General features: G+C 72.0%; 55 protein-coding genes, 1 other RNA gene and 3 pseudogenes (1 of these 59 cut by a window edge). 29 read left to right on the forward strand and 30 right to left on the reverse strand.

Annotation, left to right across the window (positions count from 1 at the left end; all coding sequences use genetic code 11):
* Positions 1-42: 42 nt before the first annotated feature.
* Both AB0P41_RS00775 and AB0P41_RS00780 read left to right on the forward strand, forming a co-directional pair.
* Positions 43-645, forward strand: a complete 603-nt coding sequence (locus AB0P41_RS00775) for a hypothetical protein (RefSeq protein WP_365929239.1) — start codon at positions 43-45, stop codon at positions 643-645.
* A gap of 68 nt (positions 646-713) precedes the next feature.
* Positions 714-1994 carry an MFS transporter gene (locus AB0P41_RS00780; protein ID WP_365929240.1) on the forward strand — a complete coding sequence of 427 codons (1281 nt, stop codon included), beginning with the start codon at positions 714-716 and terminating at the stop codon, positions 1992-1994.
* A gap of 8 nt (positions 1995-2002) precedes the next feature.
* On the opposite strand, the gene AB0P41_RS00785 is transcribed toward AB0P41_RS00780, so the two are convergent.
* The gene (locus AB0P41_RS00785) at positions 2003-2239 is read right to left on the reverse strand and encodes a hypothetical protein (protein WP_365929242.1); all 237 of its coding nucleotides are present in this window, start codon (positions 2237-2239) and stop codon (positions 2003-2005) included.
* 58 nt (positions 2240-2297) lie between these two features.
* Here AB0P41_RS00785 and map point away from each other — a divergent pair, with 58 nt between their 5' ends.
* Both map and AB0P41_RS00795 read left to right on the forward strand, forming a co-directional pair.
* Positions 2298-3155, forward strand: a complete 858-nt coding sequence (gene map, locus AB0P41_RS00790) for a type I methionyl aminopeptidase (RefSeq protein ID WP_365929244.1) — start codon at positions 2298-2300, stop codon at positions 3153-3155.
* Between the two features lie 156 nt (positions 3156-3311).
* Positions 3312-3977, forward strand: a complete 666-nt coding sequence (locus tag AB0P41_RS00795; protein WP_356707427.1) for a biliverdin-producing heme oxygenase — start codon at positions 3312-3314, stop codon at positions 3975-3977.
* Positions 3978-3986: 9 nt separating this feature from the next.
* Here AB0P41_RS00795 and AB0P41_RS00800 read toward each other — a convergent pair whose 3' ends face one another.
* The 4 genes from AB0P41_RS00800 to AB0P41_RS00815 form a co-directional block, all read right to left on the reverse strand.
* Positions 3987-4676, reverse strand: coding sequence for a response regulator transcription factor (locus AB0P41_RS00800; RefSeq protein ID WP_356707428.1), 690 nt, complete (start codon positions 4674-4676; stop codon positions 3987-3989).
* Positions 4673-5881 (reverse strand): histidine kinase, encoded by a 1209-nt coding sequence (locus AB0P41_RS00805; RefSeq protein WP_365929246.1) that lies wholly within the window; start codon positions 5879-5881, stop codon positions 4673-4675. The genes AB0P41_RS00800 and AB0P41_RS00805 overlap by 4 nt, the downstream gene beginning before the upstream one ends.
* A 14-nt stretch (positions 5882-5895) precedes the next feature.
* A complete protein-coding gene (locus AB0P41_RS00810; protein WP_365929248.1) occupies positions 5896-6525 on the reverse strand; it encodes a hypothetical protein in 630 nt (209 codons plus the stop codon).
* A gap of 146 nt (positions 6526-6671) precedes the next feature.
* Complete coding sequence (locus AB0P41_RS00815) at positions 6672-7355, reverse strand: PhzF family phenazine biosynthesis protein (protein WP_365929250.1); 684 nt, start codon at positions 7353-7355, stop codon at positions 6672-6674.
* A 202-nt stretch (positions 7356-7557) separates the two neighbouring features.
* Here AB0P41_RS00815 and AB0P41_RS00820 point away from each other — a divergent pair, with 202 nt between their 5' ends.
* Positions 7558-8565, forward strand: coding sequence for a hypothetical protein (locus tag AB0P41_RS00820; protein ID WP_356707432.1), 1008 nt, complete (start codon positions 7558-7560; stop codon positions 8563-8565).
* A 5-nt stretch (positions 8566-8570) separates the two neighbouring features.
* On the opposite strand, the gene AB0P41_RS00825 is transcribed toward AB0P41_RS00820, so the two are convergent.
* Entirely contained in the window at positions 8571-9632 is a 1062-nt protein-coding gene (locus AB0P41_RS00825; RefSeq protein ID WP_365929252.1) for a WYL domain-containing protein, read from the reverse strand.
* Positions 9633-9723: 91 nt separating this feature from the next.
* Here AB0P41_RS00825 and AB0P41_RS00830 point away from each other — a divergent pair, with 91 nt between their 5' ends.
* On the forward strand, positions 9724-10143 hold the full coding sequence (locus AB0P41_RS00830; protein WP_365929254.1) for a VOC family protein: 420 nt from the start codon (positions 9724-9726) through the stop codon (positions 10141-10143).
* Here AB0P41_RS00830 and AB0P41_RS00835 read toward each other — a convergent pair.
* Together AB0P41_RS00835 and AB0P41_RS00840 are read right to left on the reverse strand one after the other, a co-directional pair.
* Positions 10133-10876, reverse strand: a complete 744-nt coding sequence (locus AB0P41_RS00835; protein ID WP_365929256.1) for a bifunctional DNA primase/polymerase — start codon at positions 10874-10876, stop codon at positions 10133-10135. The two genes, AB0P41_RS00830 and AB0P41_RS00835, sit on opposite strands and share 11 nt — an antisense overlap.
* Before the next feature lie 142 nt (positions 10877-11018).
* The gene (locus tag AB0P41_RS00840) at positions 11019-11648 is read right to left on the reverse strand and encodes a TetR/AcrR family transcriptional regulator (protein WP_356707436.1); all 630 of its coding nucleotides are present in this window, start codon (positions 11646-11648) and stop codon (positions 11019-11021) included.
* Between the two features lie 167 nt (positions 11649-11815).
* Between AB0P41_RS00840 and ddaH the strand changes: the two are divergent.
* A pseudogene (ddaH, locus tag AB0P41_RS00845) lies at positions 11816-12688 on the forward strand (dimethylargininase); the annotation flags it as partial.
* Here ddaH and AB0P41_RS00850 read toward each other — a convergent pair.
* Positions 12685-13680, reverse strand: coding sequence for a small ribosomal subunit Rsm22 family protein (locus AB0P41_RS00850; protein WP_365929258.1), 996 nt, complete (start codon positions 13678-13680; stop codon positions 12685-12687). The pseudogene ddaH and the gene AB0P41_RS00850 sit on opposite strands and share 4 nt — an antisense overlap.
* 91 nt (positions 13681-13771) lie before the next feature.
* Complete coding sequence (locus AB0P41_RS00855) at positions 13772-15121, reverse strand: Bcr/CflA family multidrug efflux MFS transporter (RefSeq protein ID WP_356707438.1); 1350 nt, start codon at positions 15119-15121, stop codon at positions 13772-13774.
* Positions 15122-15207: 86 nt separating this feature from the next.
* Here AB0P41_RS00855 and AB0P41_RS00860 point away from each other — a divergent pair, with 86 nt between their 5' ends.
* On the forward strand, positions 15208-16215 hold the full coding sequence (locus AB0P41_RS00860) for a Gfo/Idh/MocA family oxidoreductase (RefSeq protein WP_356707439.1): 1008 nt from the start codon (positions 15208-15210) through the stop codon (positions 16213-16215).
* A 22-nt stretch (positions 16216-16237) separates the two neighbouring features.
* Here the strand turns inward: AB0P41_RS00860 and AB0P41_RS00865 are convergent, their stop codons facing one another.
* Positions 16238-17905: an alkaline phosphatase D family protein gene (locus AB0P41_RS00865; RefSeq protein ID WP_356707440.1), complete on the reverse strand. Its 1668-nt coding sequence runs from the start codon at positions 17903-17905 to the stop codon at positions 16238-16240.
* 142 nt (positions 17906-18047) lie between these two features.
* On the opposite strand from AB0P41_RS00865, the gene AB0P41_RS00870 reads away from it, so the two are divergent.
* Entirely contained in the window at positions 18048-18803 is a 756-nt protein-coding gene (locus AB0P41_RS00870) for an SDR family oxidoreductase (RefSeq protein ID WP_365929260.1), read from the forward strand.
* A 72-nt stretch (positions 18804-18875) separates the two neighbouring features.
* Complete coding sequence (locus AB0P41_RS00875; protein WP_365929262.1) at positions 18876-19730, forward strand: PhzF family phenazine biosynthesis isomerase; 855 nt, start codon at positions 18876-18878, stop codon at positions 19728-19730.
* Positions 19731-19746: 16 nt separating this feature from the next.
* On the opposite strand, the gene AB0P41_RS00880 is transcribed toward AB0P41_RS00875, so the two are convergent.
* A complete protein-coding gene (locus tag AB0P41_RS00880) occupies positions 19747-20358 on the reverse strand; it encodes a TetR/AcrR family transcriptional regulator (RefSeq protein WP_365929264.1) in 612 nt (203 codons plus the stop codon).
* 137 nt (positions 20359-20495) lie between these two features.
* On the opposite strand from AB0P41_RS00880, the gene AB0P41_RS00885 reads away from it, so the two are divergent.
* Positions 20496-21077: a GNAT family protein gene (locus tag AB0P41_RS00885; RefSeq protein ID WP_356707444.1), complete on the forward strand. Its 582-nt coding sequence runs from the start codon at positions 20496-20498 to the stop codon at positions 21075-21077.
* A 78-nt stretch (positions 21078-21155) separates the two neighbouring features.
* Positions 21156-22058: a glycosyltransferase gene (locus AB0P41_RS00890; RefSeq protein WP_356707445.1), complete on the forward strand. Its 903-nt coding sequence runs from the start codon at positions 21156-21158 to the stop codon at positions 22056-22058.
* A 25-nt stretch (positions 22059-22083) separates the two neighbouring features.
* Here AB0P41_RS00890 and AB0P41_RS00895 read toward each other — a convergent pair.
* Positions 22084-22551, reverse strand: a pseudogene (locus AB0P41_RS00895) (GNAT family N-acetyltransferase).
* 137 nt (positions 22552-22688) lie between these two features.
* Between AB0P41_RS00895 and AB0P41_RS00900 the strand changes: the two are divergent.
* On the forward strand, positions 22689-23117 hold the full coding sequence (locus tag AB0P41_RS00900) for a pyridoxamine 5'-phosphate oxidase family protein (protein WP_356707448.1): 429 nt from the start codon (positions 22689-22691) through the stop codon (positions 23115-23117).
* Positions 23118-23334: 217 nt separating this feature from the next.
* Positions 23335-24366: a 7-epi-alpha-eudesmol synthase gene (locus AB0P41_RS00905; protein ID WP_356707449.1), complete on the forward strand. Its 1032-nt coding sequence runs from the start codon at positions 23335-23337 to the stop codon at positions 24364-24366.
* Positions 24367-24415: 49 nt separating this feature from the next.
* Here the strand turns inward: AB0P41_RS00905 and AB0P41_RS00910 are convergent, their stop codons facing one another.
* From AB0P41_RS00910 to AB0P41_RS00930, 5 genes are read right to left on the reverse strand one after another with little or no spacing between them, the layout of a single operon-like run.
* Complete coding sequence (locus AB0P41_RS00910; RefSeq protein WP_356707450.1) at positions 24416-25672, reverse strand: cytochrome P450; 1257 nt, start codon at positions 25670-25672, stop codon at positions 24416-24418.
* Positions 25669-26277 (reverse strand): ATP/GTP-binding protein, encoded by a 609-nt coding sequence (locus tag AB0P41_RS00915; protein WP_356707451.1) that lies wholly within the window; start codon positions 26275-26277, stop codon positions 25669-25671. The genes AB0P41_RS00910 and AB0P41_RS00915 overlap by 4 nt, the downstream gene beginning before the upstream one ends.
* The gene (locus AB0P41_RS00920; protein WP_356707452.1) at positions 26258-26629 is read right to left on the reverse strand and encodes a DUF742 domain-containing protein; all 372 of its coding nucleotides are present in this window, start codon (positions 26627-26629) and stop codon (positions 26258-26260) included. The genes AB0P41_RS00915 and AB0P41_RS00920 overlap by 20 nt, the downstream gene beginning before the upstream one ends.
* Positions 26626-27036 (reverse strand): roadblock/LC7 domain-containing protein, encoded by a 411-nt coding sequence (locus AB0P41_RS00925; RefSeq protein ID WP_356707453.1) that lies wholly within the window; start codon positions 27034-27036, stop codon positions 26626-26628. Before AB0P41_RS00925 ends, AB0P41_RS00920 begins: the two co-directional genes overlap by 4 nt.
* A gap of 5 nt (positions 27037-27041) precedes the next feature.
* Positions 27042-28715 carry an ATP-binding protein gene (locus tag AB0P41_RS00930; RefSeq protein WP_356707454.1) on the reverse strand — a complete coding sequence of 558 codons (1674 nt, stop codon included), beginning with the start codon at positions 28713-28715 and terminating at the stop codon, positions 27042-27044.
* A gap of 409 nt (positions 28716-29124) precedes the next feature.
* Here AB0P41_RS00930 and AB0P41_RS00935 point away from each other — a divergent pair, with 409 nt between their 5' ends.
* The gene (locus AB0P41_RS00935; RefSeq protein ID WP_356707455.1) at positions 29125-30468 is read left to right on the forward strand and encodes a ricin-type beta-trefoil lectin domain protein; all 1344 of its coding nucleotides are present in this window, start codon (positions 29125-29127) and stop codon (positions 30466-30468) included.
* A gap of 63 nt (positions 30469-30531) precedes the next feature.
* Here the strand turns inward: AB0P41_RS00935 and AB0P41_RS00940 are convergent, their stop codons facing one another.
* Positions 30532-31779 carry a hypothetical protein gene (locus AB0P41_RS00940; RefSeq protein ID WP_365929267.1) on the reverse strand — a complete coding sequence of 416 codons (1248 nt, stop codon included), beginning with the start codon at positions 31777-31779 and terminating at the stop codon, positions 30532-30534.
* 143 nt (positions 31780-31922) lie between these two features.
* On the opposite strand from AB0P41_RS00940, the gene AB0P41_RS00945 reads away from it, so the two are divergent.
* Positions 31923-32054 carry a hypothetical protein gene (locus AB0P41_RS00945; RefSeq protein ID WP_365929269.1) on the forward strand — a complete coding sequence of 44 codons (132 nt, stop codon included), beginning with the start codon at positions 31923-31925 and terminating at the stop codon, positions 32052-32054.
* A gap of 120 nt (positions 32055-32174) precedes the next feature.
* On the forward strand, positions 32175-32642 hold the full coding sequence (locus AB0P41_RS00950; protein WP_356707457.1) for an SRPBCC family protein: 468 nt from the start codon (positions 32175-32177) through the stop codon (positions 32640-32642).
* Positions 32643-32760: 118 nt separating this feature from the next.
* Here AB0P41_RS00950 and AB0P41_RS00955 read toward each other — a convergent pair whose 3' ends face one another.
* Positions 32761-33642: an NAD-dependent epimerase/dehydratase family protein gene (locus AB0P41_RS00955; protein WP_365929945.1), complete on the reverse strand. Its 882-nt coding sequence runs from the start codon at positions 33640-33642 to the stop codon at positions 32761-32763.
* Between AB0P41_RS00955 and AB0P41_RS00960 the strand changes: the two genes are divergently transcribed.
* The gene (locus tag AB0P41_RS00960) at positions 33524-34480 is read left to right on the forward strand and encodes a LysR substrate-binding domain-containing protein (RefSeq protein ID WP_365929947.1); all 957 of its coding nucleotides are present in this window, start codon (positions 33524-33526) and stop codon (positions 34478-34480) included. The genes AB0P41_RS00955 and AB0P41_RS00960 overlap by 119 nt on opposite strands.
* A gap of 54 nt (positions 34481-34534) precedes the next feature.
* Here AB0P41_RS00960 and rnpB read toward each other — a convergent pair.
* The 3 genes from rnpB to AB0P41_RS00975 all read right to left on the reverse strand — a co-directional run bounded on the left by rnpB (position 34535) and on the right by AB0P41_RS00975 (position 35740).
* Positions 34535-34934, reverse strand: an RNA gene (rnpB, locus tag AB0P41_RS00965) — RNase P RNA component class A.
* An 18-nt stretch (positions 34935-34952) separates the two neighbouring features.
* A complete protein-coding gene (locus AB0P41_RS00970) occupies positions 34953-35486 on the reverse strand; it encodes a TetR/AcrR family transcriptional regulator (protein ID WP_356707461.1) in 534 nt (177 codons plus the stop codon).
* Positions 35487-35566: 80 nt separating this feature from the next.
* On the reverse strand, positions 35567-35740 hold the full coding sequence (locus AB0P41_RS00975) for a hypothetical protein (protein ID WP_356707462.1): 174 nt from the start codon (positions 35738-35740) through the stop codon (positions 35567-35569).
* Between the two features lie 99 nt (positions 35741-35839).
* Here AB0P41_RS00975 and yaaA point away from each other — a divergent pair, with 99 nt between their 5' ends.
* Both yaaA and eda read left to right on the forward strand, forming a co-directional pair.
* Complete coding sequence (yaaA, locus tag AB0P41_RS00980) at positions 35840-36640, forward strand: peroxide stress protein YaaA (protein WP_356707463.1); 801 nt, start codon at positions 35840-35842, stop codon at positions 36638-36640.
* A gap of 82 nt (positions 36641-36722) precedes the next feature.
* On the forward strand, positions 36723-37370 hold the full coding sequence (eda, locus tag AB0P41_RS00985) for a bifunctional 4-hydroxy-2-oxoglutarate aldolase/2-dehydro-3-deoxy-phosphogluconate aldolase (RefSeq protein WP_365929271.1): 648 nt from the start codon (positions 36723-36725) through the stop codon (positions 37368-37370).
* Between the two features lie 4 nt (positions 37371-37374).
* Here eda and AB0P41_RS00990 read toward each other — a convergent pair whose 3' ends face one another.
* The 4 genes from AB0P41_RS00990 to AB0P41_RS01005 form a co-directional block, all read right to left on the reverse strand.
* A complete protein-coding gene (locus AB0P41_RS00990; protein WP_356707465.1) occupies positions 37375-38637 on the reverse strand; it encodes a bifunctional RNase H/acid phosphatase in 1263 nt (420 codons plus the stop codon).
* Positions 38637-39380, reverse strand: coding sequence for a C4-type zinc ribbon domain-containing protein (locus tag AB0P41_RS00995; protein ID WP_356707692.1), 744 nt, complete (start codon positions 39378-39380; stop codon positions 38637-38639). The genes AB0P41_RS00990 and AB0P41_RS00995 overlap by 1 nt, the downstream gene beginning before the upstream one ends.
* The gene (locus AB0P41_RS01000; protein ID WP_365929273.1) at positions 39377-40213 is read right to left on the reverse strand and encodes a Nif3-like dinuclear metal center hexameric protein; all 837 of its coding nucleotides are present in this window, start codon (positions 40211-40213) and stop codon (positions 39377-39379) included. Before AB0P41_RS01000 ends, AB0P41_RS00995 begins: the two co-directional genes overlap by 4 nt.
* 175 nt (positions 40214-40388) lie before the next feature.
* Positions 40389-41429, reverse strand: a complete 1041-nt coding sequence (locus tag AB0P41_RS01005; RefSeq protein ID WP_356707467.1) for an iron-siderophore ABC transporter substrate-binding protein — start codon at positions 41427-41429, stop codon at positions 40389-40391.
* Between the two features lie 197 nt (positions 41430-41626).
* Here AB0P41_RS01005 and AB0P41_RS01010 point away from each other — a divergent pair, with 197 nt between their 5' ends.
* The gene (locus tag AB0P41_RS01010) at positions 41627-43105 is read left to right on the forward strand and encodes a hypothetical protein (protein ID WP_365929275.1); all 1479 of its coding nucleotides are present in this window, start codon (positions 41627-41629) and stop codon (positions 43103-43105) included.
* Positions 43106-43569: 464 nt separating this feature from the next.
* Positions 43570-43782 (forward strand): annotated as a pseudogene (locus tag AB0P41_RS01015) (LuxR C-terminal-related transcriptional regulator); the annotation flags it as partial.
* Positions 43783-43790: 8 nt separating this feature from the next.
* Here the strand turns inward: AB0P41_RS01015 and AB0P41_RS01020 are convergent.
* A complete protein-coding gene (locus AB0P41_RS01020; RefSeq protein WP_365929277.1) occupies positions 43791-45296 on the reverse strand; it encodes an MFS transporter in 1506 nt (501 codons plus the stop codon).
* Between the two features lie 246 nt (positions 45297-45542).
* Here AB0P41_RS01020 and AB0P41_RS01025 point away from each other — a divergent pair, with 246 nt between their 5' ends.
* A complete protein-coding gene (locus AB0P41_RS01025; protein ID WP_365929279.1) occupies positions 45543-47075 on the forward strand; it encodes an MFS transporter in 1533 nt (510 codons plus the stop codon).
* Here the strand turns inward: AB0P41_RS01025 and pepE are convergent.
* Complete coding sequence (gene pepE / locus AB0P41_RS01030) at positions 47041-47769, reverse strand: dipeptidase PepE (protein ID WP_365929281.1); 729 nt, start codon at positions 47767-47769, stop codon at positions 47041-47043. The genes AB0P41_RS01025 and pepE overlap by 35 nt on opposite strands.
* Before the next feature lie 30 nt (positions 47770-47799).
* Positions 47800-48627, reverse strand: coding sequence for an IclR family transcriptional regulator (locus AB0P41_RS01035; RefSeq protein ID WP_356707472.1), 828 nt, complete (start codon positions 48625-48627; stop codon positions 47800-47802).
* A 166-nt stretch (positions 48628-48793) separates the two neighbouring features.
* Here AB0P41_RS01035 and AB0P41_RS01040 point away from each other — a divergent pair, with 166 nt between their 5' ends.
* The 6 genes from AB0P41_RS01040 to AB0P41_RS01065 form a co-directional block, all read left to right on the forward strand.
* Complete coding sequence (locus AB0P41_RS01040; protein ID WP_356707473.1) at positions 48794-49747, forward strand: DUF1177 domain-containing protein; 954 nt, start codon at positions 48794-48796, stop codon at positions 49745-49747.
* Complete coding sequence (locus AB0P41_RS01045) at positions 49747-51141, forward strand: cytosine permease (RefSeq protein WP_365929283.1); 1395 nt, start codon at positions 49747-49749, stop codon at positions 51139-51141. Before AB0P41_RS01040 ends, AB0P41_RS01045 begins: the two co-directional genes overlap by 1 nt.
* Entirely contained in the window at positions 51138-52445 is a 1308-nt protein-coding gene (locus tag AB0P41_RS01050; protein ID WP_356707475.1) for a M20/M25/M40 family metallo-hydrolase, read from the forward strand. Before AB0P41_RS01045 ends, AB0P41_RS01050 begins: the two co-directional genes overlap by 4 nt.
* A gap of 132 nt (positions 52446-52577) precedes the next feature.
* On the forward strand, positions 52578-53234 hold the full coding sequence (locus AB0P41_RS01055) for a class I SAM-dependent methyltransferase (RefSeq protein WP_365929285.1): 657 nt from the start codon (positions 52578-52580) through the stop codon (positions 53232-53234).
* 22 nt (positions 53235-53256) lie between these two features.
* On the forward strand, positions 53257-54153 hold the full coding sequence (locus AB0P41_RS01060; protein ID WP_365929287.1) for an N-acetylmuramoyl-L-alanine amidase: 897 nt from the start codon (positions 53257-53259) through the stop codon (positions 54151-54153).
* Positions 54154-54340: 187 nt separating this feature from the next.
* Positions 54341-54733, forward strand: partial view of a hypothetical protein gene (locus AB0P41_RS01065; RefSeq protein WP_365929289.1) — the start only. The gene runs 447 nt beyond the window's last position; 393 of the gene's 840 nt are visible here — the first part of the coding sequence; its start codon is at positions 54341-54343; its stop codon lies off the right edge, out of view.

A 54733-nucleotide genomic window follows, 5' to 3' on the forward strand; every position in this document is an offset into this window, starting at 1 on the left:
CCGGGCGGCCGAGGCGCCGGGAGAGCGGCATGATGCCGGGCCATGGATGCCGTACGTGTCGCGTTGCTGCGTGAAGTGCTCGCCGGGACGGAGTGGCCGGCGGCGGCCCGGGGGTTCGCCCGGACCCTGCGGGCGTCGGTCGTGCCGCAGGGGGGCGGGCTGCTGCTGGTGGGGACCGAGGACTACGAGCCGTGGCACATGGCCGCGCACCTGGTGGACGAGTCCACGTGGTCGGGTCTGCCGCAACTGCGGCCCACGCTCGTACGCCACCGGGTGGAGCCGGACGACCCGGTGCACCTGGCCGTCGGTCTGGGCCGGATCGAGACGGCCGGGCGCGGCGAGACGCTGCTCGTGGTGGCGCCCGAACAGCCGGACGGCGGCCTGCTGGAGCGGGTGCACGACGCGCGGCGGGCAGGGGCGACGGTGCTCGCGCTGGACGGCGGCGACCCGGAGGTGCGGGGCCTCGCCCATGAGGCGCTCACGGTCCGCGACGGCGACGACGTCGACCTGGACACGGTCCAGCACCTGGTCAGCGCGGCCGCCGGGGAGAACGGCGCCCCGTCCACCCGGGGCCGCCGGACGTTCCGCGACCGCCTCTCCCGCCTGGCCGACCAGCTGACGGCCCCGCCCCCGGCCCGCTGGTGAAGGGCCTGTCCCCACGACGGCGGAAATGGGTTGCCCGAAGGGCCGTGGGCGGCCGAGCATGAGTCCCCGTGACCCCTCGTCTGCTGCCCGATCTCTCCCCTTGGCGCTCCTCCGCCGACTTCCGGCTGCTGTGGATCCAGGGGCTGATCACCTATTTCGGCAGCTTCATGGCCCTGGTCGCGCTGCCGCTCCAGATCAAGGACCTCACGGGGTCGCCGCTCGCCGTCGGGGCCATGGGCGCCGTGGAGCTCGTGCCGCTGGTGGTCTTCGGGCTGTACGGAGGGGCGCTCGCCGACTCGGCCGACCGGCGCAAGGTCATCCTGGGCACGGAGGCCGGGCTGGGTTTGCTGGCCGTCGTACTGCTGGCGAACGCCCTCGCTCCCGAGCCCGCGCTCTGGCCGCTGTACCTGGTGGCCGGCGGGGTCTCCGCACTGGCGGGGCTGCAGCGGCCCGCGCTGGACTCGCTGATGGCCAGGATCGTCCCGCACGGCCAGCAGACCGCAGCCGCCGCGCTGAACTCCCTGCGCTGGCAGGTCGGTGCGATCGCGGGCCCCTCGCTGGCCGGCGTGGTGGTGGCCTACGCGGGGCACGCCACCGCGTACGGCGTCACCGTCGTCACGTTCGGTGTCTCGGTGCTGCTCTGCCTGCGGCTGTCGCCGGCGCCGCCCGCCCATGACGCGGAGAAGCCGTCGCTGCGCGGGATCGCCGAGGGCGCGCGGTACGCCTGGAGCCGTCCGGTGCTGCTGGGGACGTACGCGATCGACCTCGCGGCGATGTTCTTCGCCTTCCCGAATGCGATCTTCCCGTTCCTGGCGGACGAGCTGGACGCGGAGTGGTCGCTGGGCCTGATGTACGCCGCCGGTTCCGTGGGATCACTCCTGCTCGGGCTGACCAGTGGCTGGACCTCACGGGTGCGCCGGCACGGGCTGTTCGTCGTGGGCGGCGCCGCGGTGTGGGGTCTGGCGATCGCGGCGGCGGGATGGTCCGGGAACATCTGGCTGGTGCTGTGCTGCCTGGGGGTCGCGGGCGCGGGCGACATGCTGAGCGGGCTCGGGCGCTCCACGATCTGGAACCAGACCATCCCCGACGAGCTGCGGGGCAGGCTCGCCGGGATCGAGGTCCTCTCGTACAGCGTCGGCCCACAGCTCGGCCAGGTCAGGGCCGGGGCGATGGCGGGCTGGACGGGCACCAGGGCCGCGGTCTGGTCGGGCGGCGTGGCGTGTGTCGCTTCGGTCGCGCTGCTGGCCGTGGCACTGCCGAAGCTCCTCACGTACGACTCCGCGACGGACGAGGACGCCGCACGGCGGCGTGCCGTGGGCGTCCGCCCGGAAGAGACTCCGACAGCCTGACCGCCGGTCTAGTCGGGCGCCTCGTCCGTCGGCCGCTCCGTGCGGTCGTGCCACTTCGGGTCGGTCTCCCACTCCAGGTTCCGCTCACGCGCCGTGTCCATCGCGCGCTGGGCCTCCCCCGGGGTGGCGTACGGGCCGAAGCGGTCCTTGCCGGGGCACTCGGGGCCCTCCTCGACCTTTTTGTGCTCCAGGCAGTAGTACCATTCGCCCGGTTTGCCCACCGTGCGCTTCTTGAACAGGGCCATCGCAGGATCCTTTCCTCTCTGCCATGGTGCCCCGAGGGCGCTGGTTAGACTCGCTGACATGTCTGGCCAGTCGCTTCTCGTACCAGGGGAGATCACTCCCGTCCGTTCCGTCCCCGGAAAGATCCGGCGCCCCGAGTACGTGGGGAAGCCCGCCCCCACGCCGTACACCGGGCCGGAGATCCAGGACTCCGACACCGTGGAGCGCATGCGGAGCGCGGGCCGTATCGCGGCGCAGGCGATGGAGGAGGCCGCGAAGCTCATCGCCCCGGGGGTCACCACCGACGAACTCGACCGGGTCGCCCACGAGTTCATGGTGGACCACGGGGCGTACCCGTCGACCCTCGGTTACCGGGGCTTCCCGAAGTCGCTCTGCACCTCGCTCAACGAGGTCATCTGCCACGGCATCCCCGACTCCACCGTGCTGCGGGACGGCGACATCGTGAACCTCGACGTCACGGCGTACATCGGCGGTGTGCACGGCGACAACAACGCCACCTACCTCTGCGGGGACGTCGACGAGGAGTCGCGACTGCTGGTCGAGCGCACCCGGGAGTCGCTGAACCGCGCGATCAAGGCGGTCCGGCCCGGCCGGCAGATCAATGTGATCGGGCGTGTCATCGAGTCGTACGCGAAACGGTTCGGCTACGGGGTGGTGCGGGACTTCACGGGGCACGGGATCAATTCCTCGTTCCACTCCGGGCTGATCATCCCGCACTACGACAGCCCGCACGCGACGACCGTGATGCAGCCCGGGATGACGTTCACGATCGAGCCGATGCTCACGCTCGGCACCCATGACTACGACATGTGGGACGACGGCTGGACCGTGGTGACGAAGGACCGGAAGCGGACCGCGCAGTTCGAGCACACACTGGTGGTGACCGAGACCGGGGCGGAGATCCTCACGCTTCCGTAGCGGGCCGGTTTTACCGACAGGCAGTCGGGAACCTGTTGACTTAGGTAAGCCTAAGCAGGAAGATCGGCGTATCGGTGCGCGGCGGCGTGTACGGCTGCTACCGGTTCATATGTTCTGTCCGGACTTCCCGTCCCCCTCGGTCCCCGGAGGCCCGCCTTGGACTCGACCGCCACCACCACGCCTTTCTCGACCCTCATCCGCACCGCCTCGCACGAGCAGCACACGGAGGCCGAGACCTCGGCCTTCATGGGCGACATGCTGGGCGGACGCCTCGGTGTGGAGGCCTACACGCGCTACACCGAGCAGCTGTGGTTCGTCTACCGGGCGCTGGAGGACGGTGCGGAGGCCCTGCGCGAGGACCCGGTCGCCGGGCCCTTCGTCCAGCCGGAGCTGATGCGCACGGCCGCACTGGAGCGCGACCTCGCCCACCTGCGGGGCGAGGGGTGGCGCGAAGGGCTGGAGCCGCTGCCCGCCACCGCCGCGTACGCCGCGCGGGTCGCCGGGTGCGCCCGTGAGTGGCCCGCCGGATACATCGCTCACCACTACACCCGTTACCTCGGGGACCTCTCGGGCGGCCAGATCATCCGTGGCACCGCGGAGAAGACCTGGGGCTTCGACCGCAAGGGCGACGGGGTGCGGTTCTACGTCTTCGAGCAGATCCCCAACCCGGCCGCCTTCAAGCGGGAGTACCGGGAGCTGCTGGACGCGGTGGACGCCGACGACCTGGAGAAGCAGCGCATCGTCGAGGAGTGCAAGCGCGCGTTCGCGCTGAACACCGCCGTCTTCCATGAGCTGGGCGAGGTGTTCCCGCTCAGCGCGTGATCGTGGGGTTCAGCGGACCCCGCGGCCCGGGACCGCCAGCCCTGCCTCGTACGCCGTGATCACCGCCTGGATGCGGTCACGGAGGCCGAGCTTGGCGAGAATGTTGCTGACATGGGTCTTCACGGTGTGTTCGCTGATGACCATGGTCGCGGCGATCTCAGGATTGGTGAGGCCACGGGCGAGCAGGCGCAGGGTCTCCGTCTCGCGCGCGGTGAGGGAGTCGAGACGCGGGTCCGGGAGCGGCGGCACCCCGGCGGACGCACCGGTGCAGTGGGCGATGAGTTTGCTGGTGACGGACGGCGAGAGGAGGGACTCGCCGCCCGCGACGACCCGGACCGCGTGGGCGAGGTCGTCGCGCCGGACGTCCTTGAGGAGGAAGCCGCTCGCCCCCGCGCGCAGCGCCTCGAACACGTACGCGTCGAGGTCGAAGGTGGTCAGGATGATCACGCGGGTGGCGGTGGTGGCGCAGATCTCGGCGGTGGCGGTGAGGCCGTCCATGCCCGGCATACGGATGTCGAGCAGTGCGACGTCCGGGGTGTGGGTCCGTACCGCCGCGATCGCCTCGGCGCCGTCGGCCGCTTCCGCGACGACCTCGATGTCCGGCTGGGCGTCCAGGATCATCGCGAAGCCGGCCCGGACCAGTTCCTGGTCGTCGGCGACGACCACACGCAGCGGCCCGTCCCCCGTACCGCCGTTCATGACGGGGGGAGGAGCGGGAGGCGGGCGCGGACCCGGAAGCCGGGGCCGTCGGTACGGGGACCGCATTCGGCGGTCCCGCCGCACGCACGCGCCCGTTCCCGGATGTTGATCAGACCGCGGCCGCCGGAGGGGAGGAGGCGGGCGGGTCGCTGCCCGGTGGCCGGGCCGTCGTCGGTGATGTCGAGCTGCACGATGCCTCGGTCTTCCTGCCAGTGGAGGTGGAGCCGGGCACGGTCGGTGCCCGCGTGCCTGACGATATTGGTCAGCGCCTCCTGGGCGATGCGGAATGCGGCGGTCTCCACGTGCGGGGCGAGCGGAGGCAGGCCGGCCCCGTCAGGCCGCGGGTAGTCGACGGTGGCTCCCGAGCCGTCGGTCCGGGTGCACGCGACCGTGAGGCCCGATCCGGCGGCCAGCAGGGGCAGGTCGGCGAGAGCGGGCTGAGGGGCGCGCTCGGCTTGCGGGGCCCGGTCCGGGTCGAGCACCTCGAGGATCCCTCTGAGCTGCACCATCGCATCGCGTCCCGCACCCGCTATGGCGTCGAAGGCGCGCTCGGCGCGCACCGGGTCCTTGGCCAGGACCACGGGTCCGGCCTCGGCCTGGACGACCATCAGGCTCACCGCGTGGGACAGGATGTCGTGCATGTCCCGGGCGATCCTGGCGCGTTCGGCGAGTGCGGCCTTCTCCGCTTCCGCCCGGCGCTCGTGCTCCAGCCGTTCGGTGTGCGCCCGGCCGGCGGCAGCCGCCCTGCCGAGCGCGTAGCCCGCGACGCACAGCACGCTCATCCGCAGCCCGGATTCGGAGGAGGCCAGCGCGAAGCTGCCGAGTACGGTCGTGGCGACCACCGTGATCCTGGCCCACCGCCCCGAGCGCTCGGCGACCGTGTACATCGCCACCAGGGCCGCGTACCAGACCGGTTGGGACGGCACCTCGCCGACGTAGTCGTAACTGCTGATCGCCGCGAGACTCACCATCAGTACCGGTACCGGGTGGTCGCGCCGCCAGTAGAGCGGCGCCGCCGAGCCCAGCACCACCAGGACGCCCCAGCCGCTCCACGATCCGCCGCCCTCGTCGGCCCGCGCGGCGAAGGGCCAGAGCTGGGCGGCGGCCACGAGGGCCGCGAGCCCGGTGTCGACGGCGCGCGGGGGCAGGGCGCGGAGCCCCTCCCGCACACGGTCCGCCCGCGCGCCCAGGTCCGTCCAGGTCACCGCTCCCCCTGAGGTCACCGCGCACCGGCCACCGCCGGACGCCCCGCGCCACGGTCGTCCGCCGCGCCGGAGGCCGCCTGCCGCGACTCCATCACCCGCGCGATCTGCACGAAGGAGACGGAGAGTAGCAGTGCTCCCACCGGGATCAGGTCCTTGTCGGCCAGCGGCATCACGAGGTCGGCGAGGACGAGGAGCGCCGTCCACGGCTTGACCACCCGGAGGACGGCCAGCCGCACGACGAGGGCGAGCATGCCCACATAGAAGAGGTACGGGCCGAAGTCGTAGACGACCGGTGCCACACCGGGCACCTCCGACACCCGTTCCGTGAACCGGGACATCTCCAGGTGACTCTCGGACACCGCACCCGCCACCAGATCGATCCCGAACTGCGCCAGGAGGACTGCGGCTCCGGCCGTCGCCGCCCAGTACGTCACCGCCGCGACGCGGTCGCCCGACGGGGCGAGCGCCCTCAGCCGGCGGAACACCACCGCGAACAGCACCAGTGCCGCGCAGAACGCCAGATGGCCGAGGGTCCAGGCGGGGCCGGGACCCCGCTCGCCGTCCAGTCCGTCCGCGATCCGGAACAGGCCGTAGGTGAAGGTGAGCGCGGGCACCGCGAGCATGAGCGTTCGGGTGTTCGTCATGAATTCCCCAACTCCAGGGTGGTCGCCGGGGCTTCGGTGGGCCCGGCGGGAACACCACTCATCCTGGGGCGGGCGGCTCTCCGGCGGATCGCCGGAGCGAGGGATCTCCGCCCTCCGCCGCGCGACTGATATCGCCGCCGCTCCGGCTACCGCCTGGCGACGGTGCCGGTCACCAGGGCGACGCGGCCCCCGACCTCGATCGTGCCGTCGGGCGCGGGCGCGGTGAGGATCTGGGAGCCGCGTCCCTGTGTGATGTTGAGGGCACGGCCGAGCTGGGCGCTGAGCAGCATGGCCGCCGCCCCCGTCGCCTCGTCCTCGTCGATCCCGTCGTCGCGCCGCGGGAAGGCCCGTGCCCGTACGCGGCCGGCGGCCTCGTCCTCCCAGGCCCAGACGTAGAGCCAGCCCTCGCCGGGCGGCGGGCCCGACAACGCCTCGACGTCGGCGACGGAGGCGTAACGCTCCAGCGTCCTCGGGGGTGCCCACTCCGGGCGGGCCGTGATCCAGGTGAACTCGCCGTCCTGGCGGGCCGTCACGTCCCCGACGGGCAGCTCCAGGACCTCCAGGTCGAGCAGCCAGGCCGCGCCGACGAGCGGATGCCCCGCGAACCGCAGCCGCAGCCCGGGCGTGCGGATGTCGACGGTGCCGCGCTCCGGGTCGTCCACGAAGACCGTCTCGCTGAAGCCGAGTTTCCCCGCGAGCGCCTGCCGGGACTCGTTGTCGGGATACCTGCGCCCGTCGCGCACGACGCCCAGCGCGTTGCCGTGGCGGCCGTCCGGGCCGCAGAACACGCGCAGTACGTCGATGCCGTCGGGTACCTCGAAGTCGTTCACCTCCGCATTCAAGCACCGTGCGGCGTCTCCCGACGCCCCAGGGCCGCACCGGCGGGGTGCGCACCCGGCCCCTGATCCGGCCGGCACACCTCCTGTCACGGTTGGGCGCCGTATCTCATCCCGTCGCTCGCGCCGTTCACCGTCCCGGTAGGGTTCAGGCCGTCGGTGCGGATGACGGAGCAGAAGGCGCAGAAGGCGACGGATGACAAGGCTGGGGCGGCTGGCGGCGGGGCTCGCGACGACGACGGTACTGGTCGTGACGGCGAGCGGCTGCGTGACGGTGCACGGTGAACTGGAAGTCGTGCCGGGTGCGACGAAGTCCGAGGCCGCGAAGGCCCTGGAGGACTTCCTCGTCGCGTACAACGAGGCGGACAAGGCATACGATCCGGCGCTCGACGAGGACCGGGTGACCGGTCCGCTCGGCGCGATCAACCAGGCCGGCCTGGCCGCGCGGCAGAAGAACAGTCCGGAGGGCAACCCGGACCACAAGCCCCTGGAGCTGACCGACGCCTCCTACGTCATTCCCAAGAAGGCGGGCTGGCCGCGCTGGTTCGTCGCGGACACGGACTCCAACCGCGACCAGGACGGCGGCAAGCAGGACACCCGCTGGCTGCTGACGTTCGTCCGCACCGCGCCGGACGCGCTCTGGAAGGTCTCCTATCTGGCGGTCGCCTCCGCGTCCGAGATCCCCGAGTTCCGCAAGGACGCGGACGGCTGGGCGGAGCCGGTGCCCTCGGCGGACACGGACGCGGCGCTGGCTACCCCGCCGTCGGAGCTGAGCACCACGTACACGGGCTACCTCAAGGACGGCGCGCCGGACGTGTTCGCCCCGGGGTCGATGACCTCGGGCTGGCGGGAGTCGCGGAAGAACACCCGCAGGGCGGGGTTCTCCTACCAGTACGTCGACCAGGCGCTGGATTCCGGGACGTTCGCGCCACTGGGTCTGACGACGGAGGACGGCGGGGCGCTGGTCTTCTTCAGCAGCAAGCACTTCGAGCGGCAGACGGCGGCGGAGGGCCTGCGGCCGACCGTCACCGAGGACGTCGATGCGCTGCTGACCGGCGAGGTGAAGCGCACCCTGACCAAGGAACGGGTCTCCAGCCAGCTGGTCTACGTGCCCAGGAAGGCCGCGGGGGACGCGGGGGGCACGGACGGCAAGGTCCGCGTGCTGAACCGGCTGCCCGGTCTGATCGCGGCGCAGGGCTCCTGAGGCCGTCAGCCGTCTCGCGGGTCCCGCCGGGCTGAGCGCCTGAGCCGTTCGGCGAAGGCTGCGACGAGGTCACGGAGCTCGTCCGGGCGTTCGATGACGAAGGGCCGGTCGAGCGAGGCGAGCACGGCGGGCAGCCAGTCGAGCCGCTCCACGCGCAGTCGGACGCGGGACCAGCCGTCGGTCTCCGTGTCGGCGTCTCCTGTATCCGCGTCTCCCGGCTCCGCTTCCCCCGGCCCCCCGTCCCCGGGTTTCCCGTCTCCCGGGGGCGGCGGGTCCTCCACGAGCGCGATGCCGGCGGGGAGCCGGGCGTGGATGTGCTCGGCCGTGCCCTGGACGCGGAGGCTCACCTCGTACCGGTACGGCGCCGTGGCGAGCGCCGTCAGCAGGCGCTCCGCCGGGTCGGGTCCCTCGGTCGGCTCGAACGAGCCCGGCAGGGTCCTCACGTCCGTGATGCGGTCCAGCCGGAACGTCCGGTCCTCGCCCGCCGTGAGATCCGCGGCCGTCAGGTACCACTTGCCCGAGTGGGCGACGAGCCCATGAGGGTGCAGCGTGCGCTCGCTGCGACGGCCGTCCGACGCGGTGTAGCGGATCGACACCGGCCGGTGGTGGGTCACCGCGTCGGCGACCGGCAGCAGGATCCCGGAGTCCGGGACGAGCGCTTCGCCGGGCGGAGCGGTGAAGGCGAGGGCACCGAGCAGTGCGTCGAGCCTGAGGCGCAGCCGCTCGGGCAGTACGCGTCGGATCTTGGCCGTCGCCGTGTCACCCGCCGTGCCGGTCGCGGAGGCCGCTCCTGCCCATCGCCCACCGACGAGGCCGAGCAGCACGGCGAGCGCCTCGTCGTCGCTCAGCATGAGCGGGGGCATGCGATGGCCGGGGGCGAGCCGGTAGCCGCCGTAGCGGCCGCGCACCGACTCGACGGGCACGTCCAGGTCGGTGAGGTGGCCGATGTAGTGCCGCACCGTGCGTTCGTCGACGCCGAGCCGGCCGGCGAGTTCGGACGCGGTCCGGAGGCCTCCGGACTGCAGGAGTTCCAGCAGGGTGAGGACACGGGCGACAGGACGGGGCATGTCCAGAAGTCTCTCCGATATACCGGGCGGGTTCCGCCCGGTATTGCTCGTAGCGTTCGGTCAGAAGCACCGAACGACCAGGAGAACACCCTTGAACTTCGTCTCTGTCCGCGTCATCACGGACGACATCGCCCGCCTCGTCGACTTCTACGAGCGTGCCACCGGAGTGACCGCCGACCGGGCCACCGAGGACTTCGCCGAGATCAGGACCGCCTCGGCCACCCTCGCGATCGGCAGCACACGCACGGTCCCGCTGTTCTCACCCGGCTCCGCCGGCCCGGCCGAGAACCGGAGCGTCATCCTCGAATTCCTCGTCGACGACGTGGACCGCGTTCACGAGAACCTGACCGGGGTGGTGGAAAACTTCGTCAAGGAGCCCACCACGATGCCCTGGGGCAATCGCTCGCTCCTGTTCCGCGACCCCGACGACAACCTGGTGAACTTCTTCACCCCGGTCACGCCCGCCGCGGTCGCGAAGTTCACCCGCTCGGGACCGGGGCTCAGCGGCTGAGCGGCCAGGCCACCGCGTCGTGGTCGAGGTCGCTCGCGTCGGCCGTGTCGGCGTACTGGGCGCAGGCGTCGGTGAGCGTCTCGAGCAGGGTCAGCGGATCGGGCAGCGGGTTCTCCGGGCCACGGATCCAGTGCACGTCCAGCTCACCGGGGAGCCGTGCGGGTGGCAGGAGGACATAGCTGCCACGGCAGTGCCAGCGGAGTCCGGGATGCTCGTCCATGGTCTCGGGGTGGCAGTCCAGCTCGCAGGGCCACCACTCGTCCTCGTCGTCGGGGGTGCCCCGGGTTGCGGTGAAGAAGAGCATCCGGTCGCTGCCCGACTGGGCCACCGGGCCTACGTCGATGTCTGCGGCGATGAGCCGGTCGAGGGCGGCGCGCCCCGCGCTGAGGGGGACGTCGAGGACGTCGTGGATCAGGCCCGTCGCGGTGATGAAGTTGGCCAGCGGCTGGTTGGCGGCCCAGCGCTCGATCTGGGCGCGGTCCGTCGTGGACTGCGTCTGCCAGGCGAACGAGACGGGGTGCCGCGCGGGAGTCGGACAGCCGACGCGCTCGCACGAACACCGGTATCCGGAGGGGTGCGCCGCGGGCGAGATGGGCATTCCTGCCTCGGCGACGGCCAGGAGCAGCGCCAGCCGGGCCGCGTCGTCGGCTTCCGGCTGCGGTTTCGGCCGCCTGCGCAGCCACTGGGAAATCCTGCCCTCTGTGCCGCGATAGCGGCCGGAATCGGCGCCCATCTATCCCCTCACCTCAGCGGTTTCCTCTCCATGGTCCCACCATCCTGCTCCTGGGGTGGCCAGAGTTCCCAAGCGGGGTGCTCGGGCGGTTGCGCAGAGGTCGGCACACTCGTACGGAATGTAACGGAATGTGCCGTCGGGCTCAGGGCTGGGCCAGGAGCCCGCGCAGGGTGAGGTCGACGATCTGGTCCGCGTACGCATGGGTGAGCGGAAGGGTTCTGAGCAGCCAGCGGTGGGTGAGCGGGGCGATCAGGAGCTCCAGCGCGATCCGCGGATCGATGTCCGCGCGCACCTGGCCGGCCTCCTGGGCGGCTCGCAGGCGTGTGACATACAACTGGAGCTGCGGTTCGAGCAGTTTTTCGACGAATTGGGTCCCGAGCGCGGGATCCATGAGCCCCGCGGCTGTCAGGGCCCGGGTGGGTGCCGAGCTCACCGGATCGTTCAGCCCGTCGACCGTGGCCCGCAGGACCAGCTTGAGGTCGGCCGCCAGATCGCCGGTGTCGGGGATCCCGTACGCGCCGTCCTCGCCGGCCTCGCCCAGCTCCTCCGAGTGGCGGGTGCTCTCCTCGGTGAACGCCTCCAGGAGTACGGCCGCCTTCGACGGCCACCAGCGGTAGATCGTCTGCTTGCCGACGCCGGCCCGGGCGGCGATACCCTCGATCGTCGTCTTCGCGTAGCCCACCTCGCCGACGAGCGCGAGTGCGGCGTCACAGATCGCGCGGCGGGAGCGGTCGCTGCGACGGCTGGAGTCGGGTGCCTTCTGAGCTGCCATCCGGCCATCCTAGAGCCGGACGGTCCGATACGTATCGTCTTGCCTGCCGCACGTCCTGTCCGCCCCGGCCGGCGCCTCGCGCCCGGGAAGGAGCGTGTGGCCGGCGAACCACCCGAACGGATCACAGCGCGACGGCGCGGCGCGGCGCACCATGAACTCACGCACACACCCGTGCGCGTCCCACCGTTCCGCGGCCGAACGCCGCCGTTCGCGAGGAGCCTGCATTGACCCGTGACGCCACCCCTCGTCGCTATCTGATGTGCGCCCCGTCCCACTTCGAGGTCACGTACTCCATCAATCCGTGGATGGATCCGTCGAAACCCGTGGATCTGCCCCTTGCCACCACCCAGTGGGAGGACCTGCGCGACCGCTACCGGGCCCTCGGCCACACCGTGGAGCTCCTCACCCCCCGCCCCGACCTGCCCGACATGGTGTTCGCCGCCAACGGGGCCACCGTGATCGACGGCAGGGTGCTCGGCGCCCTGTTCGCCTACCGGGAGCGGTACGCGGAGGCCGAGGCGCACCGGGAGTGGTTCCGGGCGAACGGCTTCACGGAGATCCATGAGCCGGCCCATGTCAACGAGGGCGAGGGCGACTTCGCCGTGACCGCCTCGTACCTGCTGGCCGGGCGCGGCTTCCGGTCCAGTCCGCTCTCCCACGACGAGGCGCAGGAGTTCTTCGGGCGCCCGGTGATCGGTCTCGATCTGGTGGACCCGCGCTACTACCACCTGGACACCGCGCTGTGCGTACTGGACGACGCGGCGGACGAGATCATGTACTACCCCGGGGCCTTCTCGCCGGGCAGCCGGTCCGTGCTGGCCCGGCTCTTCCCGGACGCGCTGCTGGCCGAGGAGGCGGACGCCGCCGCACTCGGCCTCAACGCGGTCAGCGACGGGCGCCATGTGCTGCTGCCGCAGGCCGCGACCGGGCTCTTCGACCCGCTGCGGGACCGGGGCTTCGACCCGGTCCCGATGGATCTGGGCGAACTGCTCAAGGGCGGCGGCAGCGTGAAGTGCTGCACCCAGGAGCTGCGGACCTAGCGCTCCTCGGGCGGGGGCCAGGCGTCGCCCCACGCGGTGTCCCGGGCGGCACGGTAGAGCGCGCCGTGCCGCTTGGTGACCGTGGCGCGGCGCAGGCCCTCGTCCCGGGTGCAGAGCTCCAGCAGCACCTGCCCCTTGCGGATCTGGGGCCTGCGGATGACCCGTGCGCCGACCGGGTCGGTGGCGAACCTGGTCGCCACGACGTAGCTGAACTTCTCGTCCTCGTGGCTGAGTGAGCCGCCCTTGACCTGCCGGTGCAGCGACGAGCGGCTGACCCGCGCCGAGAAGTGGCACCAGTCGGTGCCGCGCTCGATCGGGCAGGCGTCGTTGTGCGGGCAGGGCGCGGCGACGCTCAGCCCCGCGGCGATCAGCCGGTCGCGGGCCTCGATGATCCGGTCGTATCCGTCGGGGGTGCCGGGCTCCACGATCACCACGGCCTGCGCCGCACCGGCGACGGCGTCCACCAGAGCGGCCCGGTCGGCGGGGGTGAGCTCCTTGAGTACGTAGCTGACGGTGGCCAGGTCCGTGGCCGCCGGCGCCGGCGCCGTCCCGATCCTCGCCCGCTCCCAGGCAGTGTCCCGCAGCGCGGGGATGCCGGAGGCCGCGGCCAGCTCACGGCCGAGCGCGAGGGCCGGCTCGGACCAGTCCAGGACCGTCGTGCGCGCCCCGTCCCAGGCCCCGGCGACCGCCCAGGTCGCCGCGCCGGTACCGCCCCCGAAGTCGGTGTGGGTGGCGGGCGACCAGTCCGGCGCGGCCTCGCGGAGTGCGGCGAGACAGGACCGTACGGCCTCGAACGTCGCGGGCATCCGGTAGGCGGCGTACGCGGCGACGTCCGAGCGGTCCCGCAGGATCGGGGCGTCGGTCGGGGTGGTCCCGCGGTAGCTGGCGATCAGCCGGTCGACGGCCTGGGCGGCCTGCGTCGGGGGCAGCCCGTCGAGCAGGGCGGCCAGCGCCGCACGCAGGGCTTCCGCGGTGGGGAGGGTGGCGTTCACCGCCGAATTGTAGGCGCAGGGGGCCCCGCCCTCCGCAGCCGGTGGGCGGGGTCCGTCGCCGCTGCATCTATGCGCGCGTGTTCCGCCACATCTATGCGCGCGTGTTCCGCCACGGCCGGCACAGCAGCAGGAAGCACGCCGCCGCGGACAGGGCGCAGACCACCTGCACCACGGCCATGGGTACGGCTGTCTTCTCGCCGGCGATCCCGACGAGGGGCGAGGCGATGGCCCCGATCAGGAACTGCGAGGTCCCCAGCAGTGCGGAGGCGGAGCCGGCCGCGTGCCTGGTGCGCATCAGCGCCTGGGTGTTGGTGTTCGGCATCGCGAGGCCCATCGCGGACATGAGCACGAACAGCCCGGCGGCCACCGGCACCAGGCCCACCTCTCCGAAGACCCCGGAGGTCATCAGCAGCAGCGCGACCGCCGCGACCGAGATGACGGTGAGGCCGACGCCGAGCGCCTTGTCCAGGCTGACCCGTCCGACGAGCAGCTTGCCGTTGATCTGGCCGACGGCGATCAGCCCGATCGAGTTGATCCCGAAGAGCAGGCTGAAGGTCTGCGGAGAAGCCCCGTAGATCTCCTGCACGACGAACGGTGAGGCGCTCACATAGGCGAAGAGCGCCGCGAAGGCGAGGCTGCCCGCGATCATGTAGCCGGTGAACACCCGGTCGGCCAGCAGCCCGCGCATGGTGCGCAGCGCGTCGCCGACGCCGCCGGTGTGCCGCTCGGCCGCCGGGAGCGTCTCGTGGAGCCACTTCCAGACGACGAGGGTGAGCAGGATGCCCACGACGGTGAGGACGACGAAGATGCCGCGCCAGTCGGTGAACTGCAGTACCTGGCCGCCGATCACGGGCGCGATGACCGGCGCGACTCCCGAGATGAGCATCAGGGTGGAGAAGAACCGGGCCATCTCGTCGCCGTCGTACAGGTCACGTACGACGGCCCGGGAGATCACGATGCCGGCGGCGCCCGCGAGTCCCTGGAGGAGACGGAAACCGATGAGGAGTTCCGCGGTGGGGGCGACGGCGCAGATCGCGGTCGCGAGCACGTAGACGACCATGCCGAGGAGCAGCGGCTTGCGCCGTCCCCAGCGGTCGCTCATGGGGCCGACGACGAGCTGGCCGAGTGCCATGCCGGTGAGGCAGGCCGTCAGGGTGAGCTGGACCGTCGCCGCCGGGGCGTGCAGGGCGTCGGTGACCTCCGGGAGCGCCGGGAGGTACATGTCCATCGAGAGGGGCGGCAGTGCCGTGAGCCCGCCCAGCACGAGGGTGACCAGAATCCCGGCCCGGCGTGCGGTGGTCGTGGAGGTGGTGGTCGTGGAGGCGGCCGGGGCACCCGCGGCGGTGGGGGTGGTGGCCGGGACGTCGTGTACGGCGCCCTTGCTGCTCGTCGGTATGTGTTCGTCTTCTTGCTGGGCCCGGCTCACGCCGCTGTCCGGCATCCTCGTCTCCGCTTCGTTGAATCCGCATCTATGCTCTCAGGTCAGTCGTAGTGGTCGATACCTTTTTCGGGTGAGGGCGGGCGGGCATGAGCGGGACTGTGCGTTGGGGAGTTCTGGCGACGGGCGGCATAGCCGCGACGTTCACGGCGGACCTGCTGGCCATGAAGGACTCGGGGGCCGAGGTCGTGGCCGTCGCGTCCCGGAGCGAGGCCTCCGCGAAGGCGTTCGCCGACCGGTTCGGGATCGAGCGGGCGTACGGCAGCTGGGCGGAGCTCGTCGCCGACGACACCGTCGACGTCGTGTACGTCGCCACCCCGCACTCGGCGCACCGGGAAGCGGCCGGGCTCGCTCTGCGGGCCGGCAAGCACGTGCTGTGCGAGAAGGCGTTCACGCTCAACGAGCGCGAGGCGCGGGAGCTGGTCGATCTGGCCCGGGAGCGCGGGCTGTTCCTGATGGAAGCCATGTGGACGTACTGCAATCCGCTCATCCGCCGGATGACCGAGCTGGTGGCGGACGGCGCGATCGGCGAGATCCGCACGGTGCAGGCCGACTTCGGCTTCGCGGGTGACTTCGGCGCCGAACACCGGCTGCGCGATCCCGCGCTGGGCGGCGGCGCGCTGCTGGACCTCGGGGTCTACCCGGTGTCGTTCGCGCAGCTGCTGCTGGGCGAGCCGGACCGGGTGCAGGCGGACGCGCTGCTCTCCCCGGAGGGTGTCGACCTGAACACGGGGATGCTGCTGGGCTGGGAGTCGGGTGCCACGGCGCTGCTGAGCTGCTCGATCGTGGGGAACCTGCCGACCGTCGCGTCGGTCACCGGCACGGCGGGGCGCATCGACTTCCCGCAGGGCTTCTTCCACCCGGAGCACTTCCTCCTCCACCGGGCGGGCCGGGAGCCCGAGAAGGTCGTCACGGGCCCGGGTCCCCAGGGCCTGACGGGCATGCAGTACGAGGCGGCCGAGGTGACGCGCGCGCTGCTGGCCGGCGAGAAGGAGTCCCCGCTGGTGCCGCTGGAGGGCTCGCTCGCCGTGATGCGGACGCTCGACGCGGTACGTGACCGTGTCGGCGTCCGCTACCCCGCGGACGACCGCGCCTGACGCCGGGCGGCCCGGGGCCGGGTTACGCGGGGGTGAGCCCCGGGTTCCCGGCCTCGGTCACGAAGGAGGCGGCCGTGGTGACCGGCGCCCCGGGTGTGGTGACCGCCGACACCGTGCGGAAGTCGGCCCGCGCCTGCTCCGTGCCGAGAGTGACGAGCGCGTAGCCGCGGCGGCCGTTGTAGAACTTCATGTGCGGGTTGGCCTGGGTCAGGTTGTTCCAGTTGGCCGGCTTCTCGGAGCCGTCCTTGCCGCTGGCGATCGAGGTCGCCACGACCTCCGTGCCGACGGTCCGGGACGCCGGGTCGTCGAAGTCCTTCTTGAGGTCGAAGGCGTAACCGACGTGCACGTCGCCGGTCAGGACCATCAGGTTCTCGATCCCGGCGGCCTCCGCACCGTCCATGACGCGCTCACGGGAGGCCGGGTAGCCGTCCCAGGAGTCCATGGACAGCTTGTAGGCGTCGGTCGGCACGTCGCGCCGCTGGGCGAAGGTGACCTGCTGCGGCACGACGTTCCACCGGGCGTCCGAGGTCTTCCAGCCGTCGAGCAGCCAGCGCTCCTGGGCGGCCCCCGTCATGGTGCGCGAGGGGTCCTCGGACTCCGGTCCGGGGACCTTCCAGCCGTCGCCGTACGCCTGGTTGCTGCGGTACTGGCGGGTGTCGAGGATGTCGAACTGGGCGAGCCGCCCGAAGCGCAGCCGGCGGTAGAGCCGCATGTCGGGGCCGGTGGGGCGCTGCGGGGTGCGCAGCGGCTGGTTCTCCCAGTACGCGCGGTAGGCGGCGGCCCTGCGCAGCAGGAACTCCTCCGGGGGGACGCTGTTCTCCGGGGTTTCGCCCGCGTAGTTGTTCTCGGTCTCGTGGTCGTCCCAGGTGACGACGAAGGGGTGCGCGGCGTGGGCGGCGCGCAGGTCGGGGTCGGACTTGTAGAGGCCGTACCGCATGCGGTAGTCCTCCAGCGTGAGCGTCTCCCGGTTGTAGTGGTCCGGCAGGACGCGGTCGGTGTACTTGCGGGCGCCGCCGACGGAGGTGACCGCGTACTCGTACAGGTAGTCGCCGAGGTGGAAGACCACGTCGACGTCCTCGTCCGCGAGGTGCTGATAGGCCGTGAAGTAGCCGTCGTGGTAGGCCTGGCAGGAGACTGCGGCCAGGGTCAGGGAGCTGTTGCGGGCGCCGCGGGCGGGTGCGGTGCGGGTGCGGCCGGTGGGGCTGGTCCAGCTGCCGGCACGGAAGCGGTAGTAGAAATTCCGGTCGGAGTCGAGGCCGTCCACGTCCACGTGGACGCTGTGCCCGAATTCCGGGTGGGCGGTGGCGGCTCCGCGCCGGACGACCCGCCGGAAGCGCTCGTCGCGGGCGATCTCCCAGCGGACCACGACGCGCGCGGCGGGGAGCCCGCCGTCGGCCTCGTACGGGCGGGGCGCGAGTCTCGTCCACAGGAGCACGGAGTCCGGCAGGGGGTCCCCGGACGCCACCCCGAGGGTGAAGGGGTCCTCGGTGATCTTCCGGGCGTCGAGCTCGGCGGCGGCCGCCGTGCCCGCGCCGGGCAGGTTGACCGCGAAGGCCAGTGCGGCGGCGGCACCGGTGACGGTGAGGAACCGGCGGCGGCCCACACCGGAGCCGAGCCGCTGCGCGGCGAGGCGCAGTTCGGCGGAATGGCCGTGCTGTCCGGGCGTCCTGCTGAGCTGTGCGGGTGTCATGTGCCCCTCCCCTGCCGGATGTTGTCAGAGGCATTGGAGTGCGGGGCGACGACCGGCCGTTGGCGGGTACACAACATCCTTATGGCGGTGTGATGAGCACCGGGTGCCGGCCGCCGTGAAACCTCCCGTACGCTGCCGGGCCATGAACGCTGAGCAGAGAATCGCTGTCGTCACAGGTGCGGGATCGGGGATCGGCAGGGCCGTCGCCCTCACCCTTGCGGGCGCGGGCTGGACGGTGGCCCTGGCGGGCCGGCGGGCCGCCGCCCTGGAGGAGACGGCCGCCGCGGCCGGCCAGGCCACCACGGTGTGCCTGCCCGCCGACGTGAGCGACCCGGAGGAGGTGGCGGCGCTCTTCAGCTCCGTACGGGACCGCTTCGGCCGGCTGGACCTGCTCTTCAACAACGCGGGGACGTTCGGACCGCGCGCGACGCCCGTCGAGGACCTGGCGTACGAGGACTGGCGGACGGTGGTGGACGTCAATCTGACGGGGACGTTCCTGTGCGCGCAGGCGGCGTACCGCCTGATGAGGGAACAGGACCCGCAGGGCGGCCGGATCATCAACAACGGCTCGGTCTCGGCCCACGCGCCGCGCCCGCACTCCATCGCCTACACGGCGACGAAGCACGCGGTGACCGGCCTGACGAAGTCGCTGTCGCTGGACGGGCGGCCGTACCGGATCGCCTGCGGGCAGATCGACATCGGCAACGCGGCCACCGACATGACGGAGCGGATGAGTTCGGGGATCCTCCAGGCCAACGGCGAGGTGGCCGCCGAGCCGGTCATGGCGGCGGACGACGTGGCGCGGACGGTCCTGCACATGGCGGAGCTGCCGCTGGAGGCCAATGTGCAGTTCGCGACGGTACTGGCGACCGCGATGCCGTACGTCGGCCGGGGCTGATCCACCCGTGGCCGTGTTCCCGCGCGGCACCGGGCGGGAATGCGCGGCCGTCTCCCCCGGTTGAGCTGCGACATGAGCGCACACACCGCCGTCGACGTCCTCCGCTACACCGCGTTCTCCGCCGACCCGGGCGGGGGCAACCCGGCAGGCGTCGTCCTGGACGCCTCCGGGCTCGACGACGCGGCGATGCTCGCGGTCGCGGCGGAGCTGGGCTACAGCGAGTCGGCCTTCCTCACCTCACCGGACGGCCGCGGCGGTTACACCGTCCGCTACTTCAGCCCGAAGGCCGAGGTCCCCTTCTGCGGCCATGCCACGGTGGCCGCCGCCCTCGCGCTCGCCGAGCGGGACGGCCCGGGCGACCTGGTGTTCTCCACCCCCGCGGGCCCGGTCCCGGTCACCGTCACCCGTGAGGGCGACGAGCTCCGCGCCACCCTCACCAGCGTCGAGCCGCACACCACGGACGCCGCCCCCGAGGACGTGGCGGAGGCCCTGGCCGCCCTGGACTGGCCGGCCGCCGAGCTGGACGCCGCGCTGCCGGCCCGGATCGCCTACGCGGGCGCCCGCCACCTGGTGCTGGCCGCCGCGACCCGGGAACGGCTGGCGCACCTCTCGTACGACTTCGCCCGGCTGGAAGTCCTCATGCGGCGGCTCGACCTGACGACCGTCCAGCTGGTGTGGCGGGAGTCCGCCACGGTCTTCCACGTCCGCGACCCCTTCCCGGTCGGCGGAGTCGTCGAGGACCCGGCGACGGGCGCGGCGGCCGCGGCGTTCGGCGCGTACGCCCGCGAGCTCGGCCTCGTCCCGCACGACGCGGTCCTCACCCTGCACCAGGGCGCCGACATGGGCCGCCCCGGCACCCTCACCGTCGAGCTGAGGCCGGGCGACGCCCGGATCAGGGTGTCGGGGACGGGGACCCGTATCGGCTGAGTCCCGGAGCGGGGGCTCAGCTCGCGTACACACCCGCCCGCGCCGCCACCGCCGCCGCCTCGGCCGCGCGGTCGGCGACCGCCTCGTCGAGGGGGTCGCCACTGGCCAGCATCCGGTAGTAGAGGGGAGCCGACACGGCCCGGATCACCTCGCGGGCGTCGGTCCCCCGGGGCAGTTCGCCCCGCTCCACCGCCGCGTCGACGCAGCCGGCCCACTCCGCGACGCGTACGGCGTAGAAGCGGTGCAGGGCCTCGGCCGTCCGGGCGTCGCACGTCGCCGCCGCGACGACGGCGGCGAAGAGGGGCCCCTGGCGCGCGTCGGTCAGTGTGCGCACCACCAGTCGCGCGTTGGACCGGAGGTCCTCGTCCAGGGAGCCCGTGTCCGTACGCGGGACCGACTGCTCCGCCATCTCCGTCAGCAGGTCGGCGACCAGCCCCGCCGTGGTGGACCAGCGCCGGTAGACCGTCGTCTTGCCGACCTCGGCGCGGCGGGCCACGTCGGCGAGATCGAGCCGGTCGAAGCCGTGCTCGACCAGCGCGTCACCGGCCGCGCGCAGCACGGCCTCCCGCACCCGTGCCGTGCGGCCGCCGGGCCTGACCGTGCCAGGCTCCACATCCCCTGTGTCCACGAGAGGCCTCCCATTCCGTCACCGGCCCGGAGCAGGTGACAGTACACCTTAACGGGAACGCGGGGCCGTTAGCACTCGGAGGTCCACCGGGTGAGTCGGGGCCGGGCGGCGGGGCGCGGGCGCGGCAGGATGACGGCATGGCACCACCGCTGACCGTTCCCAGCATGACCGCCGGAGCCGACTTCGTCCTGCGGCCCTGGGAGATGAGCGACCTTCCCCTCGTCCGCGAGGCGGCGGAGGACGACTACATCCCGCTGGTCACCACGATCCCCACGCCGTACTCCGACGAGGCCGCCGAGGCCTACGTCAGGCGCCAGTGGGACCGGGCCGCCGACGGGGTGGGATACCCGTTCACCATCGCGCGCACCCGGGACCGGCGGCCGGTCGGCTCCATCGGGCTCTGGCTCGCGGACGCGGCCGCGGGCCGGGCGACCCTCGGCTACTGGATGACGGCCCCCGGCCGCGGCCAGGGCGTCGCGGCAGCGGCCCTGCGCACGGTCACCACCTGGGCGCTGCACGAGCTGGGCATCCCCCGGGTGCAGCTCCTCATCGAACCCTGGAACACGGCCTCGGTACGGACCGCCGAGAGCGCCGGCTACCGGCGCGAGGGTCTGCTGCGCGGCTGGCAGGAGATCGGGGGGCGGCGCCGGGACATGCTGATGTACGCCCGGCTGAACGGCGACCGCCCTTCCGATGACCGGTCACCCACCGCGAGCTGAACACCGGACGTTACGATCACGGGCACCGCGGTGGTGCCGCGGTGCCGCAAGCCACCGAATCCCCGGGAGAGCCGAGCCTTGTCCGAACCGCGTATCGGCGTATCCATCGTGACCATGGGAGACCGTCCGCAGCAGGTCGAGGCGCTGCTGGCGTCGGTGGCCATGCAGGACGCGCGCCCCTCCCGCGTGATCGTCGTGGGCAACGGCTCGCCGCTCCCCGACTACAGCTCCTTCCCCGGCCTGACGGGCCTGGCCGGCGGCGTGACCCTGCTCGAACTCGACGAGAACCTCGGCTGCCCCGGCGGCCGCAACGAGGCCCTGGAGGCGCTCGCCGCCTACGGCGACGTGGACGTGGTGATCGAGCTGGACGACGACGGACTCCTGGTGGACAAGGACGTGTTCCGCCGGGTCCAGGAGCTGTACGCCGCCGATCCGCGCCTCGGCATCGTCGGCTTCCGTATCGCCGACGAACACGGTGAGACCCAGCGCCGGCACGTGCCGCGTCTCCGCGCCAAGGACCCGATGCGCCGCGGCCAGGTCACCGCGTTCCTCGGCGGCGGCCACGCGCTCTCCATGAGGATGCTCGCCGAGACCGGCCCCTGGCCGGCCGAGTTCTTCTTCACCCACGAGGAGACCGACCTGTCCTGGAGGGCGCTCGACGCGGGCTGGAAGATCCTCTACGAGCCCGGCCTGCTGCTCCAGCACCCCAGGACGTCGCCGGCCCGCCACGCGGTCTATTACCGCATGACCGCCCGCAACCGCGTCTGGCTGGCCCGCCGCAACCTGCCCCTGCCCCTGGTCCCCGCCTACCTCGGCACCTGGATCCTGCTCACCGCGGCCCGTACCCGCTCGGCCACCGGCCTGCGCGCCTGGGCGGCCGGCTTCGCCGAGGGGATGCGCACCGAGTGCGGCGAACGGAACCCGATGCACTGGCGCACGGTGTGGCGGATGACGCGCCTGGGCCGCCCGCCCCTGGTCTGACCGCTCGGCCCCGGCCGGCCGCCGCTCAGCCGGCGTCCCTCCACCGGTACAGCACGTCCGGCTCGTTCTCCTCGTTGCGTGCGCCGTCGTCGTACGCCTCGGCGACGAAGCCGTGCCGCTCGTAGAAGGCGCGGGCGGCGGAGTTGCGCTGGAAGGTGTACAGGCTGAGCTCGCCGCGCGAGGCCTTCTTGACCTGTTCCAGGAGCAGCGTCCCGACGCCCTTCCGCAGGGTGTCGGGACGCAGATGGAGCTGGTCGAGCTCGTCCCCGTCCAGCGAGGCGAATCCGAGCAGTTCCCCCGACTCCCCCTCGGCCACCCACACCCTGGAGCCGGGCAGCACGCCCTGGGTGATTCAGGCGAGCGTGTCCTCATCGCTGTGCACCCGCGGCAGGTAGGGCAGCGCGGCGGCCCGTGAGGCCAGGAAGACCCGGGTGATCGCCTCCGCGTCCCCGGCGGTCGCCGCCCTCAGCCGTACGGACGTGTTCCGGTCCATGCTCCGCTCCCCCGCCTCGGTGAACGCACATGTATAGCAGGGGTGTCGGCCGGAACGGCGGGTTCCGCCGCCACGCCGGGGCGAGCGTTGCATAATGCCGCCCTGAGGCACCGACCGTCCGACCGAGGAGTCCAGCCATGGCTTTGACCCGCACCGAGCGCGAGCAGTTCCTGGCCGAACCGCATATCGGCGCACTGGCCGTGGACGCGGCCGAGGAAGGACGGGCCCCGCTCACCGTGCCGATCTGGTACCAGTACGCACCCGGCGGCGACCTGTGGATCATGACGGGGCGCGACTCCCGCAAGGGGACCGCCATCGCCCGGGCGGGCCGCTTCAGCATCATGGCGGACCGCCTGACGCCGACCATCCGCTACGTCTCCGTCGAGGGCCCGGTCGTCTCCACGCTCCCCGCCACCCGTGAGCAGCTGGTGGAGATGGCCTCGCGTTACCTCCCCGCCGAGAAGGTCGAGGGTTACGTCGACTTCGCCTGGAAGGAGCACGGCGCCCAGGTGGTCGTCCACATGCGTCCCCAGCGCTGGCTGAGCTCGGATCTGGGCCAGGTCTGAGCCTGCGGCGTACACGCGTGGAGGCGCCGGTTCCGGAAGATCTTCTTCGAGGCGATCTTGCGGCATAGATCGTTTAGGGTCTGGGCAGCATGAGGGCGCACATGATGAGCCATCAATTTGTGGCTCAAAACGTGCACTTCAAGTCAATGGGCGGCATTTTCGATCGCCCGGTCACGGGGCGGGGGCCTGTGAACTGTCTCAAGAGAGGACCCGCCACATGCCGCAGGACGTCACATTCGACCTCCCCTTCAAGACGCCGGTGAGCGAACACCTCGCATACGCGCGAGAGCACCACCTGCGCTGGGTGTGGGAGATGGGCCTGGTCCGCAGCCAGGCCGGCTTCGAGGAGTACCAGTCATGGGACCTGCCGCAGGCGGCGGCGCGTACGTACCCCTACGCCTCGGCCGACGACATGGTCGTCCTGATGAACTGGTTCTCCCTGGCCTTTCTCTTCGACGACCAGTTCGACTCCGGGAGCCCGGACCGGGCGGACCGCATAGCGGAGGTCGCGCGGGAGCTGATAGCCACACCGCTGCGGCCCGCCGGGACGCCTCCCCGCGTGCTGTGCCCGATCACCCTGGCCTGGGCGCAGGTGTGGGCCCGTCTCTCGGATGGCATGTCCCTGACCTGGCGGACCCGGTTCGCCGCCTCCTGGGGGCGCTTCCTCGTGGCCCACACCGAGGAGGTCGACCTGGCGGCCGAGGGCCGCGCGGGGACGCTCGGCATCGAGGAGTACGCCGAGTTCCGCCGTCGCACGGTCGGCATCCACCACAGCATCGACGCGGGTGAGCGCAGCCGCGGCTTCGAGGTGCCGGCGCAGGTGCAGGCGCACCCGCTCATGGTGCGGATGCGGGACCTGGCCGCGGACACGATCGGCTTCATGAACGACATCCACTCCTTCGAGCGCGAGAAGCGCCGGGGGGACGGCCACAACCTCATCGCCGTCCTGCACCGGGAGCGCGGCTGCACGTGGGAGGAGGCCGCCGCCGAGGCGTACCGGATGACGACGGCGTGCCTCGACGAGTACCTCGCACTGGAGACGCACGTCCCGGCGATGTGTGAGGCGCTCGGCCTCGGCTCCGAGGAGCGGGCCCAGGTCCGGATGGGCGTGGAAGCCATCCAGCACTGGATCAACGGCAACTACGAGTGGGCGCTGACCTCGGGCCGGTACGCCGCCGCGAAGGAGGGCCCGGCCGCCACGGCGGAGCTGGCGGGCCGGGGTTCGCTGGACGATCTGCTCACCGTCTGACGGACGTGTGCCCGCCCGGCCGGAGGCCGGGCGGGCACACGGAGCACGGTCAGACCGCGGTGAACTCGACCGGGAGCGTGTCCAGACGCGCTTCCCAGGTGGAGGCGGTCGAGGTGAGTTCACCGGCGGGCACGGACAGCCGCAGGCCGGGCAGCCGGTGCAGCAGGGTGTCGACGGCGATCTCGATGATGGCCTGGCCCATGTTCTGGGCGGGGCATTCGTGCGGACCGCCGCTGAACGCGAGGTGCGACTGGTTGCCGTGTACGGAGACCCCCGCGTCCGGACGGATGTCCGGGTCGAGGTTGCCCGCGGCGAGCCCGAGCACCAGCAGGTCGCCCTCCTTGATCTGCGTACCGCCCAGTTCGAGGTCCGCGGTGGCGAAACGCCCCGGGAGGACCGCGAGTGGCGGGGTGCTCCACATGACCTCCTCGACGACCTCGGAGACGGCCCGCTGGCCGCTGACGAGGCCTGAGAGGCGGGCGGGGTCGGTGAAGACTGCCTCCAGCACCCGGGCCAGCAGGTTGCTGGTCGTGGTGTGCGCGGTGATCAGGACCAGACGCAGATGGCTGAGAATCTCGCCCTCGTCGAGTCCGGCGTCGTGCGCGAGCAGCCCCGTGGTGAAGTCGGGCCCCGGTTCGAGGCGCTTGCGCTCGGCGAGTTCCCCCAGGATCTCCATGATGCGGTCGTTGTGCGCGAGGGCGTCCGGGCCGCCCTTGATGACCTGGGCGCAGGAGACCGCGAGGCTGCGCCCCTCTGCTGCCGGGAGCCCGAACAGCCGTGTGAGCACGAGCATCGGCAGGTACTCGGCGTACTCGCCCACCAGGTCGGCACTGCCCTTCCCGGCGAACGCGTCGATCTGCTTGTTCGCGAAGTGCGTGACATGGCGGCGGATACCGCGTCCCGCCAGGGTGTCCAGGTTGTCGGTGACGGCCCTGCGGAGCCTGCGGTGCGGTTCACCGTCCTGGGAGACGCAGTCCGGACGCCAGCCGAGCATCTGCATCAGCGGCGAGGTGTCTTCGACCTCCCCCTCCTTCCAGTCCCGCCAGATGCGCGAGTCCCGGCTGAACTGGAGGGGGTTGTCGAGCACGCGCCGGCTCTCGCGGTAGCCGAGGACCAGCCAGGCGCGGACGTCCCCCTCCAGGAGCACCGGCGCCACGGCCCCGTGTTCCTTGCGCAGCCGTCCGTAGATGCCCTGCGGGTCGATCGCCGCGTCCGGCCCGTACAGCCGGGTCAGGCCGTCGGCGCCGCCGTGCATGACGGGGCAGCCCCGGGTGGCTTCGGCGCCGTCGGCCGGGTGGTCGGTCATCGGGGCTCCAGAGCGACGGCGGAGCGTGCCTTGAGGTGACGTATCAGCGCGATCAGCACGTCACGGCTGGAGTTGCGGTCACGGGCGTCGCAGGTCACGACCGGCGTGTGCGCGGGGATGTCCAGGGCGTCCCGGATCTCCTCGACCGGATGGTCCTTGGAGTCGGGGAACACGTTCAGCGCGATGACGAAGGGCACGTCCTGCCGCTCCATCTCCTCGATGGCCCGGAAGCTGGAGGCGAGCCGGCGGGTGTCCACCAGCACGACCGCACCGAGGGCGCCCTTGAACAGGCCGTTCCACAGGAACCAGAACCGCTCCTGCCCCGGGGTCCCGAACAGGTACAGCACCAGCTCCTCGTTGATGCCGATCTTGCCGAAGTCGAGGCTGACGGTGGTCTCCTGCTTGTCCGCCACCCCGATCAGGTCGTCGACGTCCACGCTGGCCTGCGTGAGCGTCTCCTCGGTGGTGAGGGGCTTGATGTCGCTGACCGAGCGCACCAGGGTGGTTTTCCCGGTGCCGAAACCGCCGGCGATCATCACCTTCACCGAGCGGGTACCGCCTCCCGCCGTCTGCCGGTCGGGATGGTCAAAGCCTTTGAAGTCCACTGAGTACCTCCTCAAGGAGCGCGAGGTCGGGCCCGCGGCCGGCTCCTGAAGCCGGGATGGGATCACGGGCTTCCACGCGGCCTGCGTCCAGCAGATCGGCCAGGAGTACCGCGAGAATGTTGAAGGGCAGTCCGAGGTGGGCGCCGAGTTCGGCCACCGACAGCGGATCGCGGCAGCGCCGGAGTATCTCCTCGTGCTCGTGCTGCAGACCGGTCCCGGCCGCGGCACGGGAGCTGATGAGTGTCGCCACGTCCAGGGTCGACGCCGAACCACCCGGTCCGCTGCGCCCCCCGGTGAGGACGTAGTAGCGCTCGAGACCGGGCGGGTCCGTGGGCCGGCGGGGACCACTCATCCAGGATTCTCCTCCAGGCGCGGACTCGTGCCGAGGAGCTCACCCATCCTCCGCGCCAGATCCCTCATCTGATGGCCGAGCAGGCCCTGGTCGAGCCCTTCCCTGGCCAGCACCCCGAGGTAGGTCTCCACTCCGGCCCGCACCACGAAGAGATGGCCGCCGTCGACCTCGATCATCGCCAGGCGGAGCTGTCCCGCGTACGTGGGGAACTGCTCGGCCACCGGCTGTGCGAGGGCCTGCAGGCCCGCGACCACGGCGGCGAAGCGGTCCACGTCGTCGGGGTCGTCCGCGCCGTAGGAAGTGATGGCCTTGCCGTCGCTGGAGGCCACGAGGGCGAAACGTATCTCCCGGATGCTCTCCGTGAGATCGCGGAGCGCCCAGCTCACGTCGGTTCCCTGTTGCGTCATGTGGACTAGTCGCTCTCTTCAGTGCGGTTGGACTCACGGCCGGCAGTCGTCTCGCGGGCGCCCGGGTCGGCGTCCGCGGTCGTCGCCCCCGGTGGAGCGCTTTCGCGCCCGGCGGTGGCGAAGGCGGCGAGGCCGGCGAACGAGGAGTCCGGCGGCACGGGGACCACGGACTCGGTGGTCCGGTCGGTTCCGCCCGGCCTGGTTTCCGGCGTGTCCGCCCGCCTGCTCCTGCGTCGCGGCAGGCCGCCGGGCGTGGTGTCCATGGCGTCGATGGCTTCGGTGCTTTCCACGGGCACGGCGGCCCGGGCCGGCTCGGGGACCGGCTCGGCCCTCTCCACGGCGGGCCTGGCCGGCTCGGTGACGGGGGCGGACAGGTGGCTGAAGTACTTGTGGGGAACCACCACGACCACCGAGGTGCCGAGCCACGGCGAGTCCGCGAAGGTGACCCGGATGCCGTAGCGGCGGGCGAGGGCGCCCACCACACGCAGGCCGAGGTTGGCGTCCTCCGAGATGCCGCCCAGGCCGGGCCCCTGCGAGGTACCCGCGATGGCCTGCTCCGCCTCGCGCTTGCGCTCGTCGGTCAGGCCCTTGCCCGCGTCCTGGATCTCGATGCCGACGCCGTTGGGCACCTCCTTGCCGGAGACGACCACGGGCTCGGTCGGCGGCGAGTAGCGCGCCGCGTTGTCGAGGAGGTGGGCGAAGATCAGGGTGAGGTGGTCCACCAGACCGCCGTCGACGCCGAGTTCGGGCAGGTGACGGACCTGGATGCGGTTGAAGTCCTTGATGCGTCCGATGCCGCCGCGGACCACGCTGAGCAGTCGCTGCGGCTCCTGCCACTGGCGTCCGGGCCGGTCCGAACCACCGAGCACGCCGATGCTGGCGGCCAGACAGTCGGCGGGGCCGATCTCCTGGTCCAGCTCCATGAGGCCCTGGGCCACGGCGGGCAGCCGCCCGTGTTCGCCCTGCATCTCGTGGAGCCTGCCGCGCAGCCGGCCCGTCAGCACGTGGATACGGCTGCCGATGCCGACCACGGCCTGCTCGGCCGACGTGGAGCGGTTCAGCTCCTCCTCGACGGCGAGCAGCGCGTTCCGCTGGACCTTGCGCAGCGCGGCACGCAGCTCCGGTCCCGCGTCGGCCTCCTGTGCGGCCTCGGCCAGGATGTCGTCGATGGCCTCGCCGTCCCTCAGCCGCGCGACGGCCTCGGGGAGATGGCGGTCGCCGAGCCTGACGACGACGTCCTGCTGGAGGGCGAGCCGCTCCTCCGTCGCGCGGGCCCGTTCGGCGATGGCGGTCTCGTACGCCTGGGAGTGCTCGGCGAGCCGGGCCTCGAAGGCCGCCGCCTGCTCGCCCAGCTGAGCTTCCAGGGCGGAGCGCTCGGCCGCGAATCTCTGTTCCCTGCCCCGCACATCCGCGTACAGCTGCTGGGAGTGCTCGGCCTGCGCCGAGCGGAAGTCGTCGTTCGCCCGGCCGAGCCGGGCCCTGGTCCGCACGAGGAGCCGTACGCAGACCGCGCCGGCGACGGTGACCGCGGCACCCGCGAACGTCGCCGGTATCTGGACCTCATCGGGTCCCGCCACTGCGGTGACGACGGTTCCGGCTCCTAAGGCCAGCGGCATCAGCCACCAGCCGTACCAGGCGACCGGTGTACGTGCCACCGGGGGTGGAGTGGCAAGTTCCATCTGCATCCTTCGAGAGCAACACAATTCGAACAGGGGGGAGTCGCGCACACACCGCAACGCCACACGCGAGCGGGCAGCGCGGCGGCGGCCGAGTGAGTTCGAGTCAACTCGCCGCGCCGCAGGGGAGCCTATCGGGTTACGGACGCAAGTGATCAACTCCCCTCCGCATACCGGAAGGTACGGGATCGGCCGCCGGCCGGAACCCGGCGGCGGCCGTGACTCCACCACGGGTGAAGACGTCGGCAGGGGGTAGGGAGTACGGAGGAGAAGCCCTTCACCCCGACCACGTACGGGAGTTCGAGAGGGCAGACGGGCGGGGAGAAGGGGCAGACCCTTCGCACCCCTCCGGGCATCCGATGTGCCCCCGGGTCCGCTGACACGGGGTCCGGTCCGGTCCTATCGTCGACTGGTGGACCTATGGACTTCTTTGGAACCCGCGTCGACCACGGTGGATCCGGGCAGCAGTACGACCGTCCGGCTGCGGCTGCGGAACACCGGTGACGTCGTGGACGAGTACCGCTTCGAACCCGTAGGCGGCCTTGCCCCCTGGATGGCCGTGGAACCGCAGACGGTCCGGCTCTATCCGGGTACGACCGCGACGGTGGAGCTGACGATCGCACCGCCACGCACTCCCGACGCGACGGCCGGGCCGAATCCGTACGCGGTGCGGATCACACCGACCGAGCACCCCGAGGCCACCACGGTCCCCGAAGGCAACGTCACGATCACCCCGTTCACCGAGCTCAGGGCCGAACTGGTCCCTCCCACGGTCAAGGGGCGCTTCCGGGGCCGGCCCAAGCTGGCCGTCGACAACCTCGGGAACACCAAGCTCACCGCGTCGGTCAGCGGGAGCGACAACGGGGACGCCCTCTCCTACGACATCCGCCCGGGCAGCGTCCAGGTCGAGCCCGGCCGTGCCGTCTTCGTCGACGCGACGCTGAAGCCCCGGCAGATCACCTGGTTCGGGTCGAAGGAGCAACGGCCTTACACGCTGGCCGTCCAGAGGTCCGGGGCACAGCCCGTGGACGTGGACGGCACCTACGTCCAGCGCAGCTTCCTGCCGGGGTGGCTCGCCACGGCGCTCGGTATCGCCCTGGCCCTCACCATCACGTTCGTCATCATCTGGCTCTCCTACAAACCGAAGGTGAGCAGCCTCGCGACGGAGAAGGTCGCCGACTCCCCGGTCAGCACCCTGCCGCCGTCCGCTTCTCCGCCGGCCGCACCGTCGCCGCAGGCCGAGTCCAAGGCGCCCACCGTCGAGCCCACACCGGAGAAGGAGGACGCCGGCGAGGAAGCGCCGAAGGAGCCTGCCGGCGGCGGTGGCGGCGCCGAGCCCGAGAAGAAGCCCGCCCCGGCACCGGGGTCACAGATCATCAGCAAGGCTGCCGGGCGGTGCATCGAAGCGACGGGCCAGGTGGACGGCGAGGCCAGGGACGGCACGCATCTGACGGTCTGGGACTGCAAGGAGAGGGCCAACCAGAAGTGGGAGTTCCTCAACGACGGCACCGTTCGCTCGCTCGGCATGTGCATGGATGTGGCCTGGGGTGCCAAGGAGGACGGCACCGTGATCCAGCTCGCGCGGTGCACCGGGGTCCCGGCTCAGAAGTTCGTACTGAGCGGTGAGGGTGACCTGGTCAATCCGCAGGCGAACAAGTGCGTGGACGCGCAGGACGGAGGCCGCGCCGACGGGGACCCGCTGCGGCTGTGGACGTGCGCCGGAGTGGCCCATCAGAAGTGGCGGCTCGAGGGCTGAACCGCGCGGCCCGTGTCGCCCCGTCGTTCGACCGACGGGGCGACACGGGCCGGTGACGCCTGATCACCAGTTCTTGTGCTGGACCTCGCCGAGGTCGCAGAAGGTGCAGCCGGTGCTCAGGAAGTCCTCCGTGCTGCGGAACTCCTCGTCGGCCAGGTGCCATCGGAGCCAGGCGGTGATGATGTGCTGGCCGTTGCGCGTGGCGAGGATGTGGTCGGTGTCGTCGAGGACGTCGAGCCACACCGGCACATCGGTGTTGGTGTAGTCGCGTCGTACGTTCTCGGTGGCGAAGTCCTCGTCACCGCCGATGTAGAGGGCCGGATTGCGGAGGCTGTCGGGGCCGTTGCCGTCGAAGGAGCCGCCGGCCACGTGGACGGTGGTCTCCAGCCGCGGCTCGTCGGCCACGTCGAACGTGCCGATCGATCCCCGGGAATGACCTCCGAAGGCCACCTCGGACAGATCGAGGTGTGAGTACAGCGGACTGCTCGGGGCGGCGTTCTGGTCCTCCAGCCAGTCGAGGGCGTCGACCATGTAGTCGCCGCTGCTGGACGAGACCTCGCTGTAGACGACGAACCCGTGGGACGCCCACTGGCGCAGCATGTCCTCGTAGGCGGCGGGGTCGGAGCCCGCGCCCGGGCCCCAGACGAAGACCGGGTGGTCCACACCGTCCCGGCCGGCGTCGGCCGGACGGACCAGCCATCCGTCGCCGCCGGGACCGGCGGATTCGTCGACGGTCACCGCGTAGGGCCCGGGTTCGGTGACGTCGTCCACCGGAGGCAGGGATCCGGCCGGAGGATCGGTCGGGCCTCCGTCGTCCTCGGCTTCGACGAGCACGTCGTCGACGGTCAGCGTCTCCAGGAGGCTGCCGGCGTCCAGCGAGAACCGCAGCCGCAGGTCACCTCCTTCGGCCGCGGCCGGCAGGGGGAACGACACCGCACCCGTGGCGGTGCGCGCCGATTCCAGCGTCGTGAACGAGGCGCCGTCGACCGAGTAGGCCACGGTGAAGGCCTCCCCGAGGTCAAGGCCCGAAGCCGTCCGGGTGTAGGACACGGTCACGTCGCTCAGCCCGGTCAGATCGACGGGTGCGGACACCAGGGTGGCAGCGGAGACCGGCGAACCGCTCAGCCGGGCGCCGTAGGTGCCGGTCCTGACGGAACCGGAGGCGGTGAAGGTGCCGAGCCCGTCGGAGAAGTCCTCGCTGTAGACCGCGGTGGTGGCTGAGGCGGGAGTCGCCGTCATACCCGTGGTCACGGCCATGACGCCGACGGCCGCGGCGCCGATCGACCGCAGGCGCCCTCTGATGCGAGACATGGATGGATCCCTTCTGGCCGCGCCGGACGGCTGCGTCGGCGCACCCGTGTCGGTGACGCGAGTCATGCCTGCTTCCGATGACCGAGGTGCGTCCCGGCATCGGCTCATGTCGATTGAAGCGGGCGCCGGGAAGGGAGGAATCCGTGAAATCACCGGGCCTGGCCACCGCCACCGCCGCTTCCGGCGCCCCGGACCACCGGCGGGCCGAAGAGGTGACAGCGACGGCGTACTCCCGCGCGTCAGTGGCCGGGCGCCCCTCCAAGGCCCGAGGGTGAAGGGGCTGCGCACCGGGTCCGGCCATGGGGCGGCGGCGTCCGCGGCTTCCGGGACGACGCCGTGCACCCGTCTCCGGGGAGCCGCAGGGCGCGTCCGTTCTCTGAAGTGGAGTGATCCGTATGGCTCGGGCCCGCCGTCTGATTCCGGCCCCGCCCTCCGAGGTCTGGCGGCTTCTCTCCGATGGCTACCGCTACAGGGAGTGGGTGAGCGGAACGCGGCAGATCCTCTCCGCCGACCCCCACTGGCCGGAAGTGGGCGCGCGACTGAAGGTCCGCGTCGGCGCGGGCCCCTTCGTGCTCGACGACACGTGTGTCGTCCGTATCTGCGAGCCGGAGCGCCGTCTGGAGCTGGAGGCGAAGGCGGATCCCTTCGGCGCGGCCCGCATCGCGATGCACCTGATCCCCTGGGCCGACCACACCCTCTTCCAACTGGACTGGCACCCGCTCCGCGGCCCCGGCACGCGTATGCACGGCCTGCCCGTGGACTACGTCGTCGGTGTCCGCAACGGGGTGATGCTCACGAAGTTCGCACGCATCGCCCTGCGCGAACACCAGTCGGGTGCTCGGGGCGCGCCGCTCCCCGGCTGACGGCCAGTCCGCCGTTCGAGGAACGGTCACGCCTCACAGTCGTCATATTTTCGGCGCCCCTCCGGAAGACGCGAACCCTTGCCATGTGCCGGCCTCGTCGCGATTCGGATTCCTGCCGTCAGCCGGCGGAGAAGTAGTGCCCGTTGTCCAGATCGGCGAGCAGGCCGGGCCGAGCGGGTTCCCAGCCGAGGGTCCGACGGGTGATGAGGCTGGACGCCGGATAATTCTGCGTGACCATGTTGGCGAGGAATCCGAAGTATCCCGGAACCATCAGTACGTCCTCGGGAATACTCACGGCGGGCAGGCCCAGACGGCTGCCGATGGCCTCCGCGATCTCGCGGAACGGGATGGCCCCGTCCCCCACCGCGTGCCAGTACCTGCCGGCCGGCCCCTTCTCCAGCGCCGAGCGGAACAAGGAGACGACATCGCGGGTGTGCACGGCGTTCCACAGGTTCGCGCCGTCACCGGGGTAGCCGGCGACGCCCTTCTCCTTCGCGAGGGCGATCAGCGTGGGGAGGAAACCGGTGCGGTCGGTCGTGCTGTGCGCGATGTTGGCGATCCGCACGACCGAGGACCGCACTCCCCGCTCGGCGAGGCCGACCACGGCGGTTTCCACGACGTTACGAGCCCGCAGGGTGCCCTTGTACTCGTCCCCGCCGGGAAGCGCCGGGTCCTCCTCGGTGGCCGGCCGGCCCAGGTGCTGTCCGGGCGAGCCGATGCTCCCCGCTGCGACGAGCGGCTTTCCGGTGCCGGCCAGTGCCTCGCCGTACGCGAGCACGACCGAGAGCTCCGCGGCGGCCACGGCGTCGATCCCGCCGGTGGGAAGCAGGTCCTGCCTGTGGGCGACATGGATGACGCCATCGGAGTCCGCGGCCGCCTCCATGAGCCCGTCGAGATCCTGGAGCCCGCCGCGGCGCACCTTCGCACCGAGCGCGGACAGCGCCGCCGCGGCACTGTCCGAGCGGGCCAGGCCGGTGACCTCGTGCCCGGCGGCGATCAGCTCGGGAACGGTCGCACAGCCGGTGCTCAGTCGGCAGATCCGCGCGCTCGAACAGGATCTCGGCGCCTCACTGTTCGTCAGGGATCGCCACGGCGTAGCGCTGACCGACGCGGGCCGGCAACTGCTGGCCGACGCCGGTCCGCTGCTCGCCTCCGCGCACGCGGTCCGCCGCCGGGTGACCGAGGCCGCGCGTGGCAGCCGGCGGCTGACGGTCGGCTTCCGGGCAGGCATCGCGGTCATCCCGGCGGCGCGGGCGTTCGAGGCCCGGCACCCGGACGTGGTCGTGGACGTACAGCGGATCGAATGGGGTGACCAGGCCGCGATGCTGCTCGACGGCCGCATCGACGTCGGCTATGTGCGGCTGCCCATCGACGGGACCGGCCTGCGCGTCACCCCGCTGTACACCGAGCCGCGGGTGGCGGTACTGCCCGCCGGCCACCGGCTGGCCGGCGAGAAGGAGGTCACGGAGGCCGACCTGGCCGGCGAACCGCTGGTCTGGCACGCCGACCCGAGCACGCAGCCCACCAGGCGCCCGCATCCTGACGCCGGGTACCTGGTGCGCGGGGTGGACGAGACCCTCGAGCATGTCGCGGCCGGCCGGGGCATCTCGTTCCTGGCCCGTTCGGCGACCGTGTTCTACTCACATCCGGACATCAGCTATGTGCCCATCCCGGACCTGGCGCCCGACCAGGTCTGCCTGGCGGTGGCGGCATCGCGCACCTCGCCGGTGGTCGATGACTTCCTCACCGCGGCCCAGGCGATGGCCGAGACCACAGCGGAATGCGGGAACTATGAAATGTGGCAGCTCGGAGGCGCTGCCGCCGCCCGACACGGTTGAGGCTGCTTCGACCCGGGGCCGGGAAGCGCTCAGTTGTACAACCGCAGGTGGCGGCAGACGAGTCGGGCTGTACGCCGGGTTCTGTCGCCCGGTCGCCTCGCGGCGGCCGGGGAGACGGCCATCCATCTAGGACCGGCATTGCTGCCGGCCTCGTGCGGTCTACCCGCGAACTCGGGCGGGCAGCCCTCGGACGTTCGCGCAGGAGCACCGGGGTGCTCCCTCTTGACCTTGCTCCGGGTGGGGTTTACCTAGCCGCCTGAGTCGCCTCAGGCGCTGGTGGTCTCTTACACCACCGTTTCACCCTTACCGGGGACCGAGGTCCCCGGCGGTCTGTTTTCTGTGGCACTGTCCCGCGGGTCACCCCGGGTGGCCGTTAGCCATCACCCTGCCCTGTGGAGCCCGGACGTTCCTCGGGAGGATCCGGGGATCCTCACGCGGCCGTCCGCCCGGCTCGTCTGCCGTGGTGACCATGCTACCCGGCGGGGGCGGGGGTGAAGGCCGCGATGCCGGCCTCCCAGGCCGCCGAGAGGTCGGCGCCCGGAGGGAAGCGGCCGTTGAGCTCCAGGACCACCATGCCGTGGGCGAAGGCCCAGGCCGCCCTGGCCCGGTCCTCGTCGCCCCCGGCGGCACGCAGCAGCGGGGCCGCCGCCACGTCCGCCGCCGCCGCGGCGGGGAGGGTGCGGCCCATGGTGAGGAGGTAGAGGTGCGGGTGGGCCAGGGCGTAGGTGCGGTACGCCGTGGCGAGCGCGGAGAAGGAGCCCGGGGCCGCCGCCTCGGCTGCCGCCAGCACCCCGGCGGTCTCCCGGAGCATCTCGGTGGCCAGCGCCGCCACGACGGAGGACTTGTCCGGGAAGTGCTTGTACAGGGACGGCGCCTTGACGCCCACCCGGTCCGCCAGCCGGCGCATGGTGAGCGCTTCGGGGCCCTCCGCCTCCAGCAGGACGCGCGCGGCGGCGATGATCTGCCGGGGTCTGCCGGCCGTGGGGACGGTGGCGAGGTCAGTCACGCGGGAGACCTTCCCTGGTACGGAGTCGCTACGCGGTCCGCAGCAGAGGACTGATCGTACGAGAGGGGGACAAGACGTCCTCACTCGGGCGCGAACAGCACCTTCGACGAGCCGGGATCGGCCTGGGTGAGGCGGACCCGCAGCGCGCGGAGCACCCATTCGGGCGGCTGCCCTCCGGCGGCGGCGGCGAGGCACAGCTCGGCGGCGTAACGGTCGATGCCATCGAGCGTAGGCCGGGGCGAGGGGCTCGGCATACCGGTCTCCGGGGCGGGCTCCGGGTGGGCCGGCCCGTACCCTTGCCGGGGGCTCCCACGCGCCGCGGAGCCCTGTGCCGCGTGTGAAGGAGAACCCCCGTGCTCGTGCTGTTGCCGCCCTCCGAAGGTAAGGCCGCTTCGGGGCGCGGGGCACCGCTGAAGCCGGAGTCCCTGTCCCTGCCGGGCCTCGCCGACGCGCGGGCCGCGGTCCTCGACGAGCTGGTCGAGCTGTCGACGGCGGACGAGGAGAAGGCCCGTGAGGTGCTGGGCCTGAGCGAGGGACTGCGCGGCGAGATCGCGAAGAACGCGGAGCTGCGCACGGCCGGGACACGGCCGGCCGGGCAGATCTACACCGGGGTGCTGTACGACGCCCTCGGCCTGGCCTCGCTGGACGCGGCGGCCAAGCGGCGGGCGGGGAAGTCGCTGCTGGTGTTCTCCGGTCTGTGGGGCGCGGTGCGGGTGGGTGACCGGATCCCGTCCTACCGCTGCTCGATGGGGGTGAAGCTGCCGGGGCTGGGGGCCCTGAACGCGTACTGGCGTGCCCCGATGGCGTCGGTGATGCCGGAGGCGGCCGGGGAAGGGCTGGTCCTGGATCTGCGCTCGTCCGCGTACGCCGCGGCGTGGAAGCCCTCGGGCGAGGTCGCGGAGCGCACGGCGAGCGTGCGGGTGCTCCAGTCCCAGCTGGTGGACGGGGTGGAGAAGCGGTCCGTGGTCAGCCACTTCAACAAGGCGACGAAGGGCCGGATGGTCCGCGATCTGCTGCTGGCCGGGGCCGACCCCAAGGACCCGGCGGAGCTGGTGGAGGCGGTGCGTGACCTCGGCTACGTGGTGGAGGCGCGGGCTCCGGAGCGGGCGGGCCGGCCGTGGGCGCTCGACGTGGTGGTCACCGAGATTCACTGATCCGCGCAGCCGGACCGACACTGCGTTGCAACATGCGCAACGTGCGTTGCGCAGTGTGCGGTTCTCGCGGCAGGATGGCCCCATGACCTCCTCCGTGCCCGCCGCCGTGTCCGCTTCCGTCCTGGACCTCGCCCCCGTCGTCCCCGTCGTCGTGCTGGAGGACGCGGCCGACGCGGTGCCGCTGGCGCGCGCGCTCGTGGCCGGTGGGCTGCCCGCGATCGAGGTAACGCTGCGGACGGCCGCCGCCCTCGACTCGATCCGGGCGATCGCCTCGGAGGTACCCGACGCCGTGGTCGGCGCGGGCACGGTGATCTCCCCGGCGCACGTGACCGCGACCGTCGCGGCCGGAGCACGCTTCCTGGTCAGCCCCGGCTGGACGGACGCCCTGCTGGACGCGATGAAGGCGTCGGGTGTGCCGTTCCTTCCGGGCGTCTCCACGACGTCCGAGGTGGTCGCGCTGCTGGAGCGCGGGGTCACGGAGATGAAGTTCTTCCCCGCCGAGGCCGCGGGCGGCACCGCCTATCTGAAGGCACTGGCGTCGCCGCTCCCCCAGGCCCGGTTCTGCCCGACGGGCGGTGTCTCGCTCGCCTCCGCACCGTCGTATCTGGCACTGCCCAACGTGGGCTGTGTCGGCGGCAGTTGGATGGTCCCGGGGGACGCGGTGGCGGCCAAGGACTGGGCGCGTGTGGAGCGGCTGGCCGCCGAGGCGTCCGCGCTCGGCGGCCGTTGATCCGCTACCGCAGGTGTGAGGTGTCGTTGAGGAGCCTCAGCGACGGGTTCCCGTCCGCGTAGTACGCCACCGTCGAGACGGACGCGGGCGAGAGCTCCATGCGGAACAGCGACTCGGGCGGTGCGCCCAGCGCGAGCCGGACCAGGGTCTTGATCGGGGTGACGTGCGTGACCAGGAGCGCCGTGCGGCCCGCGAGACGCGCGATCAGCCGGTCGCGCGTCGCGGACACCCGCTCCGCCACCTCGGCGAAGCTCTCGCCGCCGCCCGTGGGCGCCGCGTCGGGGGACGCCAGCCAGGTGGTGAGGTCGGATGCGTAACGCTCCCGCACCTCACCGAAGGTGAGCCCCTCCCAGACCCCGAAGTCCGTCTCGCGCAGGCCCTCCTCGATACGGACCTGAAGGCCGAGCCTGGCCGCCACGGCCTCCGCCGTCTCACGGCAGCGCCGCATCGGGGAGCTCACGACCTCCTGGACCGTGCCCCGCGCGGCGAACGCCTCCGCCGCGCACGCGGCCTGGCGGCGGCCGGTCTCCGACAGCTCCGGGTCGCTGCCGCCGCTCCCCGAGAACCGCTTCTCGGGGGTCAGGGCCGTCTCACCGTGCCGCAGCAGGATGAACGTGGCGGGCGCGCCCAGGTCGGGTGCACTCCCCCAGCCCACCTGCGGCGTCGTGGGCGCGCTCCGCGGAGCGGCCTCCGAGGGGCGGGCTGCCGCCATGGCGGCGCGGACCTTCGCCGCGCCCGCGGCGGCGTCACCGGGCGGTCCCGACCGGGGCGGCGGGTCCGGGACGACCAGCGTGCGCACCGTCTCCACGTCCGCCGTCGAGGCCGCGGGATCCCACTGCTCGCCCCGTTTGCCCGCGTCCATCGCCTCGTTGGCGAGCCGGTCGGCGTGCTTGTTCTCCGCGCGGGGGATCCACTCGTACGTGACCGAGGAGGCCGGGAGGACACGCCCGGCCTCCTCGGCGAGCGGCTTCATGTCGGGGTGCTTGATCTTCCAGCGGCCCGACATCTGCTCGACCACCAGCTTGGAGTCCATCCGGACACGGACCTGCACGTCCGTGTCCGGGAAGAGCTCCTTCACCGCCCTCAGGCCGGCGATCAGGCCCCTGTACTCGGCGACGTTGTTCGTCGCGACGCCGATGTACTCGGCCTTCTCGGCGAGGGTCTGGGCGTCGGCCGGGTCGACGACGACAGCGCCGTAACCCGCGGGTCCCGGGTTGCCCCGGGAGCCTCCGTCGGCCTCGACGACCAGCTGGCGGGGAGCGGACATTACAGGCCCGACTCCGAGGTGCGTACGAGGATGCGGTGGCAGTTCTCGCAGCGCAGCACGGTGTCGGGGGACGCGGCCTTCACGTCGTTGACCTCGGTGATGTTCAGCTCCAGGCGGCAGCCCTCGCAGCGGCGCTGGTAGAGCCGTGCGGCGCCGACGCCGCCCTGCTGGGCGCGCAGCTTGTCGTACAGCTTGAGCAGGTCGGCGGGGACGGCACCCGCGACGACCTCGCGGTCCTTGGCCACGGTGGCGGTCTCGGAGTCGAGCTCCTGGGAGGCCGCGTCCCGGCGGGCGGTCGCGTCGTCGACCTTTGCCTGCACCGCGCTCACGCGCTCGGTCAGTTCGGCGACGCGCTCCTGGGCGGACTCGCGGCGCTCCATGATCTCGAGGACGACGTCCTCCAGGTCACCCTGGCGCTTGGCCAGCGAGGTGATCTCACGCTGGAGGCTCTCCAGGTCCTTCGGCGAGGAGACCGCGCCGGAGTCGAGCCGCTGCTGGTCGCGGACGGCGCGCTGGCGCACCTGGTCGACGTCCTGCTCCGCCTTGGTCTGCTCGCGGGTGGTGTCGCTCTCCTCGGTCTGCGAGGCGACGAGCAGGTCGCGGAGCTGCGCGAGGTCGCTGTTGAGCGACTCGAGCTCGGCGTGCTCGGGCAGCGAGGTGCGCTTGTGGGAGAGCTGCGACAGACGTACGTCGAGTGCCTGGACTTCGAGGAGTCGGATCTGGTCGGCGGGCGCGGCGTTCAGTTGGGGGCTCCAGAAGAGTGGTGGGTGGTCCAGGGGTCGGTGACCTGCTTCGAGACATGGACCCGCAGGTCCCATCCGTGGCGGTCGGAAATTGCGTCGAGCTGCGCGGCGGCCTGCTCGCACCAGGGCCATTCGGTGGCCCAGTGTGCCGCGTCGACGAGACCGAGCGGCGAGTGCTGGACGGCCTCGGAGGCCGGGTGGTGGCGCAGGTCCGCGGTGAGGAAGGCGTCCACCCCGGCGGCGCGTACGGCGTCGAAGAGGCTGTCGCCGGAGCCGCCGCTCACCGCGACCCTGCGCACGAGGGCGTCGGGGTCGCCGGCCAGCCGGACGCCCTGCGCGGTGGCGGGCAGCCTGGCGGCCGCGCGGGCGGCGAAGTCGCGGAGGGTCTCGGGGTGGTCGAGCTCGCAGATCCGGCCGAGTCCTCGGCGCCCACCGGCGTCGGTGGCATCCGGCACGAGGGGGCCGGTGACCCGCAGGTCGAGGGCGCCCGCGAGGGCGTCGGACACCCCGGGATCGGCGGTGTCGGCGTTGGTGTGCGCGACGTGCAGGGCGATGTCGTGCTTGATGAGCCCGTGCACGACCCGGCCCTTGAAGGTGGAGGCCGCGACCGTCGTCGTACCGCGCAGATAGAGCGGGTGGTGGGTGACGATCAGCTGGGCGCCGAGGGTGCCGGCCTCGTCGGCGATCTGCTCGACGGGGTCGACGGCGAAGAGGACCCGGTCGATCTCCGCTGCGGGATCACCGCAGACCGTGCCGACGGCGTCCCATCCTTCGGCCCGCTCGGGAGGCCAGAGGGCGTCGAGCTCGGCGATGACTTCAGACAGACGGGGCACGTGGGAAAGGCTACCTGTCCGCCGTGGCCCGGCGCCCCTGGCGGCCGGGGCCCGCACTGCGGGACCGGCTGCCAGGGGCGAATCGTTACCGGGCGAGGCCGCGCTCCGTCGTGACGAGGCCGTACGCCGTCACGCGACGCGGCCGTACGCCGTCACTTGACGAGGTCGTACGCCGTCACTTGACGAGGTCGGCGCGGAGGTCGTCGAGGACCAGGTTCGCGGAGGTGACTCCGAGGCCCAGGTACCAGGTCTCGTCGGAGACGTCCTTGGCCTGACCGGCCTTCACCGCGGCGAGGTTCTTCCACAGCGGGTTGGCGCGGGCGGTGTCGCGCTCGGTGGCCTTGGCGTCGCCGTAGACACCGGTGAAGATCCAGTCGGCGTCCGCCTGGTCCATGTTCTCGGAGCTGATCTCCGTGGCCAGGTCGTCGATCCGCTGGTTCTCCGGCCGCGGCAGGCCCACGTCCTGAAGGATCGTACCGATGAAGGAGGCCTTGGCGTAGAGCCGGATCTTGTCCGGCATGTAGCGGACCATGGAGACGGTCGGCTTGTCCGGGCCGATGTCCGCGCCGAGCTTCTTCGCCTTCGCCTCGTAGGCCGCGAGCTCGGACTCCGCCTTCGCGGTCCTGTCGAGTGCGGCGGCGTTCAGGAGGTAGTTCTCCTTCCAGGTGAACCCCGGGCGGATGGAGAACACGGTCGGCGCGATCTTCGAGAGCTCGTCATACTTGTCCGCGGCGCGCAGCTGGCTGCCGAGGATCAGGTCCGGCTTCAGGCCGGCGATCGCCTCCAGGTTGAGGCTGTTGATCGTCCCGACGCTCGCCGGGTTCCCCGCCTCCTTCCTCAGGTAGGACGGAATGGCTTCGTCCCCCTCGGAGGGGGCGTAGCCGACGGGCTTCACACCGAGCGAGACGACGTTGTCGAACTCGCCGACGTCCAGCACGACCACGCGCTTCGGGGCGGCTTCGAGCTTCGTGCTGCCCATGGCGTGGGTGAGTGTGCGGGGGAACTCACCGGCTTCGGCGTCGGTCCCGTACGCCGCCGTCTTCTTCGCCGCGTCGGCGAAGTCCTTGCCGCCCGTGGCGACGGCCGCCTTCTTGTCGCCGCCCGTGTCGCCGCCCGCCGCGCCGCCGGCCGTGTCGTCGCCGCCGCACGCCGTGAGGGAGAGGGCGGCCGCCACCGCGAGACCGATCGCGGCGGTGCCGCGGCGTCTGAAGGACATGTTCTGCTCCAGTTCGGGACATGCACAGGAAATTATTAGGGAAGGCTCACCTTAGACCGCAGGGAAGATGCAGCACAGCCGCCCCCGGCTTCGCAGGCGAACAGGGACATCGACACCCTTATGTGTGAAGTGGCGTGGCTCGTGTTGTCCGGTGGGGAGTGCGAAACCTAGCTTCGGTTGCCGGAGGTGACCGGACCATGACTGCCTGTGCCATCGAGGACGAGACCGCCGGAGCCGCGAGGACCACCGCGGCAGCCGGGCCCGCACCCGAGGCCGCTGACCCCGAGGGGCCGGCCGGGCCCGTGGTGACCCTCGGCACGGGCGGCGCGGACGAGGACGGCGAGCCGGCCGGAGCGGGTACGCCGGCCGGGGACGCCGACCCGGGCGGGGTGCGGACCGGCCCCGAAGGGGCTGTGACGCCCACCGGATCGCCGGAGCCGTCCGGGCCGCCCGCCCCCTCCGTACCGCCGGAACCGTCCGGGCCGCCCGCTCCCCCCGGCCCGGCCACACCTCCCGCGCACGCCGCGTCCCCCGTGGAGCGTGCGGAAGCGCCCCTCCCCCGGACGCCCTCGCGCCTCGTGCCGCCCGTGCTCACGCTCGCCGCCGACCACACGTACGCGGCGCGGCTCACCCCGGCCGGAGAAGCCGCCGGGCCGGGCTGGTTCCCCGAGCGCTGGACGCTGGACGGCCCCGAGCCCTACGCCGTGCCTCTCCCGCTGGACCGGCCGGAGGACGCCTCGTCCGACGTACTGCCGCTCTCGGACGGGCGGGTCCTGATCCGGCGGGAGGTGGAACCCCGCACGCACTCGTTCTCCCTCCTCTACCCGACCGGGCCGGGCACGGGCGAGGTCTCGCTGGGCGCCCTCGACTGCCCGGAGCTCACGCTCCTCCCTCCGTCACCGGACGGCATGAGCGCCTACGCCCTCCTCCCCGGTGAACGCTCCACCGGCGTCTGGCTGGTGGCGGGCGGCACGTTCGGCCCCGAGCGTGTCGCCGAGGTCCCGGGGCGCTGTTCGGGCGGCGTCTGGCTCGACCACGAAGGCCGGCTGCTGGCCCTGGACCGGCGGATGCCGGGCGGCGGGCCCGTGAAGGCGGTCGTCGTCGACCTGGGGCGCGGCGGGGAAGAGACCCCGCTGCTGCAGATCGCGCCGGAGAGCAACGACCGGCTGCTGATGGCCGACGCGGACAGCGGCCTGCTGCTGGTCCGGTCGGACGCGCCGGGCAGCGACCGGCTCGGCTGGGGCGTGCTCGGCAGCTGTCTCCCCATGCGTTTCCCGGAGTGCCTGCGCGCACCGGAGGGAACTCTGACGCCGTTCGCCGTGCAGCCCGGCCAGATGCTGATGCCGGAGAGCTGCGCGGTGGCTCTGCGGATCGACGGGGCGGCGGGCAGCTGGGTGGGGCTGTGGCGTCCGGCGGGGCGCCGGCTGCACCAGTTCGCGGCGCCCGGCGGGTGGCTGGCCGGATCCGGTTACTGGACCCGGGAAGGGGTGCTGCACCTGCCGTACTCCCAGGAGGGCGCGCCGTGCGCCGTGGCGTTGCTGGAGGCTCCGGTCGACGAGCCTCACCCGGCCGTCGCACCCGGAACGGACACGTCCGGCGCCACCCCGGCCCGCGGGGTGTGCACGCCCGTTCCACTGGGGCAGGCACCTCTCAACGGGCGTACGGCACCTGGATAAACTCGGCTCCGGGCCGCGCAGCCGTTCCGTGCGGACTCCGACGGTGACCGCGCCGGGGCGGCGGCGGGCTGCGACACACACGTAAGCGATTGCAACGGGGAGACTTCCCACATGTCTGAAGTCCGGACCGACACGACCCAGACGCGTCCGCCCGAGGCGGACGCGGAACGGGCCGAAGCCGGCGGCTACGGAAAGCACCGAGGAGGCGCATCTGCGGAGAGCGTGACCGCGCAGCCGCACGGCCGTCACCGCCGTCCCTCCGAAGGAGGTGGCAGCGCGGCGGCCTGAACCACTCCGCACAGCACACGGGAGCCGTCGCAGCCGCCCGGCTGCGACGGCTCCTGGCGTCACGGCGGCCGCTCCCCGCTACCGAAGCCGCACACCCAGGACATTTCATCGCGCAGTCCGTACACACGCCCCTGCCGCGGGAGCGCCCCGGTCCGTAGCGTCGTCGTCGCCATGACGCCGCGGCCCTGGGCGCGGGCCCGAACCCGCTGACCCCACGGGAGCAGGACGCCCTGAACGCCTCGGTGGACGGGGCGACGGTCGCCGACATCGCCGCGAGGCTGAGCCTGTCGGAGTCCACGGTCCGGAACTACCTCTCCTCGGCCATCGGCAAGACGGGCACCCGCAACCGCATGGAGGCGATGCGCGCGGCACGTCAGGAGGGCTGGCTCCAGGCGGTTCAGCCCTCCGGGGAGTGCAGCGCCGTCGGCGTGGGCTCCTTCCCGGGTCGGCCGCCGGCCCGCGTGCCCGGACGTCCGGTGCGACCGTCCCGGCGGCCCGGCAGCCAGAGCAGCATCATCGCCGCCCCGCACACCAGCACCACGGCGGACGTGCGGAAGGCCGTCGCGTATCCTGCCGTGATCTCCGCCGCCTCCGTCGAACCCGCCGTACGGGCCGCCGCGACCGTGGAGAGCACGGCGAGACCCAGCGCGCCGCCCATGGTTCGGGAGGTGTTGACCAGCCCGGAGACGAGTCCGGCGTCGGCGGGTGCCGCACCGGAGGTGGCGAGCGTGGCCAGCGGGGTGGAGGCCAGCCCGGCGCCGGCCATCATCAGGACGCCGGGGAGGCAGACCGCGGTGAGGTAGGAGCCGTGCACACCCATGGTGGACTGCCAGCCGAAGCCGGCGGCGGCGACCAGGGTTCCGGCCACGGCCAGGGGTTTGGCCCCGGCCCGCGCCATGAGCGCGGGCGCGGCCTTCGCGCCGATGAAGACGGCGGCGGAGCTCGGCACGAGGGCGAACCCGGCCTCCAGCGGCGTGTAGCCCAGCACGTTCTGGGCGTAGACGGTCATGAAGTACCACATGCCGAACGTCGCCGAACCCAGCAGCAGCATCGACACGTTGGCCGCCGAGACGGCGCGGACTCCGAGCACCCGCAGCGGCATCAGCGGCGCGGCCGTCCTTGCCTCCACCAGGACGAAGACGGCGAGCAGTCCCAGTCCGCCCAGGAGGGGCACCAGCGTGGAGGCGGCGGCCCAGCCTGCGGCCTCGGTCTGCACGATGCCGTACGCCGTCGTCGCCAGGCCCGCCGTGACGAGTACCGCGCCGGGCAGGTCCACGCGGCGGCGGTCGCCCGCCCTGCCCTCGGCCAGCCACACCGCGGCGCCGGCGATGACGAGGACGCCGACCGGCACGTTGATGAGCAGCACCCACCGCCAGGAGAGGAGGTCGGTGAGCACCCCGCCGATCAGTCCGCCGGCCGCGCCGCCGCCCGCGCCGACGGCCATCCAGGTGCCGATCGCCCTGGACCGTGCGGGGCCTTCGGGGACGGCGGCGGTGAGGATCGTGAGGGTCGCCGGGGACAGGACGGCGGCGCCGAGCCCCTGCCCCGCCCGGGCGGCGAGGAGCTGCCAGCCCTCCTGTGCGAGTCCGCCGGCCAGCGAGGCGGCGGTGAAGAGGGCGAGCCCGGTCAGGAACATCCTCTTGCGGCCGTATATGTCGGCGGCCCGGCCTCCGAGCAGCATGAAGCCGGCGAAGGCGATCGAGTAGGCGTTGACGACCCACTGGAGTCCGGGTCCGCTGAGGCCCAGGCCGGTGCGCATGGACGGCAGTGCCACATTGACGACGGACACGTCGAGGACGACCAGGAACTGACCGGTGCAGGCAGCCGCGACCACGGCCCAGGTGCGGGTTCTCGAGCGGGCGGGCGGCTGTGCGGGCGGGAAGACGTCAACCATGGGCGTCATACTCGCAGGCCACTCGTGCCCCGTACATCGGTTTCGGGCCCCCCTTCGGTCCCTTCTCCTCTCCGCCTCCTGGCGTAGGTCCTCCGCCGACTTCCCTGTTTTTACGTCGCGTTCACCGGAATATCGCAGGCACAAGGAAGTGTTCAACATGCACACACTTGGCGGCCGGCGCTGCCCGTCGGCGCGCCGCCGCATGCTCCGCCCCGCTCGATCTTCTGCTTCTTCCCCTGCCCGGAGGCCCCACGTATGCAACGGACGACGAACGGACAGCGAGCCGGGAATCTCCCCGGCCCGCGCAGGGGCAAGGGCGGCGGCGTCGTACCCGTACTCGCGTTCGCGGGGATCACCGTCGCGGTGATGCAGACCCTGCTCGTCCCCGTCATCAAGGACCTGCCGTCCCTGCTCGGCACCGATCCGGCGAACGCGACGTGGGTCATGACGGCCACCCTGCTCGCCGGGGCCGTCGCGACCCCGATCATGGGGCGGCTCGGTGATCTGTACGGCAAGCGGCGGATGCTGCTGGCCAGCCTCGCCGTGATGGTGGTGGGTTCGCTGATCTGCGCGTCCACCGACAACCTCGTGATCATGATCATCGGCCGGGCGCTCCAGGGCTTCGCCATGGGTGCCATCCCGCTGGGGATCGGCATCATGCGCGACGTGCTGCCGCGCGAGAAGCTCGGTTCCGCGATGGCCCTGATGAGCTCGTCCATAGGCGTGGGCGGCGGACTCGCGCTGCCCGCCGCCGCGATCGTCGCCCAGCACGCCGACTGGCACGCGCTGTTCCTCGCGTCGGCCGGTCTGGGCGTGCTGGCCATGACCCTGACCGTCCTCGTCGTGCCGGAACCCCCGCTGCGCGCGCCGGGCAGCTTCGACCTCGTCGGCGCACTGGGCCTCTCGCTCGGCCTGGTCTGCCTGCTGCTGCCGGTGACCAAGGGCAGCGACTGGGGCTGGACCTCCCCGCTGACGCTCGGTCTGATCGCCGCGTCCCTGGTGGTCCTGCTGCTGTGGGGCCTGTTCGAGCTGCGCTCCCCGGCGCCGCTGGTCGATCTCCGTACCAGCTCCCGCCGCGAGGTGCTGCTCACCAACCTGGTCTCGATCATGGTCGGAGTCGCCTTCTACGCCGTCTCCCTGGTCCTGCCGCAGTTGCTCCAGCTGCCCGCCTCGACGGGTTACGGCCTGGGGCAGTCCATGGTGGTCGCGGGGCTCTGCGTGGCGCCGCTGGGCCTCACCATGATGTTCGTCGCCCCCCTGTACGCACGGCTCTCCGCCCGCCGCGGGCCCAAGACCACCCTGATCCTGGGGATGCTGGTCATCGCTGTCGGTTACGGGGCTGGGCTCGGCCTGATGAGCGCGGCCTGGCAGACCGTGGTCATCGCGGTGGTGCTCGGGGCGGGGATCGGGCTGGCGTACTCCTCGCTGCCCGCTCTGATCATCGGCGCGGTCGACGCGTCGGAGACGGGGGCGGCCAACGGTCTGAACACGCTGATGCGGTCGATCGGCACCTCGATGTCCAGTGCGGTGATCGGCATGGTGCTGGCGAACACCTCGGTCCGGATGGGCTCGGTGGACGTCCCCACCATGGAGGGCTTCCGGACCTCGTTCATGATCGCCACGGGGGCGGTGCTGATCGGCCTCGTGCTGGCGGCGTTCCTGCCGGCCCAGCGGAAGGCGCGTCCGGTGCTGCTCGCCAGCAGCGCGGGCGACGCGCTCGCCGCGGCGGAGTCCGCCCCCGTGGCGGCGCCGGTCAGCGCGCCGGGGCGTCGAACCTCGGCTCCGTAGCCAGCAGCCGGGACACATCGGTTCCGGCCGCGAGCTCCTGCGGCCGGACACCGCGCGTGAACAGCCGTGCGGGCCGTGCGCCCTGGACCGCCGCCGTACCGTCCTGGACACGGAGCCAGGAGCCTTCGCGCAGTCCGAGCACGGGGACGTCGTTCTCCTCGAGGAATTCGGTGAGCCGCTCCTCGCGGGTCTCGCCCTTGTGGGTGCTGTCCGGGTCGGGGTCCAGGTAGTGCGGGTTGATCTGGAACGGGACCAGGCCCAGCGCCTCGAAGGACGGCGGCTGCACGATGGGCATGTCGTTGGAGGTCCGCAGGGTCGGCGCGGCCATGTTGGTGCCCGCGCTGGCACCCATGTAGGGCAGCCCGTCCCGTGCGGCGTCCCGCACAGCCTCGCGCAGCCCGGTGCGGTACAGGGCGTCGAGGAGCCGGAAGGAGTTACCTCCGCCGATGAACACGGCGTCCGAGGAGGCGAGTTCGGCGAGGGGGTCGTCGCTCTCGTGGACGCCGCGCACGCGGATCCCGGACGGCTCCAGGGCCGCGCGGACCCGTGCGGTGTACGCGTCGTGGGCGGCCAGCGCGTACGGCACGAAGGCCAGCCGCGCGTTCGCCGGCAGGAACGCGGTGACGGTGTCCAGGGCGTGTTCCAGATAACCGCGGCCGTACTGGGTGGAGTTGGACAGAAGCAGCAGATTCACGTGGATCCTCGTGCGGTAGGGGGAGCCGGGTCAGGCGGTACGGGGCCGGCCCGCGCGGGACTTCGGCCGCTGGGGCGGGTGGGTGAGCCGCTGCTCCAGCGCGTGGGCGGCGTGGCGCAGGGCTTCGAGCCGGTCCTCGGGCGCGCCCCCGAAGCGGTCCTCGCCCCCGCCGAGGCTGAGGCTGCCGTAGGGCTCGCGCCTCAGGAAGACCGGCACGGCGACGGTGGCGATGCCGGTGTCGTACTCACCGACGGTCCAGGCGTACCCCTGGGCGCGGACCTTCATGAACTCCTTCTCCAGCAGATCCGGGTCGGTGACGGTCCGGTCGGTGAACCGCGCCATGGGCCGGCCACGGAAGAGGCGGTGGCGCTGGTCGTCCGGCAGGTGGGCGTAGAAGGACTTGCTGGTGGCCCCGGCGTGCGCCGGGTAGAGCTCCCCGACCAGCGGGTAGTAGCGCAGCGGCCCGGTCTCGCCCTCCTCTGCCGCCACGCACCGCATGTGGAAGTTGTCCGGCAGACAGAACAGGACGGTGTCGCCGGTGGTCCGGCGGAGCTCCTCCAGCACCGGGCCGGCCAGCAGCTCCAGTGACCCCGAGCGCTCCCAGAGCCGGCCGAGCCGCAGCACGGCCGGGCCGATGCGGTAGCGGCGGGTGACCGGGTCGGACACCAGGAAGCCGCGGCCCGCGAGCGTGGCCAGCAGGCGCTGGGCGACCGAGGTGTCCCAGCCGAACTCCTCGGCGACCTCGGTGACACCCCAGTCGGGCCGGGTCCGCTCGAAGGCGAGCAGCACCAGGAGCGCCCGGTCGACGGTCTGCAGCGCCCCGGCGGGGGTCCGGCGGTCCGGATCGGAGTCGGCCATCAGCATCTCACCATTCAGACCTGAATTGCAGATAACGGGAAAGCATTGCGTTCCACGGTAGCGGATCCCGAATGTTGCTCCAGCACCCCGCCCCGCGTCCGGCCTGATCAAAAACGAGAGGCCCAGAGGCGCCGGGCGGGTGTCCCGCTCCTGAGAAAGGCCCCCCATGCTCAAGTACGTACTGGACATCGTCGAGCTGCTGGACGACCCGCAGGTCAGCGGCAAGTCCGTCGCCGGATACCTCGACTCCGTCGCCGGGGCCGCCGGCTCGGCGGCCGAGGTCACGACGGTCACCGGCGACCGGGGGGCGACGGACTTCGTACTCGTCCGCATCCCGGGCACCCGGGGGCGCGCCTCGGGCGGCAGCGCCCGGACCCTCGGTGTGGTCGGCCGGCTCGGCGGCGTCGGCGCCCGGCCGGAGGTGACCGGGCTCGTGTCCGACGCCGACGGCGCGGCCTCGGCGCTCGCCACGGCCGCCAAGCTGCTGGACATGCGCCGCAGGGGCGACGCGCTGCCCGGCGACGTGATCGTCGCCACGCACATCTGCCCGAACGCTCCGACCGAGCCGCACGACCCGGTTCCGTTCATGGGGTCCCCGGTGGACATCGCCACGATGAACCGGCACGAGGTGACCGGCGAGATGGAGGCCGTGCTCTCCATCGACACCACCAAGGGCAACCGGATCATCAACCACAAGGGCCTGGCCCTCTCGCCCACCGTCAAGGAGGGCTGGGTGCTCCGGGTGTCGGAGCAGCTCGGTGAGCTGCTCGCCGTGGTGACCGGTGAGCCGTTGGTCACGTACCCCGTGACCACCCAGGACATCACCCCGTACGGTAACGGTGCACACCACATCAATTCGATCCTGCAGCCCTCCACCGCGACCGCGGCTCCGGTCGTCGGTCTGGCCGTCACCTCGGCCGCCGCGGTGCCGGGCTGCCAGACGGGCGCGAGCCACGAGACGGACATCGCGTCCGCCGCCCGGTACGCCGTCGAGGTCGCCAAGGCCTTCGGCGCCGGAACCCTGGACTTCCACGACGCGGTGGAGTTCGACAACCTCGTCAGCCGCTACGGGTCGCTGGCTCACCTGCAGACCTTCGGCCGCACCACCCAGGAGTCCTGATGGCATCCGACAGCCGGGCCGCCGCCACGGCCCCCGAGACCAAGGCCATCGGCAGCGACGACTACTCGCTCTCCCGGGTGCCGCGCGACAAGCGCTTCGGCTTCTGGTCGATGCTCCTGCAGTGGCTCGCCCAGTCCGGCTCGATCTCGCAGTTCACGCTCGGTGCCACCATCGGTGTGGGCATGACCTTCGGGGACGCGTTCCTCGCCTTCACGCTCGGCGCGGTGATTCTGGAGATCGTGATCTTCGCGATCGGTATGGCGGGGATGCGGGAGGGCCTGGCGACTCCGATGCTGACCCGGTGGGTGGGCTTCGGCAGAAACGGTTCGGCACTGGTCAGCTTCGTCATCGCGGTCAGCCTGGTCGGCTGGTTCGGCGTCCAGAACACGATCTTCGGCGACAGCGTCTCGGCGCTCGTCGGCGGCCCGTCCTGGATGTGGTGCGTCATCGCGGGCGTCGCCATCACCGCCCTGGTGATCTTCGGCTTCCACTACATGGCGCTCTTCGCGAAGATCGTCACCCCGCTCTTCTTCGGCATGGTCGCCTGGTCGGTGATCACCACGCTGAACGACCACCCGCTCGGCGACCTGATCAGCTCGCCGCCGCCCGGTGAGACGATCCCGCTGGCGGTGGCCGCCACCGCGATCGCCGGCGGCTACATGACCGGCGCGATCGTCTCGCCCGAGATGACCCGCTACAACAGGAAGAGCTCGCACGTCTTCGTGCAGAGCGCCTCCTCGATGATCCTCTCCGAGTACATCGTCGGCATGGTCGGTGTGCTCCTCGGCCACCTGGTGAAGTCCAGCGAGGTCTCGCACATCGTGCTCTCCACCTCGGGCGCGTTCGGCGTGATCGTGGTCCTGATGTCCACCGCCAAGATCAACGACTGGAACCTGTACGGCTCCTCGCTCGGCGTCGTCAACTTCTTCCAGGTCGTCTTCGGCAAGCGGCTGCACCGGGGCGTCGTCACCGTCGCCCTCGGAGTCGCGGGCACGCTCCTCTCCGCGGTCGGCATCATGACCCACTTCACGGAGTTCCTCTCCCTGCTGGGCGTGATGATCCCGCCGATCGGCGGCATCATCGTCGCCGAGTACTGGGTCGTGAAGCGGATGCGGCGGCCCCTGGACGAGACCCGCGAGGCGCAGACCCTGCCCTCGACCTCCCCCACCTGGGTGCCGATGTCCCTGGCCATCTGGCTCGCCGCCTTCTGCGTCGGCAAGTTCTACGACGGCGGGATCCCCGCCCTCAACTCGCTGGCCACCGCCTTCCTCCTGTACTGCGTACTCGGCCTGCTGGGCTGGATCAGGCCGTACGGAACCTCCGCCCTGGACGACGACGCGCACACCCCCGCACCCGCCGCCGCCCACGTCACCACCCCGACAGGAGCAGCATGAGCATCGTCCCCGCGTCCGAGGAGGCCCAGGAGGAGGTCGTCGGTCTCTGTGCCGAGCTGATCCGCTTCGACACCTCCAACCCGACGAGCGACGAGCGTGCCGCGGCGGACTGGGTGGTGGCCAGGCTCGCCGAGGTGGGCATCGAATCCGTACTGGTCGAGTCGGCCCCCGGCCGGGCCAACGTCATCGCGCGCGTCGCCGGCGCCGACACCTCGCGGGGAGCCCTGCTGGTCCACGGCCACCTCGACGTCGTACCCGCCGACGCCTCCGAGTGGCAGGTGCCGCCGTTCTCCGGCGAGATCCGGGACGGCTACCTCTGGGGGCGCGGCGCGATCGACATGAAGGACACGGTCGCGGTCATGCTGGCCACCGCCCGGCACTTCGCCCGCACCGGTACGCGGCCGGCCCGCGACCTGGTCCTCGCCTTCCTCGCCGACGAGGAGGCCGGCGGGAAGTTCGGCGCGCACTGGCTGGTCGAGCACCGTCCCGAGCTCTTCTCCGGGGTCACGGAGGCGATCGGCGAGGGGGGCGGCTTCTCCTTCGCGATCGACGACACCCGGCGGCTCTACCCGATCGAGAACGCCCAGCGCGGCATGGCGTGGATGGAGCTCACCGCCACCGGCCGGGCCGGCCACGGCTCCTCGCCCAACGACGAGAACGCCGTCACCGACCTCGCCGAGTCCCTCACCCGGATCGGCCGCGAGACGTTCCCGGTCCGGCTGATCGAACCGGTCCGCGCCCTGCTGGAGGAGGCGGCGCGCCTCTACGGTGTGGAGTTCGACGAGGACGACATCGAGGGCACCCTGTCCCGGCTGGGGCCGGTCGCGGACTTCATGCAGGTGGTGCTCCGCAACTCCGCCAACCCCACCATGTTCACGGCGGGTTATCAGACCAACGTGATCCCCGGGAAGGCGACCGCCCGTGTCGACGGCCGTTTCCTGCCCGGCCACGAGCAGGAGCTGATCGACACGATCGACCGGCTGCTGCTGCCGTCCGTGAGCCGCGAGTGGGTCAACCACGACATCGCGATGGAGACGACGTTCGACGGGCCGCTGGTCGACGCGATGTGTGACGCGGTCCGCGCGGAGGACCCGGACGGCCACCCAGTCCCCTACTGCAACCCCGGCGGCACCGACGCCAAGGCGTTCAGCCACCTGGGCATCCGCTGCTTCGGCTTCAAGGGGCTGAAGCTCCCGCACGACCTGGACTACGGCCGGCTCTTCCACGGCGTGGACGAACGCGTCCCGCTGGAGGGCCTGCGCTTCGGCGTCCGGGTCATGACCCGGCTCTGGCAGAGCTGCTGACCTGACCCGGCGGCCCTGCCAGGGGCCCCGACCCGGGCCCACCCCACCCGTACGCCCCCGCCGATCCCCACGGCGGGGGCGTACGGCACGATGGGACGCCGTCCGATCCACCGCCCCACCAGGAGGAACCCCGTGGCCGCCGAGTCGTCCGCCCGTCCCGACCCGGAGATTCTCGCCGCCTTCGAGGCGGCCAAGGGCTTCATGCCGGTCCACGAAGGGCTCGCCCTGTACGCCGCCGCCATCGAGGCAGCCGCGCTCGGACTCCCGCTCCTGGAGGTGGGCACCTACTGCGGGCGGTCCACGATCCTGCTGGCCGCCGCCGCCCGCGCCGCCGGGCTGACCGCGCTCACCGTCGACCACCACCGGGGCAGCGAGGAACAGCAGCCCGGGTGGGAGTACCACGACCCGTCGGTGGTGGACCCGGAGACCGGCCTGATGGACACGCTGCCCACCTTCCGGCGCACCCTGCACCAAGCGGGCCTGGAGGAGCACGTGATCGCTCTCGTCGGACGGTCACCGCAGGTCGCGGGCGCCTGGGGCGGGGCGCTCGGTCTGGTCTTCATCGACGGCGGCCACACCGACGAACACGCGAACGGCGACTACGAGGGCTGGGCCCCGAAGGTCGCCGACGGCGGTCTCCTGGTCATCCACGACGTGTTCCCTGACCCGGCGGACGGCGGCCAGGCCCCGTACCGCATCCACCAACGCGCCCTGGATTCGGGGGCGTTCACCGAGATCTCGGTGACGGACTCGCTGCGCGTCCTGCGGCGCACGGGGACGGGAATCTGACGGCCACGGATAGCATCGCGACGTGCGTCACGAAGATTTCCCTCCCCCCACACCCCGTCGCGGGCCCGTGTTCGCCGCCGCGGCGCTGGCCGGCGTCTGTCTGACCGCCGCGGGATGCGCGGGCGACGGCGGGCAGGACCCCAAGGCCGGACCGGAGAGCGCGTCGCGGTCCGCCGTGTCCACCCCCTCGGCCCCGCAGCCCTCCGCTCCGGCCGCGCCCCCGTCCGCCTCCCCGGAGCGCCGGGGGCCGCTCACCGGCCGGACCGTGGTGATCGATCCCGGTCACAACCCGGGCAACCGCGATCACACCCGGGAGATCAACAGCCAGGTGGCCATCGGCACCGGGCACAAGGAGTGCGACACCACGGGCACGGCGACCGACGCGGGTTACGCGGAGGCCGAGTTCACCCTCGACGTCTCCCGCCGGCTGCGCACGCTGCTGGAGGAACAGGGCGCGAAGGTCGTCCTCACCCAGGACGGCGACCGCCCCTACGGGCCGTGCGTCGACGAGCGGGCACGGATCGGCAACAAGGAGCGGGCCGACGCGGTCGTCTCGGTCCACGCGGACGGTTCCGCAACCGGGAACCGTGGATTCCACGTCATTCTCCCCGCAGCGGTGAACGGGGACGGCGCGGACACCGCGAAGATCGTCGCCCCTTCGCGTGACCTCGGAGAACGGATCGCCGGGAATTTCGTACGCGTCACCGGAAGCGCGCCTTCCAATTACATCGGCGACAACACCGGGCTGGACACCCGTGACGATCTCGGCGGCCTGAATCTGTCGACCGTGCCCAAAGTGTTCATCGAATGCGGCAATATGCGTGATCCGAACGACGCCGCCCTGCTCACCAGTTCGGGCTGGCGACAGAAAGCCGCTCTCGGCATCGCCGAGGGCGTCGGCAGCTATCTGAAGAGGTAGTTCTGCGGTGATAGTGGCGACCTTGGGGGGATAGCCCGTCCGTGGTCCGGGCAGCATCACAACCCGCCCGGGCAGACGATAGATTCATCCGTACGATGGGGAGCCGCCCCCGAGCTTCGCGCCGTAACCCGCCGATCGGGCGGCATCGACGACCGCCCCGACGAGACGACCGACTAAGGACCTTCACGTGAATATCCGCTCCCTCACTCGAGGCGACGGCGTGGTGATCGGAGCAGCGGTCGTGCTGTTCGTCGCCTCTTTCCTCGACCTCTCCGGCTACGACTGCCCCTCGGGCGTGGACTGCTCGGGCTACAGCGCGAACGCCTGGGACTCACTCTCCGTCCTGATGGGCATCTACCTCGCCGGCATCATCGGCGCCGCGCTGCTGATCGTCAGCCGCGCGATCCCGGGCCGCAAGGTGGCCGGCTTCGAACTCGGCCAGTTCGGCGCCGCGTTCACCGTGTTCTCCCTGTGGACCATGTTCTGGACGATCATCGACGCGGGTGACGCGGGCGCCGGCCTGATTCTCGGGCTGCTGGCGACCCTCGTGCTGGCCGGCGGCGCCGTTGCCACTCCGATG

Origin of the sequence: Streptomyces sp. NPDC079167 (assembly GCF_040686735.1) — a bacterium.
GTDB lineage: Bacteria > Actinomycetota > Actinomycetes > Streptomycetales > Streptomycetaceae > Streptomyces.

Excerpts from the sequence above, each read along its gene's own strand:
- AB0P41_RS00775 (WP_365929239.1), top strand. The coding sequence starts at position 43 with ATGGATGCCGTACGTGTCGCGTTGCTGCGTGAAGTGCTCGCCGGGACG.
- AB0P41_RS00785 (WP_365929242.1), bottom strand. The coding sequence starts at position 2,239 with ATGGCCCTGTTCAAGAAGCGCACGGTGGGCAAACCGGGCGAATGGTAC.
- map (WP_365929244.1), top strand. The coding sequence starts at position 2,298 with ATGTCTGGCCAGTCGCTTCTCGTACCAGGGGAGATCACTCCCGTCCGT.
- AB0P41_RS00800 (WP_356707428.1), bottom strand. The coding sequence starts at position 4,676 with ATGAACGGCGGTACGGGGGACGGGCCGCTGCGTGTGGTCGTCGCCGAC.
- AB0P41_RS00810 (WP_365929248.1), bottom strand. The coding sequence starts at position 6,525 with ATGACGAACACCCGAACGCTCATGCTCGCGGTGCCCGCGCTCACCTTC.
- AB0P41_RS00820 (WP_356707432.1), top strand. The coding sequence starts at position 7,558 with ATGACAAGGCTGGGGCGGCTGGCGGCGGGGCTCGCGACGACGACGGTA.
- AB0P41_RS00825 (WP_365929252.1), bottom strand. The coding sequence starts at position 9,632 with ATGCCCCGTCCTGTCGCCCGTGTCCTCACCCTGCTGGAACTCCTGCAG.
- AB0P41_RS00835 (WP_365929256.1), bottom strand. The coding sequence starts at position 10,876 with ATGGGCGCCGATTCCGGCCGCTATCGCGGCACAGAGGGCAGGATTTCC.
- AB0P41_RS00840 (WP_356707436.1), bottom strand. The coding sequence starts at position 11,648 with ATGGCAGCTCAGAAGGCACCCGACTCCAGCCGTCGCAGCGACCGCTCC.
- AB0P41_RS00855 (WP_356707438.1), bottom strand. The coding sequence starts at position 15,121 with ATGCCGGACAGCGGCGTGAGCCGGGCCCAGCAAGAAGACGAACACATA.
- AB0P41_RS00860 (WP_356707439.1), top strand. The coding sequence starts at position 15,208 with ATGAGCGGGACTGTGCGTTGGGGAGTTCTGGCGACGGGCGGCATAGCC.
- AB0P41_RS00865 (WP_356707440.1), bottom strand. The coding sequence starts at position 17,905 with ATGACACCCGCACAGCTCAGCAGGACGCCCGGACAGCACGGCCATTCC.
- AB0P41_RS00870 (WP_365929260.1), top strand. The coding sequence starts at position 18,048 with ATGAACGCTGAGCAGAGAATCGCTGTCGTCACAGGTGCGGGATCGGGG.
- AB0P41_RS00875 (WP_365929262.1), top strand. The coding sequence starts at position 18,876 with ATGAGCGCACACACCGCCGTCGACGTCCTCCGCTACACCGCGTTCTCC.
- AB0P41_RS00885 (WP_356707444.1), top strand. The coding sequence starts at position 20,496 with ATGGCACCACCGCTGACCGTTCCCAGCATGACCGCCGGAGCCGACTTC.
- AB0P41_RS00900 (WP_356707448.1), top strand. The coding sequence starts at position 22,689 with ATGGCTTTGACCCGCACCGAGCGCGAGCAGTTCCTGGCCGAACCGCAT.
- AB0P41_RS00905 (WP_356707449.1), top strand. The coding sequence starts at position 23,335 with ATGCCGCAGGACGTCACATTCGACCTCCCCTTCAAGACGCCGGTGAGC.
- AB0P41_RS00910 (WP_356707450.1), bottom strand. The coding sequence starts at position 25,672 with ATGACCGACCACCCGGCCGACGGCGCCGAAGCCACCCGGGGCTGCCCC.
- AB0P41_RS00920 (WP_356707452.1), bottom strand. The coding sequence starts at position 26,629 with ATGAGTGGTCCCCGCCGGCCCACGGACCCGCCCGGTCTCGAGCGCTAC.
- AB0P41_RS00925 (WP_356707453.1), bottom strand. The coding sequence starts at position 27,036 with ATGACGCAACAGGGAACCGACGTGAGCTGGGCGCTCCGCGATCTCACG.
- AB0P41_RS00930 (WP_356707454.1), bottom strand. The coding sequence starts at position 28,715 with ATGGAACTTGCCACTCCACCCCCGGTGGCACGTACACCGGTCGCCTGG.
- AB0P41_RS00940 (WP_365929267.1), bottom strand. The coding sequence starts at position 31,779 with ATGTCTCGCATCAGAGGGCGCCTGCGGTCGATCGGCGCCGCGGCCGTC.
- AB0P41_RS00950 (WP_356707457.1), top strand. The coding sequence starts at position 32,175 with ATGGCTCGGGCCCGCCGTCTGATTCCGGCCCCGCCCTCCGAGGTCTGG.
- AB0P41_RS00960 (WP_365929947.1), top strand. The coding sequence starts at position 33,524 with ATGAGCCCGTCGAGATCCTGGAGCCCGCCGCGGCGCACCTTCGCACCG.
- AB0P41_RS00975 (WP_356707462.1), bottom strand. The coding sequence starts at position 35,740 with ATGCCGAGCCCCTCGCCCCGGCCTACGCTCGATGGCATCGACCGTTAC.
- eda (WP_365929271.1), top strand. The coding sequence starts at position 36,723 with ATGACCTCCTCCGTGCCCGCCGCCGTGTCCGCTTCCGTCCTGGACCTC.
- AB0P41_RS00990 (WP_356707465.1), bottom strand. The coding sequence starts at position 38,637 with ATGTCCGCTCCCCGCCAGCTGGTCGTCGAGGCCGACGGAGGCTCCCGG.
- AB0P41_RS01005 (WP_356707467.1), bottom strand. The coding sequence starts at position 41,429 with ATGTCCTTCAGACGCCGCGGCACCGCCGCGATCGGTCTCGCGGTGGCG.
- AB0P41_RS01010 (WP_365929275.1), top strand. The coding sequence starts at position 41,627 with ATGACTGCCTGTGCCATCGAGGACGAGACCGCCGGAGCCGCGAGGACC.
- AB0P41_RS01020 (WP_365929277.1), bottom strand. The coding sequence starts at position 45,296 with ATGACGCCCATGGTTGACGTCTTCCCGCCCGCACAGCCGCCCGCCCGC.
- AB0P41_RS01025 (WP_365929279.1), top strand. The coding sequence starts at position 45,543 with ATGCAACGGACGACGAACGGACAGCGAGCCGGGAATCTCCCCGGCCCG.
- AB0P41_RS01035 (WP_356707472.1), bottom strand. The coding sequence starts at position 48,627 with ATGGCCGACTCCGATCCGGACCGCCGGACCCCCGCCGGGGCGCTGCAG.
- AB0P41_RS01040 (WP_356707473.1), top strand. The coding sequence starts at position 48,794 with ATGCTCAAGTACGTACTGGACATCGTCGAGCTGCTGGACGACCCGCAG.
- AB0P41_RS01045 (WP_365929283.1), top strand. The coding sequence starts at position 49,747 with ATGGCATCCGACAGCCGGGCCGCCGCCACGGCCCCCGAGACCAAGGCC.
- AB0P41_RS01050 (WP_356707475.1), top strand. The coding sequence starts at position 51,138 with ATGAGCATCGTCCCCGCGTCCGAGGAGGCCCAGGAGGAGGTCGTCGGT.